The organism is Streptomyces sp. NPDC002032 (assembly GCF_042890765.1).
Taxonomy (GTDB): Bacteria; Actinomycetota; Actinomycetes; order Streptomycetales; family Streptomycetaceae; genus Streptomyces.
Map to the genome: position 1 here is coordinate 56433 of NZ_JBIASM010000021.1, position 56713 is coordinate 113145.

A 56713-nucleotide genomic window follows, 5' to 3' on the forward strand; every position below is an offset into this window, starting at 1 on the left:
CCTGACAAATGGCTGGTTGACGTGCATCAGAGGACTGGAAGAGAATTCTTATAATTCAGGCGGATTGCTCATCGCATTGTCCTGCTGACGAGGAGTCATCACCCATGCGTTTCAATCTCATCGGCCCCTTCGAAATCGTCACGGACGACGGCAGGACCTACCGGCCGGGGACCCCCAAGGTCTGCCAGACGCTGGCGCTGCTGCTCACCCGGCCGGGCGAGATCGTCACGGCCGACGCGCTCATCCAGGAGCTGTGGGGCGAGAAACCGCCGCGCAGTGCCGTCACCACGCTCCAGACGTACGTGTACCACGCACGCCGGATGTTCACGAACGAGTCGCTCGCCCCGGCCGGCCGCCGGCTGATCCTCACCAGCCCGCCCGGCTACTCCATCCAGGCCGCCGACTCGGAGATCGACATCCGGATATTCGAGTCGCTCGTCACGCGGGCGCGCCTCGAACTGAGCGAGGGCGACGCGCTCACCGCCCTGCGCACCGTGCGCGAGGCGCTCGACCTGTGGCGCGGGCCGGCGCTGTCCAACTTCCCCGCGGGCGACCTGCTCGCCGGGCACGTCGTGCACCTGGAGGAACTGCGCATCCGCGCCTTCGAGATCCGCATCGCCTGCGAGGAACAGCTCGGCTGGCACCGCGAGTCCATCCCCGAGCTGCGCAAGCTCATCAACGACTACCCGCTCAACGAGTGGTTCCACAGCCAGCTCATCGGCGCCCTCGGCGCCGCCGGCCGGCGCGCGGAAGCCCTCCAGGCCTACCAGAACGTCCGGCGGCTGCTCGCCGACGAACTGGGCCTGGAACCCTCCCTGGAGCTCAAGCAGCTCCAGGCACGGCTGCTGAGCCCCGTCCCGCAGCCCGACCGCGCCGACCGGATCGACCGCACCGACCGGATCGACCGGATCGACCGCACCGTCCGGCCCCGCGTGCCCGGCGGCCAGGAGGTCCCGGGCCGCCGGGAACAGCCCGCGGCACGCACCGCGTCCTGAGCACCGCGACGCACGGGAGTCCCGGTATGGCGTGCGGGCCGTAGCGGGACTCCCGTGCGTACGCGGTCCTCGGCCTCGGTCTCGGCCTCGGCCTCGGCCTCAGCCGTGGCCGCTGACCTCGGCGAGCGCGCGCAGGACCGCCGCCTGCCGGGCGTCGCGTTCCCGCACGTGCTCCTCGTACGTCTTCGATCCGTAGGCCTGCCCGGCCCGCTCGACGAGCCGGCCCGAGGCCCCGACGTCCAGCCAGCCGCGCGGACCGCCCTGCGCGCCGTCCAGGTGGAAGGCGAGGAAGGGGCCGACGGCGGCCCAGCGCAGCCCGAGCGAGTGCGTGACCACCCGGTCGAGCTCCTCCGCGGTGACGACTCCCTCGCGCACCAGCCGCACGGCCTCGCGCAGCAGCGCCGCCTGGAGCCGGTCCGCCGCCGACGCCGGGACGGCCGGCCCGCGCAGGACCACCGGGACCCGGCCGACCGACTCCAGGAAGAGCACGGCCTCCTCCACGGCCGCCTCCGAGGTCCGCCCGCCGGCCACGACCTCCACCAGCGGCACCACGTGCGGCGGGTTGCAGGGGTGGCCCACGACCAGCCGGCCGGAGTCGGCCATCCGGGCGCCCATGTCGTCCGGGTCCAGGGCCGAGGCGGACGACAGCAGCAGCGCCCGGGCCGGGGCGGCCCGGCCGATCCGCTCGTACAGCGCCCGCTTGAGCTCCAGGTCCTCAGGAACGGCCTCGACGACGACGTCGGCGTCCGCCACCGCCCGTTCCAGGTCCGGCTCGAAGCACAGCCGCCCGGGGAAGCCCGCCGGGTCCGCGCAGCCGTCGGGCAGGTACGGGGCCAGCAGGCGCAGGCCCTCGGCGACGACGCGCGGCGCGTCCGCGCGGCGGCTGTTGACCCGTACGGTCAGCCCGTGGCCCAGGAACAGGGCGATCCAGCCGAGTCCGATGGTGCCCGCGCCGATGACGGCGACGACGCGCTCTTCCGCCTCTTCCCGCGCTTCCCCGCTCACCCGCCCGCCCCGCTCAGGCGGCGGTCAGGCCGGCGGACGGGGACAGCAGCCGGGCCCCGTAAGGGCCCCCGGCCGCTTCGAACCGCAGCGCCGCATGGCTCGCGAGGCTGTGCACGTCGCGCCAGATCCGCTGGAGGGGGTGCCCGGCGAACTGCCCGGAGCTCCCGGTGGCGCGCAGCAGCCGCTCGACGACGTCCACCAGCCGCTCGACGGCGTACGCGCACTCGGCGGGGCTGCGGAGCAGCTCCGCCGCGCCCGCGCCGGGGGAGTCGGCGGCCCGGGCCGCCCGTTCCAGCAGCAGGCCCGCGCTGTCGGTGGCGATCACCCCGCGGGCCAGGGCGGTGCGCAGCGCGAGCTCCTCCGGCTCCGCTCCCGTACGGGAGTCCTCGGCCCACACGCGCAGCGCGGCGCGGGCCGCGCCGAGCGCGGGGGCGCCCAGGAACAGGCCGCCGAGCAGCGGCTGCGGCGCCGTGTGGCAGCGGGCGTCGGAGCCCACGGCCCGGCCCTCGGTCATGTGCCGGCGGGGGAAGCCGCGGTGGGCCGGTACGAAGACGTTGTCGGCGACCAGGGTGTGGCTGCCCGTGCCGCGCATCCCCACCGAGGTCCAGGTGTCGGCGATCGCGTAGTCGCTCCGGGGCAGCGCGAAGAACCAGGGGACCCGCCGGCCGTCCTGCGGCACCAGCGCGCACACCAGGGCCCAGTCGGAGAACCCGACGGCACTGGTGCAGTCCCACTCGCCGGACACGCGCCAGCCGCCGGAGACCGAGGTCGCGCCGCCGCGCGGCAGCAGCGCGCCGACCACGGCGGTGTCGGCGCCCCGGGCCCACAGCTCCGCCTGCCCGTCCTCGGGCAGGTAGGCGCCCATCCGGCCGCCGCCGGCGAGCACCGAGGCGCACCAGCCGGCCGAGGTACAGCCCTGCGCGAGGGCGGCGACGGCCTCCAGCAGTCCGGTGGCCGAACCGTCCCGGCCGCCCCAGCGGGCGGGGACGAAGTACCGGGCGAAGCCCGCGCCGAGGATCCCCTCGGTCACGACGGGGGACAGGGCGCGCTCGCTGTCGGCCCGTTCCGCGTACCGGACGGCCAGGGAAGCCAGCTCCTGTGCTCCCGCACGCAGATCCGTGCCTGATGTCGGGGAGCTTGGCATCGGCACCACTTTCCTCGTCCGTTCGGGGCGGCCCGCCGGGCGGGCGGCAGTGCGGCCACCCTGGACGCATTGCGTCCAGATCCGCTGGAAACGGACTCGACGTACGGTCGTCGCCGCTGCGGGGGCACGGCGCGGCCGCCGAAGGCGCCGCCCCGCACGGCGGCCGGCGGCCTCCGCCGGGACCGTGTTCCTCCAGGCAGCCTCCGGTGAGGCGCGCCGGGTTCCTCAGAGCCTGGCCGCCCATATCCGTCCCAAAGCGGTGCGAGGTTGCATGTGAAACTCAAGGGCAGGGTCGCCGTCGTCACCGGCGCCACGAGGGGCCTGGGCCTCAGGATCGCCGAGGGCTTCGTCGCCGAGGGGGCGTACGTCGTCGCCGCCGCGCGCGGCGAGGAGGGGGCGCGCGAGGCCCTGGAACCGCTCGGAGAGCGGGCCGTCTTCCACCGGGTCGACGTGCGCGACCCGGAGTCCGTGCGCATCCTGACGGACGCCGTGGCGGAGGCGTACGGCGGGATCGACATCCTGGTGGCCAACGCGGGCGTCAGCCGCTCGGGGGCCGCCGCGGGACTGGCCGGGGCGGACTGGGCGGACGTCGTCGACACCAACCTCAACGGCCTCTTCCACTGCGTCCGGGCGGCGGTTCCGCACCTGGAGCGGAGCCGGGCGGGCGGGCGGATCATCGCGATGTCCTCCGCCCTCGGCAGCCGGCCCACCCCGGGGGCCTCCTCGTACTGCGCCACCAAGGCGGCGGTGGAGATGTTCAGCAAGGTCATCGCGCTGGAGCTGGCCCCCCGGGGCATCACCGTCAACTGTCTGTCGCCCGGCTTCATCGACGAGGGCATGGGCAAGCTGCTCAAGCGCAACGAGGCGGTGTGGAGCAAGTACGCGCCGAAGATCTCGCTCGGCCGCATGGGCAGCGGGGCGGAGGTGGCCGACGCGGCGGTCTACCTCGCGGCCGACAGCGGCTCCTACGTCAACGGCCACGTACTGGAGATCAACGGAGGCCTTGGCTGGTGAGGCGCGCGGCGGCGCGCGCCCGGCGGCCTGAGGCCCGGCGCTGCGGCCCGGCGGCCTGCGGCCCGGCGCTGCGGCCCCCGCCGTTCGAGCCCGCCTCCAGCACGGTCGGAGAGGGTCGCCCCCCACGCCGCGGCAGCGGTCCGGGAGGCCGTGACCGGCGTCCGCGACCCGCCCCCATCCACCTCGGACGCGGGCCGGGCGTCCCCGCCCGCGCCCCGCCCGCCTTCCACGCCGGAGGCCGCACATGACAGCCCTGCGCGACGCCCTCGCCCACGGGGTCCCGTCCTTCTCCTTCGAGTTCTTCCCGCCCAGGACCGACGCCGGTGGCCGCGTCCTGTGGGACGCGATCCGCCGCATCGAGCCGCTGGCGCCCACCTTCGTGTCGGTCACCTACGGGGCCGGCGGCTCCTCGCGCGAGCGCACCGTGGAGGTGACCAAACGGATCGCCGCCGAGACGACGCTGCGGCCCGTCGCCCACCTCACCGCCGTCGGGCACTCGGTCGCCGAACTGCGCCGCATCATCGGCCAGTACGCGGACGTGGGCGTACGCGACGTCCTCGCGCTGCGCGGCGATCCGCCCGGCGACCCGAACGCGCCCTGGGTGCGCCACCCGCAGGGCCTGGGCCACGCGCACGAACTGGTCAGCCTGGTGCGGGACGCGGGGGCCTTCAGCGTCGGCGTCGCGGCCTTCCCCGAACGGCACCCGCGCTCCCCGGACTGGGAGAGCGAGATGCGGCACTTCGTGGCCAAGTGCCGGGCGGGCGCCGACTACGCCGTCACGCAGATGTTCTTCCACGTGGACGACTACCTGCGGCTGCGCGACCGGGTCGCCGCGGCGGGCTGCGACACCCCGGTCATCCCGGAGATCATGCCCGCCACGGACGTCCGCCAGATCAGCCGGTTCGCCGAGCTCAGCGGAGCCGCGTTCCCCGGGCACCTGGCCCGCCGCCTCGACGCCGTGCGCGACGACCCGGCGGCCGGGCACGCCATCGGCGTCGAGTACGCCACCGCCATGGCGCGGCGGCTGCTGGCCGAGGGCGCCCCGGGGCTGCACTACATCACCCTCAACCGCTCGACGGCGACCCTGGAGATCCACCGCAACGTACTGGGCTCCGGAACGCCCGCCGCAGCCGCCCGGCCCGCCGCAGCGGCCGGAGCCGCCACAGCCGCCACAGCCGCCCGGGCCGCATAGCCCCGGGCGTCAGGAACGTCCGGATCCCCCGGATCCCCCGGATCCCCCGGATCCCCCGGATCCCCCGGATCCCCCGGATCCCCCGGATCCCCCGAATCCCCGGATCCCCTGGAGACGGGGTCGAGACCGGCTCGGGACGCGGCCGGTGCCCGCGCCGGGACGGCCGGTCCGGGGCGGGGCGCGGGCCGGTCACCACCAGCCCTCCACCTGCCGTCGAGCGGCCCTGACCAGGCTCGTCCTGCGGACACGGACCAACGAGGGGCTGACCGGACCGCCGGATGCGCCGAAAGCACAGCAGAAGGACTCACCCGTGAAGGACACCCAATGAGCCGACGCGTCGTCATCACCGGAATCGGAGTCGTCGCGCCCGGGGGGGTGGGCACCAAGGAGTTCTGGTCCCTGCTCACCGCCGGACGGACCGCGACCCGGCCGATCAGCCTGTTCGACGCCTCCGCGTTCCGCTCCCGCATCGCCGCCGAGGCCGACTTCGACCCGCTCGACCACGGGTTCACCGCCGAGGAGGCCCTCCGCCTCGACCGGGCCGCCCAGTTCGCGCTCGTCAGCGCGGACGAGGCCCTGCGCGACAGCGGCCTCGCCGGCGCGGAGACGGACCCGGCGCGCACCGGTGTCACCCTCGGCAGCGCGGTGGGCTGCACCACCGGCCTGGACGTCGAGTACAACGCGGTGAGCCGGGGCGGCAGCACCTGGCAGGTCGACCACACCCTCGCCGTCCCGCACCTCTTCGACTACTTCGTGCCCAGCTCGCTCGCGGCCGAGGTCGCCTGGCGCGTGAACGCCCAGGGCCCGGTCTCCGTGGTCTCCACCGGCTGCACCTCCGGCCTCGACGCCATCGGCCACGCCGTGGAGCTGATCCGCGAAGGCAGCGCCGACGTGATGGTCACCGGCGCCACCGAGGCCCCGATCTCCCCGATCACCGTCGCCTGCTTCGACGCGATCAAGGCCACCTCCCCGCGCAACGACGACCCGGCGACCGCCTCCCGCCCCTTCGACGCCACCCGCAACGGCTTCGTCCTCGGCGAGGGTTCGGCCGTCCTGGTGCTGGAGGAGCTGGAGAGCGCCCGCAGGCGCGGCGCCCACGTCTACGCCGAGATCGCGGGCTTCGCCAGCCGCTGCAACGCCTACCACATGACCGGACTGCGCGCCGACGGCGTGGAGATGGCCGAGGCGATCACCGTCGCCCTCGACGAGGCCCGCCTCGACCCCACCGCCGTCGACTACATCAGCGCCCACGGCTCCGGCACCAAGCAGAACGACCGGCACGAGACCGCCGCCTTCAAGCGCAGCCTCGGACAGCACGCCCACGACGTCTCCGTCAGCTCCATCAAGTCCATGATCGGCCACTCCCTCGGGGCGATCGGCTCCCTGGAGATCGCCGCCAGCGCCCTGGCCATCGCGCACAACACCGTCCCCCCGACGGCCAACCTGCACACCCCCGACCCGTCCTGCGACCTGGACTACATCCCGCTCACCGCGCGCGAGCAGCGCACCGACACCGTCCTCAGCGTCGGCAGCGGATTCGGCGGTTTCCAGAGCGCCATGGTCCTGACCCGCCCGCGCCTGGGAGATGCCGCATGAGCAACGAGACCGCAGCCCGCCCCGGCGCCGGGCAGTCCGGCCCGGCCGACGCACCCGTCGTCACCGGCATCGGCGTCACCGCCCCCAACGGGCTGGGCACCGAAGCCTGGTGGGCGGCCGTGCTGCGCGGCGAGAGCGGCATCCGCCCCGTCGGCCGCTTCGACGCCGCCCAGTACCCGGCCAGGCTCTCCGGCGAGGTCCCCGGCTTCGACGCCGCCGCGCACATACCCGGGCGGCTGCTGCCGCAGACCGACCACATGACCCGGCTCGCGCTGACCGCCGCCGACGAGGCCCTCGCCGACGCCGGCGTCGACCCGGCCGAGCTGCCCGACTTCTCCGCCGGCGTCGTCACCGCCGGCTCGGCGGGCGGCTACGAGTTCGGCCAGAAGGAGCTCCAGGCCCTGTGGAGCCAGGGCGGCCAGTACGTCAGCGCGTACCAGTCCTTCGCCTGGTTCTACGCCGTCAACAGCGGCCAGATCTCCATCAAGAACGGCCTGCGCGGACCCAGCGGCGTCCTCGTCACCGAACAGGCCGGCGGCCTCGACGCGGTGGCCCAGGCCCGCCGCCAGGTCCGCAAGGGCGTCCGGCTCGTGGTCACCGGCGGCGTGGACTCCTCCATCTGCCCCTGGGGCTGGGCCGCCCACCTCGCCGGCGGCGAACTGAGCACCGCCGACGACCCCGCGCGCGCCTTCCTGCCGTTCTCCGCCGACGCCAACGGCCACGTGGTGGGGGAGGGCGGCGCGCTGCTCGTCCTGGAGGACGCCGCCGCCGCCCGCGAACGCGGCGCCGGGGTCTACGGAACCGTCGCCGGGTACGCCGCCACCTTCGACCCGCCGCCCGGCTCGGGCGGCGCGCCGAGGCTGCGCACCGCCGCCGAACTGGCCCTGCGCGACGCCGGTCTCGCCCCCGCCGACGTCGACGTGGTCTTCGCCGACGCGGCGGGCCGGCGCACCGCCGACCGCGAGGAGGCCGAGGCCATCGCCGGGCTGTTCGGCCGGTACGCGGTGCCCGTCACCGCGCCCAAGACGATGACCGGCCGGCTCGCCGCGGGCGGCGCCTCGCTCGACCTGGCCGCCGCGCTGCTCTGCCTGCGCGACCAGGTCATCCCGCCCACCGTCAACTCCGCCGCCCCGGCCGAGGACTGCCCGATCGACCTCGTGACGGACGCCCGCCGGCCCGGCCCGCTGCGTACGGCGCTGGTGCTGGCGCGCGGCCGGGGCGGTTTCAACGCGGCCGTGGTGGTCCGCGCCGCCGCCTGAGGCGGAGCCCGTCCGCCGGGCGTCCCGCCGCCGGAGTCCGCGCCGCCGGGCGTCCGCGCCGCCGCGGTGGACCGACGCGCGGGGCGCCGTACCGTACCTTTCCGAGCCAGGAGGACCGATGCCCAATCCCGACCCCGCCGAGTTCGCCCGCGTCATGGCCCAGGTCCCGGCCCCGGTCACCGTGGTGACCACGGTGGACGCGACCGGACGGCGCTGGGGCTTCACCGCCAGCTCCTTCACCTCGCTGTCCCTCGACCCGCCGCTCGTGCTGGTCTGCCCGGCGAAGACGGCCTCCTGCCACGAGGCCTTCGTCACCGGCACCCGGTTCCTGGTGAACGTGCTCGCGGCCGACCAGGCCGACATCGCGGGCCACTTCGCCCGCTCCGGAGCCGACAAGTTCGCGGGCACCCCGATGCGGCCGTGCGAGCTGGGCCTGCCCGGCCTGCCGGACGCCACCGCGCGGATCGCGTGCACCCTGTACGACGTACTGGACGGCGGCGACCACAGCATCCTGGTCGGCCGCGTCGAGGCCGTCCACGCGGGCGGCGCCGACCCGCTCGTTTACCACGACCGGCAGTTCACCCGGCCCCGGGGACTGCCGGCGCTGGCCTAAGGGATGTCCGGCGCCGCCCGGCGGCCCGGCCGCGTCAGCGCGCCAGGCGGCCCAGCCAGTCCTCCACCACGTCGGCGACCCCGGCGCTGTCCGCGCCGAGCAGCGAGAAGTGGTCCCCCGGGGCCTCGGTGACGTGGTCGGCGTACTCCCAGCCGCCCGTCCCCCCGGCCGCCGAGCGGGCCGCCCGCACCAGCAGCGTCGGCGCCGCGGCCGGTTCGGGCGTCCAGTCGGCGAACACCCGCAGGTGGCCGCCCATCGCGAGGAGCCGCCCGTCGTCGGGAACGCCGAGGGGGGCGGCCGGGTCCAGCAGCCGTTCCGTCAGCAGGGCGAGGCCGCGGCCGCCCTCGGTGCGCGCGTACGTGTCGAGCAGCACCACCGCCGCCGCCTCCCGGCCGAGTTCGGGCAGCTCGCGGGCGACGGCGTGCGCGATCCAGCCGCCGGAGGAGTGCCCCAGCAGCACCGGCGCCCGCTCCCCGCAGGCCCGGGCCACCGCCTCCGCCTGCGCCCGGACCAGCGCCTGGCGGGTGCGCGGCAGGACGGGGTCGCCCGCGAAGCCGGGGTGCGGGAGCACCGTCAGACCCCGGCGGCCCTCCAGGGCGGCGGCCAGCTCCCGGTACTCGTGGGGGCCGGAGCCCGCGCCGAGCGAGGGGAACGCGAACAGCCGCGCGCCGCCCTCCCGGTGGGGCGCGAGCTCCGCCGGGGCCGGCCAGTGCGCCACCCCGGCGCGGTGGTCGTAGTGCGGCAGCAGCTCGGCCGCCGCCATCAGCAGCGCCGCGCCCTCGGCGGTGCGCCCCTGGGCGTGGGCCCCGCGCAGCAGCCGGACGAGGGTCCCGCCCGCGCCCCGCTCCGGCGCCGGGTCGCACACCGCGGCGCCCCGCTCCCGTACGACGGCCCCACCGTGCCCGGGCGGTACGGGCGCGGGCAGCCGCGCCGCGGGCCGGGAGGCGTCGGCGTGCGCCGCCGCGCGGCCGTGCTCGGCGTCGGGGGCCTGCGGGGCGGCCCGGCGGGTCGTGGCGCCGGCCAGGGCCGGGACCGCGTACGGGCCGCCCGGGCCGCGGCCCCCGGTGCCGGCCGGCGTCCACCGGGCGGGCCCCTCCCCGGCTTCCGGCCCCCGGGCGCGCGGCGCCGCTCCGTCCGGCGCCGGGGCCGGCGCGGGGAACACGGCCCGCGCTCCGGTGCCGTCCGGCGCAGCCCCGCCGGTGCGCGGGCGCGGGCGCGGGGCGGCCGGCGGGGCGTCGTCGGCGCCCGCGACCCACAGCCGCTTGCGGCGCAGGGCGTACGCGGGGCGCTCCGTGCGGGAGGCCGCGGACTCGGTGAAGAAGGTCTGCCAGTCCACGTCGATGCCGTGCCGGTGCAGGTCGGACACCGCCCTGGTCAGGCTCGGGGCCTCGTCGTGGCCGCGGCGCAGGGTGGGCACCAGGGCCATGTCGTCGTCGCCGGTGACGCAGCCCCGGGCCAGGGCGGTCAGCAGGGCGTCGGGGCCCAGCTCCAGCACGGCGCCGACGCCGCGGCCGGCCAGCGTGCGGACGGTGTCGTGGAAGCGGACGGTCTCGCGGAGCTGGACCACCCAGTACTCGGGGCGGGCCACCTCGTCCGAGACGAGGCCCCCGGTGAGCCCGGAGACGAAGGCCGTCGCGGGCCGCCGGAACGCGAGGCCCGCCACGGTCCGCCGGAACTCCTCCAGCATCGGGTCCATGAGCGGCGAGTGGTGGGCGTGACTGACGCGCAGTGCCTTGGACTTGACGTCCTGTTCCGCGAGCCGGCCGACGACCGTCCGCACCGCCTCGCGGGCGCCGCAGACCACCACCGCCCGGGGCCCGTTGACGGCGCCGATCGCCGCGCCCGGCACCAGCAGGGGAGCCACCTCGTCCTCGCCCGCCTGGACGGACACCATGACCCCGCCCGCGGGCAGCGCCTGCGTCAGCCGGCCCCGCGCGCTCACCAGCACCGCCGCGTCGCGCAGCGACAGCACCCCGGCGACGTGCGCGGCGGCGATCTCCCCGACGGAGTGGCCGCCGACGACCGCCGGCACCACGCCCCAGGACTCCACCAGCCGGTAGAGGGCCACCTCGAAGGCGAACAGGGCGGGCTGCGCCGTCCCCGTTTGGTTCAGCAGGTCGGCGTCCTCGCCGAAGACGGCCTCCGCGACGGCCCCGTCCAGTTCCGCGCAGGCCGCGTCGAAGGCGGCGGCGAACACCGGGAAGTCCTCGTACAGCCCGCGCCCCATGCCGGGCCGCTGGCTGCCCTGGCCGGTGAACAGCACCGCCAGTTCCCGGCCCCGGGGCGAGGGGCGGGAGGCGTACGCCGGCCGCTGTAAGGGAGCCGGCGCGCCGGCCGTCCGGGCGGCGGACCGGTCGGGAAAACCACGCGTGTGCTCAGGCATCGTCCCTCTTCCACCCGCACGTATTGCACCCGCACGTAGGCCCTGTCAGCGCCACCTGGTGCCGCAGAGATGGTGCGCACCCCCGGTGGAGCCGCACTCGCGCGCGGCTGAACCGCATGCTCCGCGCGCGGTCCCTGGCCCCGGGGCGGTGCGGGATGTCACGATCGGCCGCGCGCGCGGGCACCGGGCCCGCCGACACCGGGTGAGGACAGGTTCATGGACCAGCAGAGACCGGCACCGCACACCGACGGCCCCGCCCCCGCTCCCGCCCCTGCTTCTGCCGCTTCCCGGGTGCGGGCGGCCGGATTCCTGCTCGGGCTGGCGACCGTCCTCGTCGGGCTGATGGCGGGCCTGTTCTTCGCCTTCACCGTCTCGGTGATGCCGGGCCTGGACGCCTCCGACGCCCGTACGTACGCCACCGCCATGCGGCAGTTCAACTCCGCCATCGACGGCAACGGCCTCTTCGGCACCGCCTTCGTCCTCGCGCTGCTCGCCGCCGCCGCCGCGAGCGCCGTCGAATACCGCGCCGGGCGGCGCCGGGCAGCGCTGTGGGCGGGCGCGGCGGCCGTCGCCTACCTCGTCGTCCTGGTCCTCACCTTCGCGGTGAACATCCCGCTCAACAACGAGCTCGCGGCGGCGGGCGACCCGGCGGGCGCCACCGCCGCCGACGTGCTCGACCGGTTCAGGGGCACCTGGGTGCCCGCCAACACCGCCCGTACGCTGCTGTGCACCGTCGCCCTGGCGGCCCTGGCCCGCGCCCTGCTCCTGCACGGCCGCGCCACCCCGCGCTGACCCCGCGCCGACCTCGCCCCGGCCCGGCTAGCGGGACTGCCCGTACCGGATCAGGGCCCAGGCCAGCAGGACGGTCGAGGCCGTCGTCAGCAGGGTGCGCCAGAGGTTGGCGCGCACCCACGGCCGCTCGAAGGCGCGGCGCACGGCGGCGGGGTCGGTGATCCGGTCCGCCGGGCCCGCCGCCGCCAGGGCGTTGTTGAGCGGGATGTTCACCCCGCCCGTGACGGCCATGGCGAGGACGCAGGCGACGAAGGCCCCGATCAGCGGCGGCAGCACGGAGCGGCCGTCCGGCGGGAGGTGCAGGGCCAGGGCGAGCCCGGTCAGCAGCAGCGAGCCGGCGTAGCCGGCCAGGAACCAGCCGCCCAGGATGGCGACGTTGATCCGCTGCATCACCTCCACGACCGTCCGGTCGCCCGCGCCGCGCAGGCCGGGCATGACCGCCACCGTGAATCCGTAGAACAGGCCGCTCACCAGGCCCATGGTGACCGTCGCCGCGATCAGTGACGCGAAACGTACCGTTTCCACGCAGTTGCCTCCCCCGTGCTCCGCGAACGGCCGGGCGCCGCCGGCGCGGGCCGATCCTACGTCCGGCGGTCCGCGCGTCCCGGCATGTGGGACTGCCCGGAGCCCGGCCCGGCGGCCCCAAGGGGCTTTGCCGGAGCGGGATCCGCGGGATGTACCCTCCCGCTGGGCCCGCACGCCCCCGGAACAGACGTCGGAGAGGAAACTGACCGTGACCGACCCCAAGGACAGGCTGGACGCACTGCGGGCGGACATCGAGCGCCGCAACCCCGCGCAGCCCGAGTTCCACCAGGCCGTACGGGAGGTCCTGGACACCCTGGCCCCCGTATTCGCCGCACGCCCCGAGTACGCCGAGGCCGGGCTCGTCGAGCGGCTCCTGGAGCCGGAGCGGCAGATCATCTTCCGCGTCCCGTGGACGGACGACCACGGCCGGGTGCACGTCAACCGCGGCTACCGCGTCGAGTTCAACAGCGCGCTGGGCCCGTACAAGGGGGGCCTGCGCTTCCACCCGTCGGTGGACATCGGCGTGGTGAAGTTCCTCGGCTTCGAGCAGATCTTCAAGAACGCCCTGACCGGCCTCGGCATCGGCGGCGGCAAGGGCGGCAGCGACTTCGACCCGCACGGCAGGTCCGACGCCGAGGTCATGCGCTTCTGCCAGTCGTTCATGACCGAGCTGTCCCGGCACATCGGTGAGCACACCGACGTCCCGGCCGGTGACATCGGCGTGGGCGGCCGCGAGATCGGCTACCTGTTCGGCCAGTACCGCCGGATCACCAACCGCTGGGAGGCCGGCGTCCTCACCGGCAAGGGCCAGGGCTGGGGCGGTTCCGCGATCCGCCCCGAGGCCACCGGCTACGGCGCCGTGCTGTTCGCCGCCGAGATGCTGAAGGTCCGCGGGGAGTCCCTCGACGGGCTCAGCGCCGTGGTGTCCGGCTCCGGCAACGTGGCCCTGTACACGATCGAGAAGCTCCAGCAGCTGGGCGCGAACCCGCTGACGGCCTCCGACTCCTCCGGCTACGTGGTCGACGACAAGGGCATCGACCTGGCGCTGCTGAAGCAGATCAAGGAGGTCGAGCGGGGCCGCATCAGCGAATACGCCGCCCGGCGCGGCCCGTCGGCCCGCTTCGTGCGCGGCGGCCGGGTCTGGGAGGTCCCGGCGGACGTGGCCTTCCCGTCGGCCACCCAGAACGAGCTGGGCGCCGAGGACGCGCGCGCGCTCATCGCGAGCGGGGTCAAGGCGGTCTCCGAGGGCGCGAACATGCCCACCACCCCCGAGGCGGTGCACCTCTTCCAGGCGGCGGGCGTCGCCTTCGGGCCGGGCAAGGCCGCCAACGCGGGCGGTGTCGCCGTCAGCGCGCTGGAGATGGCCCAGAACGCGGGCCGGGTGGCGTGGAGCCGCGACCGGGTGGAGGACGAACTCGCGGGCATCATGCGGTCGATCCACGCGGTCGCGCACGAGACGGCGGAGCGCTACGGCGCCCCGGGCGACTACGTCACGGGCGCCAACATCGCCGGCTTCGAGCGGGTGGCCGACGCGATGCTCGCCCAGGGCGTCATCTAGGCATCGCCCGGGCCGTCGCCGCTCAGCGGCTCAGCGGCTCAGCGGCTCAGCCGCTCTGCCGCCCCGGCGCTCCCGTCCCGCCCCAACCGGTGGGGCGGGGGCCGCGCGGGCGGGCGGAGAGCGGCGGCACGTAGCCTGGCCTCCCATCACCGACAGGGGGAGTTGCCGCGTGCTGACCGCACTTGACGGGACGTACGGCGACCGGAAGGACGCCGTCGGCGTCGCCGGCCGTACCGCCTCGTACGAGGAACTGCTGGGCGCGGCGGGGGCCGTCGCCGCCGACGTCGCGGGCGCCCCCGCCTTCGCCGTCACCGCGACCGCCTCCCTGGAGACCGTCGCCGCCGTCGTCGGCGCGCTGCTGGCCGGGGTGCCCTTCGTACCGCTGCCGCCGGACGCAGGTCCGGCCGAACGCGAGCACATCCTGAAGGACTCCGGCGCGGTCGAGTTCGAGGTCGACTTCGCCCGCCGCGCCGCCGCCCCCGCCCGGCCCGCCGACGGCCCGGCCCGCTCCCCGCAGGACCCCGCGCTGATCCTCTACACCTCCGGCACCACCGGGCCGCCCAAGGGCGTGGTGCTGGGCGCCGCCGCACTCGCCGCCGACCTCGACGCGCTCGCCGGGGCCTGGCAGTGGACCGCCGAGGACACCCTGGTGCACGGGCTCCCGCTGTTCCACGTACACGGCCTGGTGCTCGGCGTGCTCGGCGCCCTGCGCACCGGCAGCCGCCTCGTGCACACCGGCCGGCCGACCCCGGGGGCCTACGCCGCGGCGGGCGGCAGTCTGTACTTCGGGGTGCCGACCGTCTGGTCCCGCGTCGCCGCCGACCCGGAGGCGGCCGCCGCGCTGTCCGGGGCCCGGCTGCTGGTTTCCGGCAGCGCCCCGCTGCCCGCCCCCGTCTTCCGGGACCTGGAGCGCCTCACCGGCCACCGCCCCGTCGAGCGGTACGGGATGACCGAGACGCTGATCACCCTCAGCGGCCGGGCCGGCGGCGAGGTCCGCCCCGGCACCGTCGGCACCCCGCTCCCGGGCATCCGGACCCGCATCGCCGCCGAGCCGGGCGCCGAGATCGGCGAACTCCAGCTGACCGGGCCCACCCTGTTCTCCGGGTACCTGGGCCGCCCCGAGGCCACCGCGGCCGCGTACACCGAGGACGGGTGGTTCCGTACGGGTGACATCGCGGCCGTCGACGAGCGCGACGGGGTCCACCGCATCGTGGGCCGCGCCTCCATCGACATGATCAAGTCCGGCGGGTACCGGATCGGCGCGGGCGAGATCGAGAACGCCCTGCTGGACCACCCCAAGGTGAGCGAGGCGGCCGTCGTCGGCGTCCCGGACACGGACCTCGGCCAGCGGATCGTCGCCTTCGTGGTCGCCGAGGGGGTCACCGGCTCCGAGCTGACCGACTTCGTCGCCGCCCACCTGTCGGTGCACAAGCGCCCCCGCGAGGTCCGCTTCGTCGAGGCCGTGCCGCGCAACGCCATGGGCAAGCCCCAGAAGAAGCTGCTGCTCGCCGACCACTTCCGCGAGGACCGGGGATGACCACCGCCGACCGCGTCCACCAGGGCCCGGGCTCCTGGATCCGCCGCTTCCACCCCGTGGCGCACTCCGCGGCCGCGCCGGTCCTCGTCGTCCTCCCGCACGCCGGGGGCAACGCCTCCTTCTACTTCCCGCTCTCCCGGGACCTGGCCGCGCGCGCCGAGGTCCTCACCGTCCAGTACCCCGGCCGCCAGGAGCGGCTCGCGGAAACCGCCCCGGACACGGTGGCCGGGCTGGTCGACGGGGTGGAGCGGGCCCTGCTGCCGTGGCGGGACCGGCCGCTGGTCCTCTTCGGCCACAGCATGGGCGCCGTCCTCGCCTACGAACTGACCCGCCGGCTGGAGGCCCGTGGCGCGGGCCCGCGCGGCCTGGTCGTCTCCGCACGGCGCTCCCCGCTGGTGGCGCGCGCGCCGGAGACCGTCCACCTCCGGGACGACGACGCCCTGCTGGCCCACGTGGCCGCCCTGTCGGGCACGGACCCGGCGCTGCTGGCCGACCCGGAGTTCCGGGAGCTGATCCTGCCCGCGCTGCGCGCCGACTACCGGGCCATCGAGACCTACCGCCACGAGCCGGGCAGACCCCCGCTGCGCACCCCGGTCAGCGTGCTGCTCGGCGAGTCCGACCCGCGGGCGAGCGTGGCCGACGCCATGGGCTGGCGGGAGCTCACGGAAGCGGCCTTCACCTTCCGCGGCTTCCCCGGCGGCCACTTCTACCTGGCCGACCACCACGAGGCCGTGACCCGCGCCCTCACCGAAGACCTGACTGCCTTCACCTCCCCGGCCCGACCCGATGGGCCCGTACCGCCACGAGGGTGACTGAGGGCCGGTGAGGGGTCGCCCCGGAGGGGCCGGAAGTGGTCGGTGGGAGGGGGGTTGGGGGGCAACAGGGGGGTCCGGCAGGGGAATTGGTGCCAACATCGGGGGATGGATCAAACGGCTGGGGAATCCAGAACCGATCAGCGCGCCCTGGTGGCGGCCGGCGTCACCGTCGTGATGTGGGCCTCCGCCTTCGTGTCCATCCGGGCGTCCGCCGACCACTTCGGGCCCGGGGCGCTCGCGCTGGGGAGGCTGGCCACGGCCTCCGTGGCGCTGGGGACCGTCCTGCTCGTCAAGCGGGTGCCATTGCCGCCGCGGCAGGCGTGGCCCGGGATCCTGGCGTCCGGGGTGCTCTGGTTCGGGCTGTACATGGTGGCGCTGAACTGGGGCGAGCAGGGCGTCGACGCGGGGACCGCCGCCATGGTGGTCAACATCGGGCCCCTCGTGATCGCCCTGCTGAGCGGGTGGTTGCTGAAGGAGGGGTTCCCGCCGATGTTGCTGGCGGGGATGGCCGTGTCCTTCGCGGGGGCGGCCGTGGTGGGGATGTCCACCTCCAAGGGCGGCGGCTCCTCCCTCACCGGGGTGCTGCTGTGCCTGGTCGCGGCGCTCGCCTACGGGGCCGGGGTGGTCTCGCAGAAGCCCGCCCTGCGGTACGCGAACCCGCTCCAGGTGACCACGTACGGGTGCTTCGTCGGTACGGCCTGCACCCTGCCGTTCGCCGGGCAGCTGCTGCGCCAGATCCCCGAGGCCCCGCTGACCGCCACCCTCAACATGGTGTACCTGGGCCTCTTCCCGACCGCGCTGGCCTTCACCACCTGGACGTACGCCCTCTCGCGCACCACCGCCGGGAAGATGGGCGCGACGACCTACGCGGTGCCCGCCGTCGTGGTGCTCGTCGCCTGGATCGTGCTGGACGAGGTGCCCGGCTGGTGGACCCTGCTGGGCGGGGCGATCTGCCTCGCGGGCGTCGCGGTCTCCCGGCGGCGGCCCCGGCCGGCCCCCCAGGTGGCCCCGGCCGGGAAGTGAGCGGGTGCTCCCCCTCCGCCCGGAGGGGGAGCACCCGCTACAGGACGTACGTGGCCTCGTTGCGGCCCAGCAGGTAGCCGAGCTGTAATCGGTTCAGGGCGCCCAATTCCTGCTTGATGGCGGCGATATGGGCTTGCAGGGAGCGTTCGCTGATGCCGATGCGGCGGGCGATGGCCTTGTCCGAGTAGCCCTCCACCAGGAGCCGGCTGATGGACTCCCGGATCGCCGGGACGACCTCGTCGGCCGCCTTCGCCGCGTGCAGCGGGACGAAGGGAAAGGGCTTCGCCCGGTCCCAGGCCTTGTCGAAGGTGTCCCGGAGAAATCGTACGATGGTCGGTTCGGTAATGGAGATCGCCGTGGTACGGTCCTCGTTTGCCGAAATGAAGGCCACGTCGTCGACAATGATCAAACGGTCAAAGAATTCTTCAAGAGTGCGAACCTGGGCTCCGTATTCCGTAACGGCGCGGACATATTCCTTGGTCGCCTCGTCGAATCTCGTGGTGTGCTGATACAGGGTCCGCATCGCGATCCCCGCGGCGATGTGCCGCCGTACGGATTCCAGCGCGTCCTTCAGCACCGCGCTCGGCCGCGCCCCGTCGGGCTGTGCGGTGAGGATGTCCCGCCGGACCGAGCCCAGCGCCTCGTTGATCGCCGTGGAGATGCTGCCCAGGCCGTGCAGGTACCGGACGCCGGGGCCCACGACGACCTCGTCCGGACCGGCCTCGATGGCCTCCGCCGGGGTGGGCCGCTGGGCCTGCTGCGCGGCTTCCTGCGCGAGCAGGCCCAGGTGCGTTGCGAGTTCCCGCAAGAACGCCTGCGGTTCCCCCGCCGCAGCCGCGCACAGCGCTTCAGGTGCACCGCTTTGTGCGGTTTTGACGTATTTGACTACGTCCACGTGCCACCCCTGTCTGTCCGGTATGCAGCTGTTTGTAGCGGTCTAGACCCCGTGGGTTCCCGCAATGCGTAAACCGGAGCCATCGTAGGTCTACCTCGTCGTGACCCGGCAGGGGAGATTTGGTCTCACCGCAGGAACGAACACCGAGAAGGCGAACCGGAGATCACCACCGCCGGAAACCGCCTCGGTTTGGCGTTCCTGGAATGGCCGAACGCGAAACGACTTGAGGGGACTGGGAAAAATGGGGAAGAACCACATGGTGACTCGTCGGGCCGGCCGCGTTTCGGGAATCCGCGGCCGCATGGTACTCGCCTCGGCGGGCATCGCGATCGGCCTGGGGACCGCGGTCACCGGCCTCGCCGTCCAGGGGGGCTCCCCGGCCGGTTCCGTGAGCCACCTGCGCCTCGGCGACGTCGGCTGGAACAACGCGAACCCGCACGTCGTGGCGGGTGACGCAGGCGACGTCGGCTGGAACAACCCGCAGCCCGGCACCACCCCGGCCCCCACGCCCACCTCCACCAACGACGTTGGCTGGAACTGATCCTCCACCAGAGCCCCGTCCTGCACTGCTTCACCTCCCGCCACCGACCGCCCGGCAAAGGAATGGCTGATCCTCGTGGTTGCCTCCCCCTGGTTCCTGACCTCCGAGACCGCGGCCGGCCCCGACCCCGTCGCAGCGGCTCCCGACCCCGCCGCCCGCGTCTACTGCTTCCCGCACGCCGGCGGGAACCCCCGGACCTTCCTCGGCTGGCAGCCCGCCCTGGAGCGCGACGCGCGGATCCTCGCCGTCTGCCCGCCCGGCCGTGGCCACCGCTTCCGCGAACCGGCCCCCGCCTCGCTGACCGAGCTGGCCGACGGCGCCGCCACCGCCATCGGCCGGGGCGCCGCCGCGGACCGGCCCTTCCTCCTCTTCGGCCACAGCTTCGGCGCCGCCCTCGCCTTCGAGGTCGCCCGCCGGCTCGACGGCGTACGCGGCTTCGCCGGCCTCGTCGCCTCCGGCTGCTCCGCACCCTCCCTGCTGCCCACCCCGCGCGTGGTCGAGGCCGCCGCTCTGGAGGGCCGCGCCTTCGCCGAGGCCGTCCGGTTCTTCGGCGGACTGCCCCCCGAGGTGCTGGAGGACGACGCGGTGCGGGAACTCCTCCTGCCGCACCTGCTGGCGGACTTCCGGATGGTCGCCGGGTACCGCTACCGCCACGGCGCGGCCGCCCCGCTCACCGTTCCGCTCACCCTGGTCAACGGCACCGAGGACCCGCACGTCAGCCCCGCCGCGCTCGGCCCCTGGGCCGACGAGTGCGCCGCCGAGCCCGACCAGTACTGGGTGCCGGGCGGCCACTTCTACTTCGAGGAGCGGCCGCACTCCGTCACCGCCGTCCTGGGCGCCCTGGCCCGCGCGGCGACGAGCGCGGCAACGGGCCCGGCGAGCGCGGCAGCGGACCTGGCGAGCGCGGCAACGGGCCCGGCCCGCAGCGGAGATGAGTACGTTGAGCTGATCTGATCCACCGGCCGACGCACCCCTGCACCTGCGAGGAACCCATGAACAGCAGCACCGACACGGCCGCCCGGCTGCGGCGCGCCATCGCCTTCCGCGACCTGCACGAAGGCCCCCGCCCCTTCGTCGTCCCGAACCCCTGGGACGCCGGAACCGCCCGCGTCCTGGCCTCCTTCGGCTTCGCCGCCCTCGCCACCACCGGCGCCGGACTGGCCCACAGCCTCGGCCGCCCCGACGGCGCCAACCAGCTCAGCCGCGCCGAGATCCTCGCCAACGCGGCCGCCATCGTCGACGCCACCGGGCTGCCCGTCACGGCCGACCTGGAGAGCGGCTTCGGAGAGCGCCCCGAGGACGTCGCCGAGACCATCCGGCTGGCGGCCGCCGCCGGTCTGGTCGGCGGCTCCGTCGAGGACTCCACCGGCCGCGACGCGGACCCGGTGCGCCCGCTCGACGAGGCCGTGGAACGGGTCGCGGCCGCCGTGGAGGCGGCGAAGGGGCTCGACTTCCCCTTCACCGTCACCGCCCGCGCCGAGAACTTCTTCCAGGGACTGCCCGACCTCGACGACACCATCCGCCGCCTGCGGGCGTACGAAGCCGCCGGCGCCGACGTGCTCTACGCCCCGGGCCTGCCGGACGCCGACTCCATCCGCGCCGTCTGCTCCGCCGTCGGCCGCCCCGTCAACGTCCTGATGACCGGCGCCCTGAAGCTGTCCGTCGCCGACCTCGGGGACCTCGGCGTACGCCGCGTCAGCACCGGCTCGGCCCTGTCCCGGGCCGCCCTCGGCGCCCTCGTCCGGGCCGCCCGCGAGATCACGGAGTCCGGCAGCTTCGACTTCGGCCTCGACGCCCTCCCGTACGCCGACGCCAACGAGCTCCTGGCCCCCGCCGCCCCCGCCCCGTCCGCCCCGCCCGCCGACCGAGAGAGCGATCCGGCACCGTGAGCCTTCCGTACGCGTCACCCGCCGCCCCCGCGTCACCCGCGGCCACCGCCGTCCACCTGTCCGCGCCCCGCTACGTGCTGGGGGAACTCCCCGCCGACCACACCACGGTCGAAGCCCTGCCGGAGCGGGCCCGCCGGTTCGGCATGCCTGCCCGTGCCGGACTGTGGGGCTGGGGCACGGTCCACCGCACCGCCAAGTCCCTGGAGGCCCTCGCCGCCGAGACCGCCCGCGCCACCCTCGACGGCGCGGGCGCCGCCCCGGCGGACGTGGACTGCCTCATCGTGTGCTCCACCCGCTTCCCGGGCGGCCCGCGCACCCACGGCACGTTCGTGGAGAACGTGCTGGCCGCCACCGGCCTCGGCGCCGCCGCCTTCACCGGCCTCACCCTCGGCCGCTGCGCCAACCTGCTGGCCGGCATCCGCACCGGTCAGGCGTACGTCGCCGCCGGCATGCACCGCCGGGTCCTGGTCGTCACCACCGACCGGGTCACCGACGAGTCCGTCCGCATGGAGAACTTCGCCCTCTTCAGCGACGGCGCCGCCTCCTGCCTGATCAGCGCCGACCCGCTCGGCCCGGACGCCTACGAGATCGTCGCGGGCGCGACGGCGCAGGACCCGGCGGGGCTCGACTGGTCGAACGAGATCAGCTCCGACCTCGCCCGCGAGGTCAACCGGCAGATCCTGGAGGACACCGGGATGAAGATCGGCGACATCCAGGGGGTGCTGCACCCCAACCTCTACAAGCCGCTCGTCGTCCTCAAGGAGCGCCAGGCGGGCTTCACCCGCGAGCAGCTCTACCTCGACAACATCCCGCGCGTGGGCCACTGCTTCGCCGCCGACCCGCTGATCAACCTGGTCGACCGCCAGGACGCCGGCGAGCTGCGGCCCCGCGGCCACTACCTGCTCGCCTCCAGCGTCCCGGGCGTACGGATCGCCGTCCTGCTGCGCCGCCTGCCGCACCCCGCCGAAGCCGGCGCCGCCGCCGAAGGCACCGCCACCGCCGCCACCGCCACCGCCGCCACCGCCGACCGGCAGGGGGAGCGCTGACATGAGCGCCCACCTCACCCCCGGCGAGGAGACCTCCCTCGACATGGCGCGCGGGTTCTACGCCCCCGCCCACGCGCTGCCCGACCTGACCACCTCGCTGCCCTCCGGCCCCTTCGAGGCCTCCCCGGCCGGCGCCACCGAGGGTGCGCGGATCGCCGGGCTGCCCCCCGCCGGGCTGTTCCGGCGGCTGCTCGCCGACCAGGAGAGCGAGGGAGTCCTGGTCGCCGCCCGCCGGGTCCTCGCCGCCTTCCTGGCTCCCGAGTCCGAGGACCCGGACCTGCCCCGGCCCGCCGGATCGGGCGCGACCGCCCACGCCCCCGCCGAAGCCACCGCCGAGGCCGAGGCCGAGGCCGTCGCCGCCCAGGTGCTGGCCGCCCGCGCCGAACTCGCCGCCGTGCTGGCCCCGTTGCGCGACCACCCCGACCCCGAGGTGCGCACCGCCGTACTGCGCCAGCGCGCCCCCCTCGCGCTGACCGGCGGCTGCTGGCTGGACACCCTCTCCCAGGCCGCGACCCAGCCCGCCGAGATCGTGGGCCGGCTCTTCGGCCAGCACTGGCTCCTCCAGGGCGAGGGCACCGCCGAGGCCGGAATGCTCGGCCGCCGCCGCCGGGCCCTGATCGGCGCCGGGGTCTTCCTGCCCGGCGTGGAGGCCGCCGCCTTCCTCGACGAGACCGGCGCCCGGCCGCTGACCGCCCTGCACGGTGCCTTCCACCTGGCCCTGTCCCGGCTTCCGGCCTCCTTCCTCCCCGAGGTCGTCGGCGTCCACTACGCCGCCCACGCCCTCGGCCTCGACGACCTCCTGCTCGGCATCGAGCCGATGCTCGCCGAGAGCGACGTACGCCCCCTGCTCGCCGACTACCTGGCCTTCACCGCGCAGTCCCCCACCGGGGCCGAGGACCGCCGCCGCGCGCTGGCCGCCGTACGCCTCCTCGTGCGCCTGGAGCGCGAGCACACCGCCGCCCTCGCCGAGCTCGCCGGCTGGTACGACGGACTGTCGCTGGACGCCAAGGTCGCGCGGATCGTCGAGCGGCACGCCCCGCACGCCGGCCGCCAGCACCGCGCGGTGCGCCTGGGCACCCGCAAGCTCACCGACTGGCTCGACGACGAGCGGCTCGACGCGGCCGCCTTCGTACGGGAGTTCCGCACGGCCCGGCAGATCCGGCCCGCCCGCGACGGCGGCCCCTGCCGCTTCCTGAAGTCCATCAAGTTCGGCGGCCCGATGTTCGGCATCTTCGACGAGCGGGAGGCGGCCGTCCTCGCCGAGTGGGCGGCGGCCGTCGCCGCCGGCGAGCCCGCCGGCCCGGACCTGGTGCCCAGCACCGCGGGCGACGAGCCGGCCCGGGCCTGGAGCGGCCGGCTCGCCACCGTCGAGCCCGCCGGCCTGCTGGTGCGCGAGCCCGAGGGCACCCGCGACCACCGCCGCTTCTTCCACCGCCTGGTCAACTTCGAGCGCCACCCGAACGTGCTGCCGCAGGCCCGGGCCCGGGCCGAGGCCGGGCTCGCCGACGCCGAACTGCTCTTCGAGCACGGGGCCGGCGGGGTCCTGACCGACGCCAGCTGGTTCCCGTACACGCCCGAGGCGCTGATGGAGCGGGTCGAGCGGATCTACTGGGACAAGCTCGTGGACCCGTACGAGCCGCTGACCGAGATCCCCTCCCGCGACGAGGTGGTCTTCGAGCAGTCCACGTACGCGCTCGGCAGCCTCATCGACGGCACCTGGGCGCACCGGATCGGCAACCTCGGCCGCCGCGGCCGGCGCAGCGACGACCTGCTCTTCTCCATCTACGCGGACGAGATGGGCCGCGGCGACATGGACAAGAACCACATCACGATCATCCACAAGGTGCTCGCCAGCATGGACATGGACCTGCCGCACATCCGGCAGGAGGCGTTCCTGCACCAGGGCGACCTGCCGGACCACCTGTACGGCTTCTCCATCCACCAGATGTGCCTGTCGCTGTTCCCCGACAGCCTCTACAACGAGATCCTCGGCTACAACCTGGGCATCGAGATGTTCGGTCTGGGCGCGATGCGGCTGCACGAGATCCAGAAGCTGCGCCGGCACGGCCTCGACGTCTCCTACGAAGAGGCCCACCTGTCCATCGACAACTTCTCGGCCGGGCACGCCCGTCAGTCCGCCGACATCGTCGTGGCCTACCTGGACGACGTGCGGCGCGGCTCCGGCGAGGAGGCGGTGCAGCGCGAGTGGCGCCGGATCTGGCGCGGCTACGCCTCCTTCGCCCACTTCGTCGAGCACGGCCTGGTCAAGCGGGTCCGCGCCGAGGCGGCCGCCGCCCAGGCCACCGCCCAGACCGCCGCCCAAGCCACCGCTAACCCGGCCGCCCCCGCCGGCGCCACCGACGCCCCCGCCGACCTGGTCATCTGAGGAGCCGGACGATGGAACTGACGACGAGCTTCGACCCCGAGGTCATCGCCCTGCCCTTCTACGAGGACTCCCACCGCCGGCTCGCCGAGTCGGCCGGGGCCTGGTGCGACAGCAACCGGGTGCTGTGGGAGGAGATCCGCACCCTCGACCCGGACGCCGCCGGACGCCGTCTCGTGCGCGCCCTCGGCGCGGCCGGCTGGCTCGCCGAACTCGACCCGAGGGGCGCGCCGGTGGACGACTTCCGGGCCGTGTGCCTGCGCCGCGAGGCCCTCGCGTACGCCGAGGACCTGGCCGACTTCGCCTTCTCCATCCAGGCGCTGGCCGCGACCCCGCTGCTGCGCTTCGGCAGCGAGGCGCAGCGCCGCCGCTACCTGCCGGGGATGGCCGCCGGAACCCTGATCGGGGCCTTCGCGGTCTCCGAGAAGGAGGCCGGTTCGGACGTGGCCTCGGTGGGGCTGGCGGCGGTCAGGGACCCGGCGGACGGCTCGTACGTGCTCGACGGGCGCAAGGCGTGGATCGCGAACGGGACCATCGCCGACGTGTTCGTGGTGATCGCGCGCACCGGCCAGGGCCCCGGACCGCTGGGGCTGTCGGCCTTCCTGGTGCCGCGCGGGACGCCCGGGCTGCGGGTGGAGCGGGTGGACGCCATCGCCCCGCGCTCCTTCGCGCACCTGTCCTTCGAGGGCTGCCGGCTGCCCGCGGACGCGCTGCTCGGCCGGCCGGGCAAGGGGTTCGTGATCGCCGTCGACCTGCTGGAGCGGTTCCGCACGACGGTCGGCGCCGCCGCGCTCGGCTTCGCCCGGCGGGCCTTCGACACCGCGCTCGCCCACGTCCTGGGGCGGGAGGCGTACGGGGCCACGCTGTTCGACCTCCAGCTGGTCAAGGCCTCGCTGGCGGACATGGAGGTGCAGCTGAACGCGGCCGCGCTGCTGGTGGCCCGGGCCGCCTGGGAGACCGACCGGGGCAGCCGCCGTTTCGCCCGGCACTCCAACATCGCCAAGGTGCACGCCACCGAGGCCGCCCAGGGGGTGGTCGACTCCGCCGTGCAGCTGCTCGGCGCGGCGGGCATCGTGCAGGGGTCGGTCACCGAGCGGCTGTACCGGCAGATCCGCTCCCTGCGCATCTACGAGGGCACCTCGGAGGTGCTGCGGATGGCCATCGCGGGCTCCCTCGACATGCGCAGGGCGGCCCGGGTGACGGCCGCCTGACCCCCCGCCGCCCGGCCTCCCGCCGCCCGACCGCCCGACCGCCCGCCGCTCCAACCGCCCCGCCCGTAGCGCCCGTTCAGCAAGGAGTCTTCGTGAGCACCACCACCGTCACCCCCGTCGAGGCCGTCCGCCTCGCCGACCCCTATCCCTTCTACGCGCGCCTGGTGGCCGAGCGCCCCTTCGCCTTCGACGAGGCGCTCGGGGCGTGGGTGGCCGCGGACGCGGCGGCGGTGCGCGCGGTGCTCGGCAGCGCCGTGCTGCGGGTGCGGCCGGTGGCGCAGCCCGTTCCGGCGGGCATCGACGGCACGGTGGCCGGGGAGGTGTTCGGCCGGCTGGTGCGGATGACGGACGGCGCGGCGGCCGCCCGCCTGAAGGGGGTCGTCGCGGGGGCCCTGGCCCGCGCCGACACCGCTTACGCGGCCGCGCTGGCGGCCCGCTTCACCCGTGAGGCGCTCGCCGCGGGGGGTGAAGTCCCTTACGAGGAGCTGATGTTCGGGGTTCCGGCCCGGGTGGTCGCGGTGCTCTGCGGGCTGGCGGACGGGGCCGACCGCGAGGCGGCCCGGGCGATCGGCGACTTCGTCCGCTGCATCCCGGCCACCGCCACCCCGGCCGACCACGCGGCGGCCGCGGCGGCCGCCGTCCGGCTGCGGGCCCTGCTCGGCCCCGGGCTGGACGCGGCCGCGGCCGCCCCCGCCCCCGCCGGATCCACCCCCGCCGGATCCGGTCCCGCGCGGGGGCTGCTCGCCGAGCTGGTGCGGGCCGCCGACCGGGACGGCTGGGTGGAGCTCGGACCCCTGCTCGCCAACGCCATCGGTTTCCTCTCGCAGACCTACGACGCCACCGCCGGGCTCATCGGCAACACCCTGGTCGCCCTCGCCCGGGGCGCGGCCGCCCCCGACACGGGAGCGCTGGTGCGCGAGGTGGTCCGCCACGACGCCCCCGTCCAGAACACCCGCCGGTTCGCGGCCGGGACCTTCACCCACGCCGGCTCCACGGTGGAGCCCGGGCAGCAGCTGCTGGTGGTGCTCGCCGCCGCCAACCGGGACCCCGCCGTCAACCCCGACCCCCACACCCTGCTCCCCGGCCGGGTGAATCCCGTGATCTTCACCTTCGGCGCGGCGGCCCACCGCTGCCCGGGCGAGGAGCTCGCGGTGGCCCTCGCGACCGCCGTCGTCACCGAACTGCGCACGGCAGGCTTGACCACCACCGCGACCCCCGCCTATCGCCCTCTGGCGAACGCCCGGATCCCGCACCTCTAGCGCGCAGGCACCTCCAGGACGCCGCCCCCGCAACCGCGATCAGGCCGGGGGTCTCCCACCCCTATGCCTTCAGACGGGACAAACCGCACCATGTCGGACACGATTCACCTCTGGATGCGCCACGAGGCCCGCCCCACCGAGCGGCGTGCCCCCCTCACCCCCGAGGACGCCGCCCGCCTCGTCGAGGCCGGCGTCCGGATCACCGTCGAGGAGTCGGACCAGCGCGCCTTCCCCCTCGCCGAGTACGCCGCCGCGGGCTGCGCCACCGCCGCCACCGCCTCCTGGCACGAGCAGGCCCCCGACGAGGCCCACGTCCTCGGCCTCAAGGAACTCCCCTCCGGAGCGGACGCCCCCGCCCTGCGCCACCGTCACATCTACTTCGCCCACGCCTACAAGGGCCAGGCCGGCGCCGGCGAACTGCTCGCCCGCTTCACCGCGGGCGGCGGCGCCCTCCTCGACCTGGAGTACCTCACCGACGAAACGGGCCGCCGCGTCGCCGCCTTCGGCTACTGGGCCGGCTACGTCGGCGCCGCCCTCGCCGTCCTGCACCACCGCGGCGCCCTCACCACCCCGCTGCGCCCCACCGACCGCGCCCGCCTCGACGCCCTCCTCGCCTCGGGCGCCACCGTCGACGACCCCACCACCGCCCTGGTCGTCGGCGCGCTCGGGCGCAGCGGCCGCGGCGCCTGCGATGCGCTGGAGCGGGCCGGACTCGCGCCCACCCGCTGGGACCTCCCCGAGACCCGCTCCCTGGACCGGGCCGCCCTGCTCGGCCACGACCTGATGGTCAACACCGTCCTGACCACCACCCCCGTGGCGCCCTTCCTGACCAAGGCCGACCTCGACGACCCGGCCCGGCGCCTGTCCGTGCTGAGTGACGTCACCTGCGACGTCACCTCCGACTGCAACGTCCTGCCCGTCTACGACGAGACCACCACCTGGACCGAACCCGTCCGCACCCTGCGCGCCGAGGCGCCCCGCCTCGACCTCATCGCCATCGACAACCTCCCCTCCCTCCTCCCCGTCGAGGCCAGCACCGCCTTCTCCGCCGAACTCGCCCCGCACCTGGCGCGGCTGGCCGGGCGGGACGGCGTCTGGGACCGCGCCCTGACCACCTACCGGACGGCAGTCGAAGCCCAGGAGGCCCCCCTTGTCCGCTAACCCGTCCGCGCCCGGCGCGGCCCCGGCGTCCGGCACCGTCCACTGGATAGGCACCGGCCTGTCCACCGGCCGCTCCGGCCTCTCCCTCGTCTGCGAGCGCGCCCGCCGGGTGGTCCTGTGGGACCGCACCGCCGAGCGCGCCGCCGCCCGCCTGGCCGCCCACGGCCTGGCGGACCGCGCGGAAGTCCGCGCCCTCACCCCGGCCGCCCTGGCGGCCGGGGTGGGCCCCGGAGACGTCCTCGTCTCCATGCTCCCGGCCGCCGAACACGCCCCGCTGCTGCGGCTGGCGACCGAGCGGGGCGCCCACTTCGCCTGCACCAGCTACGTCTCCCCGGAACTGGCCGCCCTGGCCGCCGAGGCCGCCGCGGCGAGCCGCACCGTCGTCCTCACCGAAGCCGGACTCGACCCCGGCATCGACCACCTGATGGCCCACGACCTCGTCGCCCGGGCCCGCGAGGCCATCGGCCCGGCCCCGGCCACCGCCGCGTTCACCTCCTACTGCGGAGGGGTCCCGGCGGTCCCCAACTCCTTCCGCTACCGCTTCAGCTGGGCCCCGTACGGGGTCCTCGCGGCCCTCGGCTCCCCGGCCCGGCACATCGACGCCGGAGCCGAGCGGACCGCCGCCCGCCCCTGGGAGGCCACCCGGCCGCTGACCCTGGCGGGCGAGGAGTTCGAGGTCTACCCCAACCGCGACAGCCTCCCCTTCGTCGCCCAGTACGGCATGCCCGACCAGTGGCAGCTCGCCACCTTCGTCCGCGGCACCCTGCGCAACGCGGGCTGGCGCACCGCCTGGAAGGAGGTCTTCGACACCGTCTCCACCGGCGACCCCGAGGCCGTCCGCGCGCTGGCCGCCGCCCTCGCCGCCCGCTACCCCACCACCCCCGCCGACCGCGACCGCGTCGTGCTGTCCGTCTCCCTGGAACTGCGCACCGCCGCCGGGACCCGCTGGCGCGGCTCCCACCTGCTGGACCTCACCGGCGACGCCGACGAGTCCGCGATGGCCCGCTGCGTCAGCCTCCCCGTCGCCTACGGCGTCACCCGGATCCTGGCCGGCGCGCTGCCCGCCGGACTCAACCGGGCCGCCGAGACCCCCCGGGAAACCACCCGGTGGCTCACCTTCCTCGCCGCCCACGGCCTGGGCGGCACCCGCGAAGAAACCTCCTCCACCCCCTCAGGAGTCCCGGCATGACCGACCCGACCGCGCCCCCGGCCCGGCCCGCCGCCCCCCGCCCGCTCCCCGGGGCCTTCGTCCTCACCGGCGCCTTCCGGGTCGTCTGCCGCAACCCCCGCTACCTGGAGGAACTCGCCGCCCGCGGCCTGAAGATCCTCCTCATCACCCCCGAGAGCAACCGCGAGGCCGCCGAGACCGCCCGCAAGGACCCCGAGCACCCGGCCGCCCTGATCGACGAGATCGCCTACGTCGACGGCTCCCTCGACCTCGAAGGCTCCTTCACCCCCGGCTTCGCCGCCCGGGCCCGCGCCTGGCACGGCCGCTACGACGTGCGCGGCGCGTACGCCGTCGGCGAGACCCTCGTCGAGCAGACCGGCCTGCTCTGCGACGCGCTCGGCCTGCGCGGTCCCGGACCGCGCGCCACCCGCGTGTGCCGCAGCAAGTACCTCCAGCGCTGGTACCTCGACGCCTTCGGCCCCGCCTGCCTGGTGGTGCCGCCCGGCGGACGCGAGGACGCCGACCTGGGCGCGCTGACCTACCCGGTCGTCGCCAAACCCGCCACCCGCCACTCCAGTTCGGGCGTGGTCGCCGTCGAGGACGCCGCCGCGATGCGCGTCCTGCTGGCCGAGTACCCCGCCCACGAGACCGTACTGATCGAGGAGAAGGCCACCGGCCAGGAGTACTCGGTCGAGTCCCTCGTCCAGCACGGCGAGCCCGTCTTCACCTCCGTCACCCGCAAGGAGACCACCGAGTCCGGCGCCCGCACCTTCGTGGAGCTGGCCCACTCCGTCCCCAGCGCCCCGGGCGACGCGGACGCGGCCCTGCTCGACGCCAACCGGCGGATGCTGGACGCCCTCGGCTTCCGCGACGGCATCGCCCACGCCGAATGGCGCGTCGGCGCCGACGGCCGGCCCTGCCTGATGGAGGTCGCCGCCCGCACCCCCGGCGACGGCCTGCTCGCCCTCTACCACCTGGCCACCGGACACCCGATGGAACCCGAGATCATCAAGATCGCCCTCGGGGAGAGCGCCGCCTACCCGGCCCCGCGCCGCTTCGCCCGCCAGGTCTACCTGGACCACACCCCCGGCGTCCTCGCCGACGTCACCCTCGACTGGCCCGGCGTACGCCCGCTCTGGGTCGGCGAGGCCGGCATGTGGCCCGAGTGGCCGCCCGGACGGCCCGCGGACCCGGCCGCGCTGCGCGCGCTCCTCGTCCTCCAGGAGGCCGGGGCCCGGCTGCGCCCGCTCGCCAGCTCCGAGGACCGGGCGGTGACCTTCCTCATCGACGCCCCGACCCCCGAGGACCTCGACGAGCTGGAGCGCGCCGTGCGGGCCGCCGTCACCATCGTCACCGAGCCGGGGGAGGCCGCCGGTGAGCACTGACGTCCGCCCCGCCGAAGCCGCCCCGGAGCCCGCGGCCCCGGCCGCGCCCGCCCCCGGGGTGTGGGTGACCTTCAAGGAGGCCCCGCGCGCGGTGAAGACCGTACTGGCCGGGGTGCTCGTCAACCGGCTCAGCGGCTTCCTCCAGGTCTTCCTCGTCCTCTTCCTCACCTCCCAGGGCTACTCGAAGGGCCGCACCGTCATCGCGCTGGGCGTCTACGGGGCCGGGGCCGTCGCCGGCTCCCTGGCCGGCGGCACCCTCGCCGACCGGCTCGGCATCCGCGGCGCCACCGTCCTGTCCATGAGCAGCACCGCCGTGCTCACCGCCGCCCTCCTCTACCTGCCCGGCTTCACGCCGCTGCTCGGCGCCATCGCCCTCGTCAGCCTGGGCGCCCAGCTGTTCCGCCCCGCCTCGGCCACCCTGCTCGCCGAGCAGACCGACGGCGACCGGCAGGTCATGATCTTCGCGATGTACCGCTTCGGCCTCAACGTCGGGGCGACCGCCGCCCCGCTGCTCGGCTACGCCCTCTACCACGCCGGCGGCCAGACCTACACCCTGCTGTTCTGGGGCGAGGCCGCCCTCGCCCTGGCCTACGCGCTCGTCGCCCGGGCCACCCTGCCCGCCCGGAACCGGGCCCGTACCCCCGAGGCCGCGGACCGGGCCGCCGGCGGGGCCGCCCCCACCGGCGGCTACGGCGCGGTCCTGCGCGACCGCCGCTACCTGCTCTACCTCGTCGCGGCCTTCTTCCACTCGGCCGTCTACATGCAGTACCTGTCCACCCTCCCGCTGTCCCTGAAGGACGCCCACATCGCGCTCTTCTGGTACACCTTCGCGGTCGCGCTCAACGGCGTCATCGTCATCGCCTTCGAACTGCTGGTCACCAAGGTCTCCCAGCGCTGGCCCCTGAAGATCACCATCGGCCTGGGCTTCGCCCTCGTCGGGGCCGGAGTCGCCTGCTACGGACTGCCGATCGGGCCCGCCGCCGTGGTCATCGGCACCCTGATCTGGTCCCTGGGGGAGATCCTCGGCGGACCCGCCGTCTTCGCCTACCCGGCGGGCGCCGGACCCGAGCCGCTGCGCTCGCGCTACATCGGCAGCTTCCAGTTCGTCTTCGGCCTGGGCTCCGCCCTCGGGCCGATGGCCGGCACCTGGCTCTTCCTGCGGTTCGGCTCGCTCGTCTGGCCGCTGGTCGGTGCCTGCTCCCTGCTCGCCACCCTGTTCGCCCTGGTCGCCGTACGCACGCGTCCGGCGGCGTCCCAGGACCTGTCGTAACGATCCCCACCCCCTCCCCGCCCTTTTCCCTACCGATCGAACGAGAGGTTCCGACCATGGGGCACGAGAGCTTCCGGCCCGGCATCACCCACTTCCGCTGCCTGGGCGTCGGCGTGGGCCCGGCCAACCTGAGCCTGGCTTCCCTGCTGCACAGCAGGCCGGACGTACCCAATCTCTTCCTCGACCGCAAGGAGTCCTTCAGCTGGCACGACGGACAGCAGATCCCGGGCACCACCCTCCAGGTCTCCCAGTTCAAGGACCTCGTCAGCCTCGCCGACCCGGCCAGCCCCTTCTCGTTCCTGTCGTACCTGCACGCCAAGGGGCGGGTCTACCACTTCCTCAACGCCCAGTTCGACGACGTGCCGCGGCTGGAGTTCCGCAACTACCTGGCCTGGGCCAGCCGCCGCAACGAGAACATCGTCTTCGGCGAGGGCGTCCGGGAGGTCGGCTTCGACGACGCCCTCGGCGTGTTCACCGTGCTGACCGACCAGCGCGCCCTGACCGCCGAGAACGTCGTCGTCGGCGTCGGCAGCCGCCCCTGGGTGCCGCCGCAGGGCGAAGGGCGGCTCGGCCCCACCCAGTTCCACGTCGCCGACTACCTGAACGCCGCCCGCGACGTCGGCGGCAAGCGGGTCGTGGTCATCGGCGGCGGCCAGTCCGGCGCCGAGGCCTTCCTCGACCTGATCTCCCGGGGCGGCTGGGAACTGCCCCGCCGCGTCTCCTGGATCTCGCGCCGGCAGAACTACTTCCCGATCGACGACTCGCCGTTCACGAACGACTACTACATGCCCAGCCACGCCGACTACTTCTACGGACTGCCGCGCGAGCGCCGCCAGTCGCTGAACTCCCGCAACATCCTGACCAGCGACGGCATCTCCGAGTCCACGCTGCGCGAGATCTACCAGACCATCTACGTCCACCGGTTCGTCGAGGGCAACGAGGACCTGGTCGCCCTGCACCCGGGCCGCGAGGTCTTCGACGTCAGCGCCGGGCCCTTCGGCGGCTGGGAGGTCTGCGCCCGCCACACCGGCGAGCCGGAGTCGGTGGAGCGCTTCGAGGCCGACGTCATCGTCTGGGCCACCGGCTACCGCCCCGCCGCCATGGACTTCCTCGCGCCGCTGGCCGGCCGGCTGGAGCACGAGGGCGAGGAACTGCGCGTCGACGAGGACTACGCCGTCCGCTGGGACGGCCCCGCCGACCGGCGGATCTTCGTCCAGAACGGGGTGCGCGGGCAGCGCGGCCTCGCCGACCCCAACCTCAGCCTCAACGCCTGGCGCAGCCGGCGCATCGCCGACCGGCTGTGCGGCGTACGCGGCGACGAGCAGCTGGCCTCCTTCATCGAATGGTCCACGAAGGCACCGCAGGACGAACGGTGGACCGCCTGATGACCGCCCCCGACGTCACCGGAGTCACCGCCGCCCCCGACGTCACCGTCGCCCCCGCCACCCCCGACGTCACCGGGCCCGGCGCCTACCGCACCACCGCACCCCGCGCGGGCGGCCCCACCGGGGCGCGCTGCGACGTGGCCGTCGTCGGCGCCGGGATCCTCGGCGTCCTCATCGCCCGCGAGATCCTGGCCCGGGACCCGGCCGCCACCGTCACCGTCCTGGACCGGGACATGATCGGCTCCGGCGCCAGCCGCCGCTCCGCCGGGCTGCACTTCCCGCGCGGCGCCAACGACACCGTCCGCACCCTGGCCGCCGAGAGCGAGCGCTTCTACGCCGACCTCGCGGCGGCCCGCCCCGACCTGCCCATCCACCCGCTCGGCATGACCGTCCTGGCCCCCGAGGCCGCCGAGGAGCGGCTGCGCGAGGTCTACCTGCCCGAGGCGAAACTCCGCTGGACCGGCGAACTCCCGCCCTGCATACCGCAGTTGCCCGCCCACTTCGGGGCCTGGGAGGGGGACGGCTGCCAGTACGCGGACGTCCACGCCCTCACCCAGCTCCTCGCCGCCGAACTCCGCGGACGGGTCTCCTTCCGCGAGGGCGTCGCCGTGACGTCCGTCGCCGCCGGACCCGGCGGCGCCCGGCTGACCCTGACCGGCGGCGCCACCCTGAACGCCGGCCACGTGGTGATCGCCCCCGGGCCCTGGCTCGCCGAACCCGCCTGGCGGGAGCTGGTCGCCCCGCTCGGGGCCCGGGTCAAGAAGATCGTCGCCCTGCACGTGGACCGGGCGCCCGCCCTCGGGGACCGGGCGGTCGTCCTGCACGACGAGGACGCCTTCCTGCTGCCCCTGCACCACCGAGGGCACTGGCTGCTCAGCTACACCTGCCGCGAATGGGACGTCGACCCCGCCGCCGTCGACCCCGCGCTCACCGCCGGCCACCTGCGCGAGGCCCGGGCCCTGCTCACCCGCTACGCCCCGGACCTGGCCGCCCACTGCCGCTCCGGCCGGGTCTTCTGCGACGCGTACGGGCCGGACGGCACCCCGCTGGTCACCCCGCTGGACCCCTTCGGCCGGCTCGTGTTCGCGGGCGCGGCGAGCGGCTCCGGCTACCGGCTGGCCCCGGCGCTCGCCGCCCGCGCCGTCGGCCTGATCCCCTCCCTCCCGTCCCCGCGAAAGGCCACGACATGATCATCGCGAGTTATGACGCCGACGTCCTGGAGCAGGCGTTCGGCATCGACATGAGCGGCGTCGAGGGGCTGGGCACGGCCGCCGGCTGGGGGCGCGTCGCTCCCGGCCGCGCCACCGACGGCCACCGGCACGACGAGACCGAGCTGTTCGTCATCGTCTCCGGCCGGGGCGAGTTCGTCACCGACGGCGGCCGCCACCCGGCCGCCCCCGGCACCGTCGTCCTCTTCGAGCCCTTCGAGTCCCACGTCCTGGAGAACACCTCGGAGGACGACCTCGTCTTCTTCACCCAGTACTGGCGCGACGCCGAGCGGGCCGCGCTCTCCGCCGCCGCCCCCGTCCGCAAGGGCTTCGGCGAGCGCCCCGTCTTCGTCTTCTCCACCCCGCCCACCCCCAACGGCGACCTGCACCTGGGCCACCTGTCCGGTCCCTACCTCGGCGCCGACGCCTTCACCCGCTACCAGCGCATGACCGGCGCCGAGGCCTACCACCTCACCGGCAGCGACGACTACCAGAGCTACGTCCTGGGGGCCGCCGCCAAGGACGGCCGCACCCCCGCCGAGACCGCCGCCCACTACAGCGCCGAGATCGCCGAGACCCTGCGGCTGATGGACATACCGCTCGACCAGTACACCGTCACCGACCAGGACCCGGCCTACCGAGAGGGCTTGCGGGACTTCTTCGGGAAGGTCGTCGCCTCCGGCGAGATCGCCGTCACCGAGACCGACGCCCTCTACGACGCCACCACCGGCCACTACCTCTACGAGGCCGACGTCAAGGGCGGCTGCCCCGGCTGCGGCAGCACCACCTCCGGCAACATCTGCGAGGAGTGCGGGGAGCCCAACACCGTCGCCGACCTCACCGGCCCCCGCTCGGCCCTCTCCGACGCCCCGCCGGCCACGGCCCCGGCCGCCCGCTGGACCCTGCCCCTGCACGCCTACGCCGGCGACGTCCGCGCCCACCACCGCCTCGGCCGGGTCCCCGCCCGGCTCCGCGAACTGGCCGACCGCCTCTTCCGCCGCCCCGAGCTGTCCATCCCCCTCACCCACCCCTCCGGCTGGGGCGTCGAGCCGCGCGAGGACGGCACCGAGGGCCAGGTCATCTGGGTCTGGCCGGAGATGAGCTACGGGTTCCTGCACGGCATCCAGTCCCTCGGCGCCCGCCTCGGCAAGGCCTGGAAGGCCGCCGACCCGGCCGCCGACTGGAAGATCGTCCACTTCTTCGGATACGACAACAGCTTCTACCACGCGGTGCTCTACCCGGTCCTCTACCAGCTCGCCTTCCCCGGCTGGACCCCCGACATCGACTACCACGTCAACGAGTTCTACCTGCTGGAAGGGGAGAAGTTCTCCACCAGCCGGCGGCACGCCATCTGGGGCAAGGAGATCCTCACCCCCGACACCGTCGACGCCGTCCGCTACTTCCTGGCCGCCACCCGCCCCGAGGGGGCGCGCACCGACTTCCGGCGCGCCGCCTTCGAGGCCACCCTCACCGACACCCTCATCGGCACCTGGCAGCAGTGGCTGAACGACCTCGGCGCCCGCGTCGCCAAGTACCACGCGGGCCGGGCCCCCGACGCCGGGAACTGGACCGCCGAGCACTCCGCCTTCCTCGCCCGGCTCGGCACCCGCCTGGCCGCCGTCACCGGCGCCCTCCAGAACGACTCCTTCTCCCTGAACCAGGCCGCCGCCGAACTCGACGGCATCGTCCGCGACACCGTCCGCTTCACCCGCGCCGAAGGCCTCCTCACCGATGCCCCCGGCTGGGAGAGCGAGAACCGCACCGCCGTCGCCCTCGAACTGGCCGCCGCCCGCCTCCTCGCGCACGCCGCCGCCCCCGTCATGCCCCGTTTCGCCGCCCGGCTCGCCGCCGCCCTCGGTACCGGCGCCCCGAGCACCTGGCCCCGTCACGTCGAACTCCTCGCCCCCGGCAGCGCCGTCACCCTCGCCGACGCCGTCTTCTTCCGGCCGGCCCCGGCCGCCGCGCCCGCCGCGCCCGCGCAGCCCGCGCCGGCCGCCGAACCGGAGCTCACGCCCTGGCTCACCGGCGTCGTGCGCACCGCCCTGCGCCTCGGCGAGGACGAGCGGATCTCCCACCGCACCCTCACCCAGCTCGCGGCCGGCTCCCTCCAGGCCGTCACCGTCCAGTACCAGATCCTCGACCGCCTCGACGTCGACCTCTCCATGGACGAACTCCTGCACGGCGGCACCCTGGCGGAACTCGCCGCCGTCCTCGCCGAGCGCGCCGAGCCCACCGCCGTCGCCGCCCTGACCTCCGGAGAGGCCCGATGAACAGCCGCCGCATCCTGCGCGAGATAGCCGAGCGCGGACTGTCCGTCACCCTCACCGACGGCGACCTGCGCCTCCAGGGCAACCGCGAGCGGATGGACCCCGAGTTCATCGGCCGGCTCAAGGCCGCCAAGCCGGCCCTCGTCGCCCACCTCGCCCGCGAGGCCGAACACGGCCCCGGCTTCCCCCTCACCCCGCTCCAGCGCAGCTACTACCTCGGCCGCAGCGGCATCTTCGAGATCGGCGACGTCGCCAGCCACGTCTTCCACGAGATCGAGGGCGACTGGGACCTCGACCGGCTCCAGGCCTCCCTCGACACCGTCGTGGCCGCGCACAGCGCCCTGCGCTCCCGCTTCCTGTCCGACGAACGCCAGGCCACCGAGTACGGGGACCACGCCCCGCGCATCGGCGTCCTCGACCTGCGCGGCCACAGCCCCCGCCAGCAGGAACTGATCCGCGCCGAACTGCGCGAGATGCGCTCCCACCAGGTGCTCCCCGCCGACCAGGCGCCCCTGCTCACCGTCGACGCGACCATCCTCGGCGACGACGAGATGGTGCTGCACGTCGGCCACGACGGGCTCGTGATGGACGGGATCAGCATGTTCCTGTTCTTCCGCGCCTGGTGGCACGCCTACCAGAACCCCGCCGCCGAGGTCCACGAGGAACTCCCCTACGAGGACTACGTCGCCGCCCTGGAGAGCGCCCGCGACCGCGCCCCCGCCCGCCGCTCGCGCCAGTACTGGACCGACCGCTGCGACGACCTCGCCCCCCACCCCGACCTGCCGCTGCGCACCAGCCCCGCCGCCCTGAAGGGCACCCGCTTCACCCAGCGCCGGGTCCGCCTCGGCCGCGAGCGGTGGAGCGCCCTCAAGGAACGGGCGGCCGCGGCCGGCCTGACCCCCTCCGCGCTGCTGCTCGCCGCGTACGCGGAGACCCTGGCGACCTGGGGCGCCGGGGACCGGTTCACCCTCACCACCACCGTCGCGAACCGGCCGCCCGTGCACCCCCGCGTCTTCGAGGCCGTCGGCCAGTTCTCCGACACCCTGCTCGTCGAGGCCGCGATCGACCGCGCCCTGCCCTTCGCGGAACGCGCCAAGGCCCTCCAGACCCGCCTGCACACCGACATCGACCACCGCCACTTCTCCGGCACCGAGGTGCTGAAGGAACTGGCCCGCCGCCGCGGCGGGGTGGCCGGCGCGCGGATGCCGTTCACCTTCAACAGCGCCATCGGACACGTCAGCAGCGAGGTCGACGGCTCCGCCCTCGAACTCTTCGGCAAGGAGGTCTTCTCCGTCAGCCAGACCCCGCAGGTGTGGCTGAACGCCTTCGCGATGGAGCAGCACGGCGCCCTCGTCGTCCAGCTCGACGGCATCGACGAACTCTTCTGCGAGGGACTCCTCGACGACCTCGCGCACGGCTACGAAACCCTGCTCGCCGCGCTCGTCGACGAGGCCGCCTGGCAGCTCCACAGCTTCGACCTGCTGCCGCCCGCCCAGCGGACGCGGCGCCGCGCGGCCAACGACACCGCCGTCGCGCTGCCCGACGAGATGCTCGGCGACGCCATCGTCGCCCAGGCCGCCCGCACCCCCGCCGCGCCCGCCGTCCTGACGGGCGACCGCACCATGAGCTACGGGGAACTCCTGCACCGGGCCGCCACCGCCGCCACCTGGCTGCGCGGACACGGCGTCGGCCGCGGCGAGCTGGTCGGCCTCGTCATGCGGCGCGGCCCCGAACAGATCGTCGGCATCCTCGCCACCGTCCTCGCCGGAGCCGCGTACCTGCCCGTGGACGCCGACCTGCCCGCCGCCCGGCAGGACTACATGCTGGCCGACGGCGAGGTGCGCTGCGTCCTGACCAACACCGGCCGCACCGACACCGCCGCGATCGCCTCCTTCGACCTCACCCAGCCCTGCTCCGGCCGCGCCGAGGTCCCCGACCGGCTGCCCGGATCCCACCCGGACGACCTCGCGTACGTCCTCTACACCTCCGGCACCACCGGCGCCCCCAAGGGCGTCATGGTCACCCACCGCAACGTCGCCAACGTCGTCGCCGACTGCCGGGAACGCTTCGGGATCACCCCCGCGGACCGGTTCATGGCCATCAGCGCCTTCAACTTCGACCTCTCCGTCTGGGACGTCTTCGGCGCCCTCGCGGCCGGCGCGGCCCTCGTCATGCCCGACCGGGACAAGGCCGTCGACCCCGCGCACTGGCTCGACCTGTGCCGTCTGCACGACGTGAGCGTGTGGAACTCCGTCCCCGCCATCGTCGGCCTCCTGCACGGCCAGGCCCGCGCCGACGGCGCCCTGCCGCCCGCGCTGCGCCTCGTCATGATGAGCGGCGACCGGCTGCCGCCCGCCCTGCCCGCGCAACTGCGCGCTCTGCTGCCCGGCCTGGAGGTGGTCTCCCTCGGCGGCCCCACCGAGACCACCATCTGGAACATCCTGCACCCCGTCGCACGGGACGAGGACGGCAGCGAGTCCATCCCCTACGGCCGCCCCAACGCCAACAACCGCGCCTACGTCCTGGACCGCGACGGCCTCGACGCCCCCGACTGGGTCACCGGCGAGATCGTCGCCGCCGGCACCGGTCTGGCGCGCGGCTACTGGGGTGACCCGGAGCGCACCGCCGCCCGCTTCTACACGGACCCGGTACGCGGCGAACGCCTTTACCGCACCGGCGACCTCGGCCGGTACCTGCCCGACGGGAACATCCAGATCCTCGGCCGCAGCGACTTCCAGATCAAGATCAACGGCTACCGGATCGAGGCCGGGGAGGTCGAGACCCGCCTCGCGGCCCTCGCCGAGGTCGCCCGCGCCGTCGTCGCCGCCCAGGGCAACCGCCTCGTCGCCCACCTCGTGCCCAGCGGCACCCACCGCCCGCACCTGAACGACCTGCGCCAGGCCCTGCGCGCGGACCTGCCGGACTACATGCTCCCCGCGGCCGTCCTGTGGCACGACGAACTCCCGCTGACCCGCAACGGCAAGGTCGACCGCACGGCCCTGGCAGCGCTGTCCGCCGCGCCCGCCGGACCCGCCGGCGCGGAGGGCACGGCCACGGGCGGCAGCGCCCCCGCCACCCAGGCCGAGAAGATCCTCTGCGACATCTGGTCCACCGTCCTGCGCCGCCCCGACGTCGGCGCCCTGGACACCCTCGCCTCCCTCGGCGGCGACTCCATCGCGGCCGCCCGCATCCTCACCGCCGCACGCAAGCGCTTCGGCGTCACCCTCACCCTCGACCAGTTCTCCGAGGTGGACACCGTCCGCGCCATGGCCGCCGTGCTCATGCCGGGAGACAACCGATGACGACCGCGCAGACGACCGCCCCGACTCAGGCGACCGCCCCGGCGGAGACGACCGCCCCCGAGACCATCCGGCGCATCGTCGGCGGGCCGCCGACGGCGGGCGGGAGCATCTCCGTCGCCCGGCTCGACGGAACCCGGACCGTGACCCTGCGCGAGCTGTACGCGCGCTCCGGCCGGCTCGCCCACCACCTGCGGGACACGTACGGCATCGGACCCGGCGACCGCATCGGCATCCTCGCCGCCAACAGCCTGGAATGGGTGCTCCTCGACCTCGCCGCGCTGCGCCTGGGCGCCCAGACCGCGGGCCTGGAACCGGACAAGTTCACCCCCTCCACCGCCCTCATGGACCGCTACGGGCTGCACCTGCTCTGCACCGACCAGCCCACCGACGCCCCCGACACCCTCCCCACCGAGGCGATCTGGCAGCTGACGGAGCCCTCCGGCGCCGCCGACACCCTGCTGCCGCCCGTGCGCTGGGGCGCCCAGGACGTCACCACCATCAAGTTCACCTCCGGCAGCACCGGCGTCCCCAAGGGCCTCGGCGCCACCGCCGGCAGCATCGACAGCTCGCTCACCGCCGTCCAGGAGATCTTCCGGCACACGCCGGACGACCACCTCTTCGTCTTCCTGCCGCTCTCCCTGCTCCAGCAGCGCTACTGGGTCTACTCCGCGCTGCTGCACGGCCACGACGTCACCATCACCACCTACGAGGCCGCCTTCGCGGCCCTGCGCCGGGTCCGCCCCACCGTCGTCATGGGCGTCCCCGCCTTCTACGAGAGCGCCCGCCGCACCATCGAGGGCCGGCTGCGCCGCTCCGCCGGCCGCACCCTGCCCGATGTGGCCCGGGCCCTGTTCGGCGACCGGATCCGCTACCTGTGGACCGGCTCCGCCCCCGCCTCGCCCGCCGTCCTGCGGTTCTTCACCGAGGCCGGGCTGGCGATCTACGAGGGCTACGGGCTCAACGAGACCTGCATCGCGACCAAGAACCACCCCGGCGCCCACCGCGAGGGCAGCGTCGGCAAGGCGGTCCGCGGCAAGGAGGTGGTCATCGGCGAGGACGGCGTCATCAGCATCCGCAGCACCCACCCCGTCAACAACCACTACGAGTACGCCCGCCCCGGCGAGTCCGAGAAGGTCTTCTCGCCCGACGGCACCGTCCGCACCGGCGACCTCGGCCACCTCGACGAGGACGGCTTCCTGTTCGTCCACGGCCGCGCCGACGACGTCATCGTCCTCGACAACGGCAAGAAGGTCATCGTCCGGCCCATCGAGGAACTGATGCGCGCCGACCCGGCCATCGCCGAATGCGTCGTCTTCAGCCCCACCCAGACCGAACTCGTCGCCGTGGTCTCCCCGGCCGCCCGGCCCGCCGACGCCCGGGCCATCGCCGCCCGGCTCGCCGCCACCAACGCCGTGACCACCCCCGACGAGCGGATCAGCCGGGTCGTGGTCGCCGACCCGCCGTTCAGCATCGGCAACGGCCTGCTGACCTCCCAGTACAAGCCCAAGCGCCCCGACATCCGGGCCGCCTACCACTCCCCGCTGCACACCCAGGAGGCCGGAATCCATGCCTGACACCCCGTCCGAGATCGAAGCGGCCGCCCGCGACCAGCTCTCCCTCGTCCTGATCCCCGAGGTCGGGCCCGACGCCATCGACCCCGACGCCGACATGGTCGCCGCCTACGGCCTGACCTCCCTCAACAAGGTCCTCTTCCTCACCGAGGTCTGCGAGGAGACCGGCGTCGACCTCGCCCACTTCACCGAGCACGACCTCGCCGCCATGCGCACCCTGCGCGACGTCACCGACGCCCTCACCCGCCACCACGCCCCCACCGGAGTCTGAGCCATGAGCTGGAGCGAGCACGCCACCGCCGTCCTGGAGAACGACCGGGTCCGCCTCACCCCGATCACCGAGGCCGACCGCGAGGGCGTCCGGGCCGTCGCCATGGACCCCGACATCTGGCGCTACTTCGTCGCCGCCGTCGACACCGACGCCGACTTCGAGGCCTTCTTCGACACCAACCTCGCCGACCACGCCGCCGGCCGCCGCTTCGTCTACGTCATCACCGACAAGGACAGCGGCCGCGTCGCGGGCAGCATGAGCTTCGGCAACCTGGCCGAGGCCGACCGCCGCCTGGAGGTCGGCTGGTCCTGGCTCGGCCGCGACTTCCGGGGCCGGGGCGTCAACCACTGGGCCAAGGCGCTGCTGCTGGCCCACGCCTTCGAGGTGCTCGGCGCCGAACGCGCCGAGTTCAAGACCGACGTCCTCAACATCCAGGCCCGCCGCGGCCTCGCCAACATCGGCGCCACCGAGGAAGGCGTCCTGCGCAGCTTCAACTACATGCCGGGCGGCCGCCGCCGCGACGCCGTCTTCTACAGCGTGCTCCGCTCCGAATGGCCCGCCGTCCGGGCGCTGCTGGCGCGCGGCCCGAAGAACGCCGTACCGGCATGAGCGCCACCACCACCGACGGGATCACCTTCATACGGGCGGCGGGCACCCCGTACGAGATCGGCCGCGTCCACGGGGCGGCCCTGGCCGCCCCGCTGCGGGCCTTCCTCGACGACGGGCTCGCCCGCCTGCGCCACCTCACCGACCGGCCCCCCACCCCGTCCGGCCTGCGGGCGACGATCGCCGCCCACCGGGCGGCCGTCGAGGCGGCCCTGCCCGGCCTCGCCGAGGAGGTGGCGGGCCTCGCCGACGGGGCCCGGATCAGCGCCGAGGAGGCCTGGCTGCTCCAGATCCGCCGCGAGGTCATGGGCTACTCCGCCGTCCGCCCCGCCGGCGACTGCACCACCTACGCCCGCACCGGCCCCGGCGGGCCGCCCGTCCTCGCCCAGACCGTCGACCTCAACGGCGACCTCGACACCCACATCAGCGTCCTGGAGACCGCCCGCACCGGGACCGGCCGGCGCTCCCTCGTCCTCAGCTTCGCCGGACTCCTCGGCTACCTCGGCCTCAACAGCGACGGCCTCGCCATCGGCCTCAACCTGGTCCTCGGCGGCACCTGGCGCCCGGGCGTCCCCCCGTACCTGGCGATCCGCCACCTCCTGGACAGCGCCCGGGACACCGGCGAGGCCCTGAAGATCCTCGCCGACCTGCCCCTGACCAGCTCCCGCTCGCTCATGCTCTGCGACCGCGAGCGCGTCCTGTACGCCGAACACCTCGACGGCGCGCTGCGCGTCACCGAGGCCGCCCCCGGGGAACTCGCCCACACCAACCACTTCCTGCACCCCGACTTCGCCCCGGCCGACGAACTGAACGTCTTCGCCCGCAACTCCTCGCTGCGCCGGCTGCGCGCCGCCCGCGAGGGCCTGGCCGCCCTGCCCGCCGACGCGTCCGCCGAGGACCACTTCGCCCTGCTGTCCCGGCCCCCGGTGTGCGTCCCCGACCGGGGCGACATCCGCGCCGAACGCACCGTCGCCGCGGCCGTCATGCTCCCGGCGGCGGGCCTGCTGCACCTGCGCCCCGGCGACCCCTCGCGCTCCCGCACGCAGGTGTTCGCCCTGTAGGCCCCCGCCTGCGGGAGGGCCGTACGCAGGGCCGTACGCACCAAGGGCCCGTGTCCGAGAAAGGAGCATGATGGACGCATGGCTGGTCGATCTCGACCAGGTCGCCCCCACCGACATCAGCGCGCACTATCCCGAGGGCCTCACCGAGGAGGAACTGCGGCGCGGCGCCGAGTTCGTCCACGCGCGGGCCGCCCACCGCTTCTACCGCGCCCGGCTCACCGTGCGCCGGCTGCTCGCCGAACGCCTCGGCCTCGCCGCGCGGGACCTGCGCATCCACTACGACCCGGCCGGCAAGCCCTACCTGCCCGACCAGCCCGGCACCCACGTCAGCTGGTCGCGCTCCGACGGACTGCTGCTGCTCGGTGCCACCGAGAGCGGGCCGGTGGGGGTGGACGTGGAACTGGTCCGCCCGTCCACCACCAGCCTGGACGTGCTGGCCTTCGTCTACCCCGGGGTCCCGGACAGCGCCACCCCCGAGACCTTCTTCCACGCCTGGACCCTGCTGGAGGCCGCCGTGAAGGCCACGGGCCGGGGCCTGACCGACGGAGCCCGCGACGTCGACCTGGACTTCGGGCCCGACGGGGCCGTCACCCTGCGCGGGATCAGCGGCCACGGCGCCCTGCCCTGGCACGGCCACACCACGCTCCAGCCCACCCGGCAGGACTCCCCGTGGGCCATGACGGCCTTCGTCTCCCGGGAGCTCCCGCCGGTCACGGTCCTGCCCTGGCCGGACCGCACCCGCGACCGCGCCGGCGACCTCGTACGGGCGCCGGCGCGGGCGGCCGGGCTCAGGGCGAGCTGACCACCGGCGTCCCGTCCGGGGCGATCGCCGAGAAACCGGTGTACGGCACCAGCGCGGGCGGCACGCCCACCGAGCCGTCCGCGCGCTGGTACTGCTCCAGGACCGCCACGAGCGTGCGCCCCACGGGCAGCGCCGAACCGTTGAGGGTCGCCGCGAAGGCCTTGCGGCCGTCCCGGTCACGGACCTTGATGCCGGCCCGGCGGCCCTGGAAGTCCCCGCAGTCCGAGCAGGAGGAGATCTCCCGGTAGGTGCCCTGGCCCGGCAGCCACACCTCGATGTCGTACGTGCGCCGCGCGGCGAACCCCAGGTCCCCGGCGCGCAGTTCCACCACCCGGTGGGCCAGCCCCAGGCGCCGCAGCGCCGTCTCGGCGTGCCCGGTCAGCAGCTCCAGTTCCGCGGCGGACCGCTCGGGCCGGCAGATCCGCACCAGCTCGACCTTCTCGAACTGGTGCAGCCGCACCAGCCCCCGGGTGTCGCGCCCGTACGAGCCCGCCTCGGCCCGGTAGCAGGGCGTGCACGCGGTCAGCGCCAGCGGCAGCGCGTCCTCCGGGAGCGTCTCGCCCCGGTACAGGTTGACCAGCGGCACCTCGGCCGTCGGGATCAGCAGCAGCTCCCGGTCGGCGGCCGTCGTCAGGAACAGGTCGTCCTCGAACTTCGGCAGCTGCCCGGTACCGGTCATCGTCTCCCGGGTCACCAGGTGCGGCACCCCGTGCTCGGTGTACCCGTGCTCGGTGGTGTGCAGGTCCAGCAGGAACGCCGCCAGCGCCCGCTCCAGCCGGGCCCCCGCCCCCCGGGTCACCGCGAAGCGGGAGCCCGAGAGCCGCGCCGCCCGCACCTGGTCGAGGATCCCGAGGCCGGTGCCGATGTCCACGTGGTCGCGCGGGGTGAAGTCGAAGCCCGGCACCTCCCCCCAGACCCGGCGCACCACCGGCGGATCCTGCTCCGTCCCCTCGGGGACGTCCGGGTAGGGCAGGTTGGGCACGGACAGCAGCAGCGCGCCGAGCCCCTCCTCCGCCTCCCGCAGTTCCTGCGCCACCGACCGCAGGCGCTCCTTGGCCTCCTGCATCCGGGCCCGGGCCGCCTCGTCGGGGCGCACGCCGCTGCGCGCGGAGCGGTTCTGCTCGGCCCGCAGTTTGTCCCGCTCGGCGATCAGCCGGGCGCGCTGTTCGGTCAGGTCGCGCAGGGCGTCCCGGTCCAGCCGGTGTCCGCGACGGGCCAGGGCCTGAGCGGCCCCGTCCTGGAGCAGGGTGTGCGGGTCGTGCATGACGGGCTCCTCAGTCAGGGGAGAGGGGGGATGTCCTGCGCCGCGGTGGCGACCGCGCGGTACCGCTCGGGCGCCCGGGCCCGCAGCCAGCCGGCGTAGCCGAGCCCGCCGAGCGCGGCCGCGACCATCAGCCAGGGGATCCGGTTGACCCAGGCGGAGGTGGTGCCGGTGACCAGGGGGAAGTTGGCCAGCAGCAGGGCCAGCGCGCCCAGCAGTCCGGCCAGGGCCAGGGCGGGGGCCAGCCGGGTGCGCCACCAGTGCGCGTCCGGGTGGCGGCGGAAGAACACGAGCACCGCCACGGCCACGGCCGCCTGGAGCCCGACGATCCCGACCGTGCCCAGCGCGAGCATGGTGGTGGCCAGATTGGTGTACGGGTGCGCCCCCGCGAGCGCGAACAGGGCGCAGACCACGGCCGTGGCCACCGACAGCACCACGCTCGCCCGGTGCGGGGAGGCGTGCCGCGGATGGATCCGGGCCAGCGAGACCGGCAGCACCCGCTCGCGGCCCAGGACGAACAGGTACCGGTTCGCGGCGGTGTGCAGTCCCAGCAGCGCCCCGAACAGACTGGTGCACAGCAGGACCTGCATCACGCTCGTGGCGAAGGTGCCGAGGTACTCGTCGGACAGGTGGAAGAACAGGTCGCCCAGCTCCGTCCCGGCCCGGTCCGCGACCCGGTCCGCGCCGATCGCCCCGACCGCCGCCCAGCTGATCCCCGCGAAGAAGACGGTGATCAGCACCACCGAGGCGTAGGTGGCGACGGGCACGCTGCGCTTGGGGTCACGGCTCTCCTCGCCGTACAGCGCCGCCGCCTCGAAGCCCACGTAGGAGATCAGCGCGAACATCAGCGCCACGCCCAGGCCGGGGGAGAAGACGGTGTCGGGCCGCAGGGAGGCGACCGGGAGGGTGTCCGCGCCGTGCCGCACGCCGATGGCCAGCGCGAGCAGGCCCAGCACCGCCACCTCGGCGACCATCAGCACCGCCAGCAGCCGGGCGCTCAGGTCGATCCGCCGGTATCCCATGACGGCGGTCAGCGCGAGCGCCGCGCCCGTCCACACCGGCCACGGCACCGTCAGGTGGTGGGCGGCGCAGACCAGTTCGGCGAAGTAGCCGAAGGCCCCCGCGACGCCCGCGACGGCCGGCGGCCGGCCCAGCCCCTGCCCGATGTACGTGTAGAAGCCGCCCGCCCCGACCACATGGCGGCTCATCGCCGCGTAGCCCACGGAGAAGCACAGCAGGATCAGCCCGGCCAGGGCGAAGGTCGCGGGCACCCCCGCCCCGTTGCCGATGGCGTAGGCGAGCGGGACCGAGCCCACCACCCCGGACATCGGGGCCGCCGCGGCGACCACGAGGAACACGATCCGGGGGGTGGTCAGGGTCCGGCGCAGCGCGGGCTTCCCGGCGGCCGCGTCCGCGGCGGCGCCGGCTCTCGCGGGGATCGTGGACGTCACCGGATCACCTCGGGTGGTTGCGGATGATGTCGACGGCCTCCGGGATGCCCATGTACGGCAGCCGCACCTCGGCCATGTCGTCGGTCCACTGCTCGGCGAGGTCGTAGCGCTGCTTCGGGGTGGTCTCCAGCAGCTTGCAGCCGGGGAACACCTCGTACCCGTCCAGGAGCCGGGCGTGCGCGAACATGCCCTCCTGGAAGAGCTCCTCGCGCTCCAGCACGAACTCCTCCGACGGCAGCTCGTCCCACAGCCGGCGCCCGCGCCGGATCAGCTCGATCAGCCGCGGCCGGTACGAGGGCGTGCGCGCGAGGTGCTCGCGGACGATGGAGCTGCCGACGGTCAGGTGGCGGATCTCGTCGATGGAGGCGCCGCGCGCGATCTCGGCGGCCGCCGGGTCCAGCAGGGTCCACTTGCGTTCGCTGAGTTCGGCGGCCGGGGCCAGCACTCCCTCGATGACGATGGTGAACACGGCGACGGCGCCGATGAAGTCGCCCTCGTCGCGCACGACCGAGGTGGCGAACTCGGCGATCGGGTTCAGCACCCGCTTCGTGTAGTCGGCGCCCTGCTCCTTGATGAAGTCCAGCAGCCCGTCCTGCGGCACACCCAGGTCGGTGAGGTGCTTGCGGAAGATCATCGCGTGCCGGGCCTCGTCGACCACCTGGGTGGTGAAGAACTCCTGCTCGACGACCCCGGGCGCGCCGATCACGTAGTGCGAGAGCACCTCGACCGCGCGGGTCTCGGCCAGCGAGCGGTTGCCCAGCTCCAGCACGAGGGCCTGGCGCAGCGGCCCGTCCTCGCGCATGTACTCCGGGGTCCCGGCGTCGTGCCCGGCTTCGGCCCGCCCCCGCAGGGTGCCCTGGGCGACGGCCGACAGCCAGTACCCCAGGTCGCACTCCTCGGCGGTCAGGGTCATCTCCTGCGCCCCGTCGAGCAGGTTGGGCGCGCGGTCCCAGTCGGCCTCGACGGGGATCTGCGGGACGGTGGTCATGAGGCAACCTCACTGGGAGAGACGGAAGCGGCGGGAGTGACGGCGGCGCTGTGCATGCGGCCGGCGAAGCTGAGCATCGGGGAGTCGACGGTGTGGGTGCCGCCCGTGACCTCGGCGAGGAGCATGTCGTGGTCGCCGACCTGGTGCCAGCCGAGCACCCGGCAGGCCATGTGGGCGAGGCTGCCGCCGAGCAGCGGGGCGCCGGTGAGCGGGTCGGTGGACCAGTCGAAGCCCTCGAACTGGGCGTCGCCGAGCGGCCGGGAGGGGTTGGCGAAGCGGCGGGCCACGTCGTTCTGCGCCGAGGCGAGGACGTTCACCGAGAACTTCCCGGCCCGCCGCACCATCGAGGCGAAGGTGGAGGTGGGGCGCAGGCAGGCGCCGAGCACGAGCGGGTCCCGCGACAGGGTGACGACGGCGCTGGCCGTGGTGCCGTGCCGGACGCCGTCCCGGCTGACGGTGAGCACCGTCACGCTGGAGGCGAGCCGGCGCAGCGCCAGCCGGGCCGCCTCCGGGTCCTCGTAGCCCTCGGCGGGCGCGGCGGGGGAGCGGTCGGTGAGCCAGGCCGGGTAGCGGCTCACCGGTTCACCCCGACGGCCGGGGCGGTGGCGGTGGCGGCGACGGTCGCCCCGGTGTTTGTCGTGGCGGCCTCTTCGTAGGGGAGCGGGACCGGACCGTCGGTCGCGCCGCGGCGCTTGAGCATGGCCGTCACCTGGTCGACCAGCGGGGTGTCCACCGGCTCGAAGGGCAGCCCGAACGGCTTGAGGAAGTTGCCGAAGACGCCGCGGTCGCCGAAGACGTGGAACGGCAGGGCCAGCAGCGCCCATTCGGGACCGATCAGCCACATCCACAGCAGGCCCACGGCGGCCACGCTGAGCAGGCTGTGCATCGTGTTGTAGAGGACGTAGTAGGCCTTCGGGATCCGGCCGTCGGCGCTGCGCCGGTAGGCGATGGCGCCGGGGATGTAGCCGATGAGGTCGATGTAGAGGAACAGGCCGATCGCGGCGAACCAGTTGATGTCCAGGAAGTGCCACAGGATGAACCCGATCGTCACGGCGAAGGCGACCAGGTACTCGGCGCGGTGCAGGCTGAAGGTGACCGGTGATTCCACCGGGTTCTTGATGTCCATCAGGGGTGTCCTTCCGACGGGCGGGCTGGCGTGCGGGCCGGCGGGCCGGCGCGGGCGGGCCGGCGGCGGTGCGGCCGCCGGCGGGGTCAGGACAGCCGCAGCGGGCCGCCGGCGAAGTACTCGGCCAGCTCCGCCGCCACGCTCGCGCGCGACGGCGGGTGGAAGGCCAGGGCGCGGACCGCGGAGGCGAGGTAGGCCACGTCGCCGGAGCGGATGTAGGCCATCCCGCCGAGCATCTCCACGGCCTGGTCGACGGTCTGCGCCAGCAGGTCCTGCGTCGCGTAGCGGGCGGTGAGGACGGCGGCCACCGCCTCGTCGCCCTCGGTGCCGTCCTCCAGGGAGCGGGCCGCGCCCTCCACGAGGGAGACGGCCGCGTCCAGCCGTACGGCCAGCTGCGCGCGCTCGGAGTCGCTCCCCCGCTTCCCCTCCAGCACCCGGGCGACCAGCGCGGAGGTGGCGCCGACGTAGGAGGAGGTGGCGAGCAGCTCGAACCAGGTGAAGCCGGCGGTCTGGAGGTCGTCGAGCCGCTCGGCGTCCTCGGGGGTGCTGTGGATGACCAGGTCCTCGGGCACGACCACGTCGTTCAACCGCACCTCGTGGCTCTGCGAGGCGGCGAGCACGGGCGTCGCCCAGAACGGCCGGATCACGATGCCGGGGGAGGAGGCCGGGATCAGCATCAGGGCCAGCGCGGAGCGCCCGTCCTCGCGCGTCACCTGCACGCTGGCCGTCAGCACGTCCATCGAACCGGACAGGCTGCACGGCTTCTTGGCACCGTTGACCCGGTAGCCGCCGCCCGGGATCGCCTCGGCGACCACCGAGGGGGCCAGGATGTTCTGGTCGGTACGCCCCTCCGCCCAGCCGGAGGCCAGCAGCAGCCCGTCCGGGGCCACCGCCCCCAGCAGCTTCAGCTGGGCCGGGGTCAGCCGCCCGGCGGCCCCGGCCAGCCGGAACAGCATCGCCACCGTGAAGTGGTGCATCACGGTGGCCACCCCCAGGGAGGGGGAGACGGCGGCGATGGCCCGCTGCACCCGCACCGCCTGGAGCGGGCCGGCCGCCGCGCCGCCGTACGCCGCGGGCACCAGCAGGCCGGGGCCGCCGTGCTTGCGGTACAGCTCCAGGACCGGGCTCTCCTCGCCCTCCCGGGTGCCGAGCGGCAGGTCTTCGAGTGCGTCGAGAAGACCTGCGTGGAATTGCTCGCAGATCCCGCGCGCTGTCGTCAGGGAACGCATCGCCGTGTTCTCCTCGGGCTCTCTGGGAATTCTCTTGCGGACCGGAAGAAATTTCCTGCGAAGGAAAGCCAATAGTCGTAAAGCATCGTTTCACTGAGTGTCTGACTGAGGCCTGACACTCATCTGACCTGCACTTTCGCCTGACCTGTCCCTGACGGACGGCTGACCGTGAGGCGGGGTGGCCTTGTGGTGCGGTGCGGTGCGTGCCATAAGTGGGGGAGTGTCGTGGGGAAGTGCCGGCGGGAGAATGGATCAGAAATGACCGCAGCAATTCTGGAGACGGATGTCGCGCTCGACGCCATCCGGCGGTACGCGGACGCGGGGAATCCGAGCGCGTATTTCGCCTTCAGTGACGGGAACAGCTACTTCCGCTTGCCGGAGGTGCCCGGGGTGATCGTGTACCGGCCGGTCGGCCGCTACCTGGTCCAGTTCGGCGGCCCCTTCGCCCCCTTCGCCCCGGCCGGACCGCACGGCCCCCGGGCACGCCTGCTGGCGGGCTTCATCGCCTTCGCCGCGGAGCAGGGCCGCGAGATCGTCTCCGTACAGCTCCAGGGCGCGGACGCCGACGTCTACGTCGAGCAGGGCTTCACGGTGAACCAGATGGGCTCCTCGTACGCCGTCGACCTGGAGACCTTCACCCTGGCCGGCACCAAGTTCATGCAGCTGCGCAACAAGATCTCGCGCGCGCTGCGCAGCGGCCTGGAGATCAAGGAGGTCGAGTACGAGGACTACGCGGCCCAGATCGCCGCACTCGACACGGCCTGGCTTTCCACCAAGGGCGAGGGCGTCAAACCGCTGGAGTTCCTCGTCGGCCAGACCGGCGGCCGTTACCAGCACCTGCGCCGCCTCTTCGCCGCCGTCCGCGACGGCGAACTGATCGGCTACGTCTCCTACGCCCCGGTCTACGGACCCCAGCCCGGCTGGATGCACGACCTCAGCCGCCGGCAGCCCGACTCCCCGCCCGGGGTGATGGAAGCCCTCAACAAGGCCGCGATCGACGTCTTCACCGCCGAGGGGACCCGCTGGCTGCACTTCGGCTTCACCCCCTTCACCACGCTGACGGCCCCCCAGTTCCCGGGCCACAGCCTGGGCTTCCACTGGTTCATGGAGCACCTGTGGGAGCACGGCGCGCACATCTACCCGGCGCGCACGCAGCTGGAGTACAAGCAGAAGTGGGCACCCTCGGCCGTCCTGCCGGAGTACATAGCCTTCCAGCACCGGGCGAGCCTGCCCGCGCTGGTCCACGTCTTCCGCGCCTGCAACGCGGTCTGAGGGGAGTCACGAGATGCCGATGCCCGAGGAGATCGAAACCCAGGGCCTGCTGGTCGTCGACCGCTTCCAGTCCTGCGCCGCCGCCCCCGACGACCTGGAAGCGGCCCGCCTCTGCGACGAGGCCCTGACCCACCTGGACACCCTGCTGAGGGAGGCGGCCGAGGCCTGAGCCGCTCGCGTGGCGGGTCAGCGGGTACCGACGACGATGACGGAGAGCGCGCCGAGCAGGATCACGATGCACAGCAGCTGGCGCAGGTGTTCGGTCACCGGACCCTGCCGGGGCGTTCATCCAGGGCCGAGGCGAGGTTGCGCAGAATGCGGGCCAAGGCCCGGGCGTGGTTCCAGTTCGCGTGGTCGCCCCGCCCCATAGGCCCGGCGTCGACGAAGTACGCCCACTCGACCAGCGCCGCCCCGGCGCGCTCCGTCCGCTGATTACTGCGCATCGCGGCCACCTGGGCGTGGAGCACCTGCCCGTGGGTGATCAGGTCATCGATGAGGCGGGCCACGGCCTTGGCGTCGGGCCGCTCCGAGTAGGGCACGATCGCCCGCCCGATGAGGCCCTCGATCATCTGCGTCTCGCCGGGTTCCATGCCGGTGCTCCCTTCCGTCGTCAGCGGGTGGTGATGACGAGTGTGGGAGCACAGCAAGGCCCCGACTATCACGACATATTGATAGTCGGGGCCAAGGCTTCGCGCCGGGTTATGTGCCCAGCCAGGAGCCATACGAGAGGAAGCTGTCGGGCAGTTGGCGACGAGCCGCCTCCAGACCGGCATACGTTTCGCGGACAGTCTGGTGATAGCGGGCCTGCTGTGGAGCTGTCTTCCGCGCCTTCAACAGGTTCTGGAAGGACGAGTCCAGGTCGCCGGTCCACATCTGGGCCCGAGCGAGTTCCGCGTAGTGATGACTCTTGCGGGACTGAGGCCAGTTTGCCGGGATCGTTACCCTGCGGCCCATCTCCGAGGCCTGACCGTACTCGTCGAGCTCGGCCAGCACGGACACACGGTGGACCGCCACGTTCGTCGGGCCGAACGTCAGCCAGTGCACGGCAACCGCCTCTCCTGTTCCCGACGCGATCCGTTCTGCCTCCGCCAGGTGGCTCTCTGCGCGGCCGCCGTTCTTGGACCGGCCGGCGATGACTGCGGCACCCAGGTGGAGCTGTCCGGTGACGACATCACGCTCCCGGGAGGGATCCGCCTGTGCGAGGGTGCGAAGGCCGAGGTCCACGAGGCGTTCACCGGTGTGGTACTCGCCGTCGCGAAGGTAGGTGAGCGCGCGCATGTACCGGTACATCCCGCCGACGACGGCGTCCGATCCGCGCTCAGCGGCCCAGTCCATACGGGCAAGGGCGAGCGCGGCCAGGTCGAAATACCCGAGCTTGGAGGCGACGTCGTAGGAGGTGCGGTAGAGGCTGGCCAGTAGCAGCCACCGGTCCCGGGCTGGAGCGGTGTGAGCGGCCGTGGTGGCCTCCTGGACGAGCCCGGGTAGCTGGCTGGCGGTCTGCTTGATCCCCCCGGCGCGGACCGCGCTGTGGAGAGCCGCTGTGTCCTCGGCGAGCGACTGGTGCGCACGTGGGGTGATGGCGGGATCCGCGCCGAGGTCGTAGACGTCGAGGGCCTCACGGATCGGCCGGATCAGCACGTCCATCTGGTCCGCGCGCAGTTCGGTGGCGTACGGCTGGCCTGTGACGGTGGCGACGTCCACGCGCAGGGCCCGCGCGACGGCCGCGATCAGGTGGGGACTGGCGGGGATCACACCCTGCTCCGCCTTGGTGAGAGTGCTGTACGGGACCTGTGCCAGGTCCGACAGGCCCTGCTGGGTGAGGTGGCGTTCGAGGCGCAGGCGCTTGATACGCGTGCCGGTGTGGTCGTGCGGTAGAGAGTGCATCGTGGCTCCCGTTCAGACTCGACATCTGAACGGTACCGGCACACGACGGGCCGACCCCTCCCAGCGCAAGGGCTGGGAGAGAACGCTGTGTTGGTCATCGGGAAGCGGTGTACCCGTGGCCCGTCAGCGGAGGGACGGGCGGGTGTGGATCAGGGTGCCCGCGGGGCCCCGGACCAGCATCGGGCGGACGCGGAGGGCCGAGGCCACCGGGCCGGCCGCCGGGGCGAGGTGGGCGCTCAGGAGGTCCTGCGTCACCGGCCCTCCGGGGCCGGCCAGCAGCTCGTGGAGGTCGTCGGTGACGGTCCGCCGGTCCAGCAGCAGGCCCTGCCCGGGCCGCGGCGCCGCCTCCAGCAGCGGGGCCGAGGCGCCGCCCGGGCCGTAGAGGCGGGAGCGCAGGCTGCCGTCCCCCTCCCGGGCGACGACTGCCACCAGGGTGAACGCGCAGTCCGGCGCCGGAGGTTCGGGCAGCTCCACCCGGACCGACGTCCCCGCGGGGGCGACGGTCCGGACCCGGTGCAGGCAGATCAGCCAGTCCGCGTGGACGTCGAGCCACGGACCGCTGAGCGTGCGCCGCAGCAAGGAGCCGAACCCCGCCGCGAGGCGCCGGTCCGCGAGCTCCCGTACGGGCCCGGGGGCCCCGGGCGCCCCGGACGGCGGCACGTACTGGAAGAGCCAGTCGTCGTCCGCCGTCCAGGACATCCGCAGCCGCAGCGTGCGGTACGGGTGGTCGCGGAAGCCCGCCGTGACCGCCGCCGGGACCGGCGGCAGGCCGACCGGCGCGAAGCCGTGTTCGCGCAGTCCGTGCGCACCCGTCCGCACGGCTCAGCCCGCGGCGACGGGCGTGCGCCCGGCGCTCAGCCTGGCGAGGTCCAGGCGCTCGTCCAGGTGGCGGGCCGAGGAGTTGGCCCGCCACAGCGCACCGCGGGCGATGCCCCGGCGCATGTACGCGGTGTCGGCGCTCGGGATGACCACGTTGTGGAACCAGCCCGCGGCGTGCTGCGAGTCGATGGTGATGTGCAGCCGGTGGTAGGTGATCCCGACCTCGGGCAGGCCCAGCCGCTCCCACGCCCGCACGACGTTGCGGAACCGGTCGGGGGCCAGCCACTCGGTCATGCCGAGGAAACCGACCGCCTCCGGGTACAGGTGGCGGTAGCGGCACAGCAGCACGGCGAGGTTCCCCGAGTGCAGGTCGGTCGTGGTCATGGCCGCCTCGAGGTCCTCGGCGCGGACGTCGAAGACCTCGTAGATCTTGTTGAAGAGGTGGGTGTGCACGGCCTCGGGGTCGCCGTTGCCCATCTCGTCCCAGTAGTTCCCGGCGATCTCCATCTTGCTGGCGCCGGCCGTGCCGATCTGCATCATGGCGAGGAAGTCGTCGAAGCGGCCGTCGATCAGCGACTCCTGGATGACGTACGTGCGCAGGTCCTCGCTCCGCGCCTCGCGGTTGATGAAGTCGGTGTAGTACGGGTGCTTGAAGGCGCGGTGCCGCCGCACCAGGCCCTTGAGCCAGGACAGGAACTGCTTGGGCTCGGTGGGCGCCGACTCCAGGAGACCGGGCTCCAGGTGGGCGTCCTCGGCGGCCAGGGTGGCGTTCTCCAGCATCCGGGTGACCTCGTGCAGCAGCACGGAGCCCTCGGCCGTCGGCCGGTCCGGTATCTGCATCACCGTCTGGTAGATGCGCGACAGCAGGAGTTGCTGGTGGTAGTGGGCGTCGTCGCGGTCGGGGCCGGCGACGGCGGCGGCGTTCATCTCGGCCACCGCCTCGACGACGCGCGCGCGTTCGCCGAGGAACTTGGCGTCGATCTCGTCGGCGTCCACGGTCAGCCAGGAGGAGACCTCCTCCACGAGCGCGGCGGCGTCGGTCCTGCGGATCGTGGGCACGGTGGGGTTGTCGCTGCTGGGCAACTGCGTCTCCATGTCTCTCGGGGTCGCTCGGAAAACGACGCCTGGTCGGGTCCCGCCGGAGGTGGGAAGGAGGTGGGAAGGATGGAGGTGGGGGGAAGAGGTGCGTTCCGTCGACGGGGCCCACGGGCGGACGGGCCGGACGCGGTCGCTCCGCGGGTCCGGGGACGGGACGGGCGCTCACCGGGCCCCGGCACCGCCGTGGGCCCCTCATGCCGAAGACACGCGCACCCCTGGTACCGGATCGGGATGCGCGTGCCTGGGATGAGCACCAGCGGAGAGGGCAGGATTCGAACCTGCGTGGGCAGAGCCCGTCCGGCGAGTGAACCCCACCGGACCCCATTCGGCCGCTTTGGGAACCTCTCCTCGGCCTTTCTGTGCCATCAGCTTGGCATGCGGCGGCTGACACGGTGCTGATGGATATCTGAGAGGGAAATCGGAGAACCGGTCAGGGGCCCATCAGTGGCGACTGGGATAGTCGAAGGCGATCGAGCTTCTTCATCTGGTCCCAGGGGAGTTCCCGTGAGCGCCGAAACCGCCAAGATTGCCGTATCGCGTCTGTACGCCGATGAGAACGGCGAATCGCATTTCATCGACGAGACGCTGGAGGTGACGGCGGTGAATTTCGCGCCGCCCGCCCCTTCGCTCTTCGTTTCCGAGGGCGTGCCGGCCAAGCAGGCCGTCTACCTCTACATCCCGGCCGGCTGGTTCGGCGACTTCCACCCGGCGCCGCGCCGCCAGATCATGACCCTGGTCAGCGGCCGGATGGAGTGCGGGGTCAGCGACGGCACCTGGCGCACCTTCGTCCCCGGAAACACGCAGCTGGTCGAGGACACGCACGGCAAGGGCCACGCCACGAAGGCGCTGGAGGACTGCGTGATGATCGTCTCCCAGCTGGGCTGACGCGCCGGACGGCACACGCGCGGGAAAGCGGCGCGCGGCAGGGAAAACGAAGGGGGCACGGGCCGCTCGCGGCCCGTGCCCCCTTCGTTTTCCCCGGGGATCAGCCCTTGATGTAACCGAAGCTCTCGGCGATCAGGCCGCCTTCCAGGCGGGTCACGTTCACGCCCCGCACGAAGTCCTGCGGGCCGCCGCCCCAGCGCAGCGTCCAGCGGCACACGGCGCGCTCGCCGGCCGTCCAGACCTCCTCCACCTCGAAGGTCATCTGCTCATTGGCCGCGATGGCGGTCCAGAACTGGAGACATTCGTCGTAACCGACGTGCTTCGAACCGTCGGGAGCCGGTCCGGAGTTCTCCAGCCGGCAGTTCTCGGCGAGGAGGTCTTTCAGCAGGCTCGCGTCGTGCTGCTGGAATGCCTGGTTGAACTGGTCGATAACCTTGCGTGTCTGCTCGTCGGACATCGGGGCTCCTCATGTCTCATGGCTCGGCGCGGGCGGCCCGCCGGTCGGACCGGGCCACAGGAGAAAGTAATACAGTCCAACAGCCCCTGGAGTCCACGCACTTCGGGTAAC

The 56713-nt window shown here is 74.2% G+C and carries 50 protein-coding genes and 1 tRNA gene; 34 read left to right on the forward strand and 17 right to left on the reverse strand.

Annotated features, from left to right (window positions below; translation table 11 throughout):
- The first annotated feature begins 104 nt into the window (after positions 1-104).
- Positions 105-995, forward strand: coding sequence for an AfsR/SARP family transcriptional regulator (locus ACFYYT_RS32350; RefSeq protein WP_351822728.1), 891 nt, complete (start codon positions 105-107; stop codon positions 993-995).
- A 99-nt stretch (positions 996-1094) separates the two neighbouring features.
- Here the strand turns inward: ACFYYT_RS32350 and ACFYYT_RS32355 are convergent, their stop codons facing one another.
- Both ACFYYT_RS32355 and ACFYYT_RS32360 read right to left on the reverse strand, forming a co-directional pair.
- Positions 1095-2000, reverse strand: a complete 906-nt coding sequence (locus tag ACFYYT_RS32355) for a 3-hydroxyacyl-CoA dehydrogenase NAD-binding domain-containing protein (RefSeq protein WP_351822731.1) — start codon at positions 1998-2000, stop codon at positions 1095-1097.
- Positions 2001-2013: 13 nt separating this feature from the next.
- Complete coding sequence (locus ACFYYT_RS32360; RefSeq protein ID WP_351822734.1) at positions 2014-3144, reverse strand: hydrolase; 1131 nt, start codon at positions 3142-3144, stop codon at positions 2014-2016.
- A gap of 273 nt (positions 3145-3417) precedes the next feature.
- Here ACFYYT_RS32360 and ACFYYT_RS32365 point away from each other — a divergent pair, with 273 nt between their 5' ends.
- The 5 genes from ACFYYT_RS32365 (at position 3418) to ACFYYT_RS32385 (ending at position 8818) form a co-directional block, all read left to right on the forward strand.
- Positions 3418-4158: an SDR family NAD(P)-dependent oxidoreductase gene (locus ACFYYT_RS32365; RefSeq protein WP_351822736.1), complete on the forward strand. Its 741-nt coding sequence runs from the start codon at positions 3418-3420 to the stop codon at positions 4156-4158.
- Between the two features lie 244 nt (positions 4159-4402).
- The gene (gene metF / locus ACFYYT_RS32370; protein WP_351822739.1) at positions 4403-5350 is read left to right on the forward strand and encodes a methylenetetrahydrofolate reductase [NAD(P)H]; all 948 of its coding nucleotides are present in this window, start codon (positions 4403-4405) and stop codon (positions 5348-5350) included.
- 324 nt (positions 5351-5674) lie between these two features.
- Positions 5675-6946, forward strand: a complete 1272-nt coding sequence (locus ACFYYT_RS32375) for a beta-ketoacyl-[acyl-carrier-protein] synthase family protein (protein WP_351822742.1) — start codon at positions 5675-5677, stop codon at positions 6944-6946.
- Entirely contained in the window at positions 6943-8205 is a 1263-nt protein-coding gene (locus tag ACFYYT_RS32380) for a ketosynthase chain-length factor (RefSeq protein ID WP_351822745.1), read from the forward strand. Before ACFYYT_RS32375 ends, ACFYYT_RS32380 begins: the two co-directional genes overlap by 4 nt.
- Before the next feature lie 118 nt (positions 8206-8323).
- Complete coding sequence (locus ACFYYT_RS32385; RefSeq protein WP_351822748.1) at positions 8324-8818, forward strand: flavin reductase family protein; 495 nt, start codon at positions 8324-8326, stop codon at positions 8816-8818.
- Between the two features lie 34 nt (positions 8819-8852).
- On the opposite strand, the gene ACFYYT_RS32390 is transcribed toward ACFYYT_RS32385, so the two are convergent.
- Complete coding sequence (locus ACFYYT_RS32390) at positions 8853-11201, reverse strand: acyltransferase domain-containing protein (RefSeq protein WP_388610225.1); 2349 nt, start codon at positions 11199-11201, stop codon at positions 8853-8855.
- Between the two features lie 216 nt (positions 11202-11417).
- Here ACFYYT_RS32390 and ACFYYT_RS32395 point away from each other — a divergent pair, with 216 nt between their 5' ends.
- The gene (locus tag ACFYYT_RS32395; protein WP_351825047.1) at positions 11418-11993 is read left to right on the forward strand and encodes a DUF1772 domain-containing protein; all 576 of its coding nucleotides are present in this window, start codon (positions 11418-11420) and stop codon (positions 11991-11993) included.
- Positions 11994-12020: 27 nt separating this feature from the next.
- Here ACFYYT_RS32395 and ACFYYT_RS32400 read toward each other — a convergent pair whose 3' ends face one another.
- Entirely contained in the window at positions 12021-12518 is a 498-nt protein-coding gene (locus ACFYYT_RS32400) for a DUF1772 domain-containing protein (RefSeq protein WP_351825050.1), read from the reverse strand.
- Positions 12519-12720: 202 nt separating this feature from the next.
- Between ACFYYT_RS32400 and gdhA the strand changes: the two genes are divergently transcribed.
- The 4 genes from gdhA to ACFYYT_RS32420 all read left to right on the forward strand — a co-directional run bounded on the left by gdhA (position 12721) and on the right by ACFYYT_RS32420 (position 17451).
- The gene (gene gdhA / locus ACFYYT_RS32405; RefSeq protein ID WP_351825192.1) at positions 12721-14076 is read left to right on the forward strand and encodes an NADP-specific glutamate dehydrogenase; all 1356 of its coding nucleotides are present in this window, start codon (positions 12721-12723) and stop codon (positions 14074-14076) included.
- Between the two features lie 169 nt (positions 14077-14245).
- Positions 14246-15613: an AMP-binding protein gene (locus tag ACFYYT_RS32410; protein WP_351825053.1), complete on the forward strand. Its 1368-nt coding sequence runs from the start codon at positions 14246-14248 to the stop codon at positions 15611-15613.
- Positions 15610-16425, forward strand: coding sequence for an alpha/beta fold hydrolase (locus ACFYYT_RS32415; RefSeq protein ID WP_351825056.1), 816 nt, complete (start codon positions 15610-15612; stop codon positions 16423-16425). Before ACFYYT_RS32410 ends, ACFYYT_RS32415 begins: the two co-directional genes overlap by 4 nt.
- Before the next feature lie 108 nt (positions 16426-16533).
- A complete protein-coding gene (locus ACFYYT_RS32420; protein WP_351825059.1) occupies positions 16534-17451 on the forward strand; it encodes a DMT family transporter in 918 nt (305 codons plus the stop codon).
- A 37-nt stretch (positions 17452-17488) separates the two neighbouring features.
- Here the strand turns inward: ACFYYT_RS32420 and ACFYYT_RS32425 are convergent, their stop codons facing one another.
- A complete protein-coding gene (locus ACFYYT_RS32425) occupies positions 17489-18346 on the reverse strand; it encodes a helix-turn-helix transcriptional regulator (protein WP_351825062.1) in 858 nt (285 codons plus the stop codon).
- A 301-nt stretch (positions 18347-18647) separates the two neighbouring features.
- On the opposite strand from ACFYYT_RS32425, the gene ACFYYT_RS32430 reads away from it, so the two are divergent.
- From ACFYYT_RS32430 to ACFYYT_RS32525, 20 genes are all read left to right on the forward strand, one after another.
- A complete protein-coding gene (locus tag ACFYYT_RS32430) occupies positions 18648-18887 on the forward strand; it encodes a hypothetical protein (protein ID WP_351825065.1) in 240 nt (79 codons plus the stop codon).
- A 75-nt stretch (positions 18888-18962) separates the two neighbouring features.
- Complete coding sequence (locus ACFYYT_RS32435; protein WP_351825068.1) at positions 18963-19841, forward strand: alpha/beta fold hydrolase; 879 nt, start codon at positions 18963-18965, stop codon at positions 19839-19841.
- A gap of 38 nt (positions 19842-19879) precedes the next feature.
- Positions 19880-20776 carry an isocitrate lyase/phosphoenolpyruvate mutase family protein gene (locus ACFYYT_RS32440; protein ID WP_351825070.1) on the forward strand — a complete coding sequence of 299 codons (897 nt, stop codon included), beginning with the start codon at positions 19880-19882 and terminating at the stop codon, positions 20774-20776.
- On the forward strand, positions 20773-21822 hold the full coding sequence (locus ACFYYT_RS32445) for a 3-oxoacyl-ACP synthase (RefSeq protein ID WP_351825073.1): 1050 nt from the start codon (positions 20773-20775) through the stop codon (positions 21820-21822). The genes ACFYYT_RS32440 and ACFYYT_RS32445 overlap by 4 nt, the downstream gene beginning before the upstream one ends.
- Before the next feature lies 1 nt (position 21823).
- Complete coding sequence (locus tag ACFYYT_RS32450) at positions 21824-24208, forward strand: iron-containing redox enzyme family protein (protein ID WP_351825076.1); 2385 nt, start codon at positions 21824-21826, stop codon at positions 24206-24208.
- An 11-nt stretch (positions 24209-24219) separates the two neighbouring features.
- Positions 24220-25416: an acyl-CoA dehydrogenase family protein gene (locus ACFYYT_RS32455; protein WP_351825079.1), complete on the forward strand. Its 1197-nt coding sequence runs from the start codon at positions 24220-24222 to the stop codon at positions 25414-25416.
- Between the two features lie 92 nt (positions 25417-25508).
- Positions 25509-26675, forward strand: coding sequence for a hypothetical protein (locus ACFYYT_RS32460; protein WP_351825082.1), 1167 nt, complete (start codon positions 25509-25511; stop codon positions 26673-26675).
- Positions 26676-26765: 90 nt separating this feature from the next.
- A complete protein-coding gene (locus ACFYYT_RS32465; protein ID WP_351825085.1) occupies positions 26766-27836 on the forward strand; it encodes a saccharopine dehydrogenase in 1071 nt (356 codons plus the stop codon).
- The gene (locus ACFYYT_RS32470; protein WP_351825088.1) at positions 27826-29025 is read left to right on the forward strand and encodes a saccharopine dehydrogenase C-terminal domain-containing protein; all 1200 of its coding nucleotides are present in this window, start codon (positions 27826-27828) and stop codon (positions 29023-29025) included. The genes ACFYYT_RS32465 and ACFYYT_RS32470 overlap by 11 nt, the downstream gene beginning before the upstream one ends.
- Positions 29022-30389: an ATP-grasp domain-containing protein gene (locus ACFYYT_RS32475; protein ID WP_351825091.1), complete on the forward strand. Its 1368-nt coding sequence runs from the start codon at positions 29022-29024 to the stop codon at positions 30387-30389. The genes ACFYYT_RS32470 and ACFYYT_RS32475 overlap by 4 nt, the downstream gene beginning before the upstream one ends.
- Positions 30379-31659 (forward strand): MFS transporter, encoded by a 1281-nt coding sequence (locus ACFYYT_RS32480; protein ID WP_351825094.1) that lies wholly within the window; start codon positions 30379-30381, stop codon positions 31657-31659. The genes ACFYYT_RS32475 and ACFYYT_RS32480 overlap by 11 nt, the downstream gene beginning before the upstream one ends.
- A 56-nt stretch (positions 31660-31715) precedes the next feature.
- Entirely contained in the window at positions 31716-33044 is a 1329-nt protein-coding gene (locus tag ACFYYT_RS32485; RefSeq protein ID WP_351825097.1) for a SidA/IucD/PvdA family monooxygenase, read from the forward strand.
- Positions 33044-34234, forward strand: a complete 1191-nt coding sequence (locus ACFYYT_RS32490; protein ID WP_351825100.1) for an FAD-dependent oxidoreductase — start codon at positions 33044-33046, stop codon at positions 34232-34234. The genes ACFYYT_RS32485 and ACFYYT_RS32490 overlap by 1 nt, the downstream gene beginning before the upstream one ends.
- Positions 34231-36522 (forward strand): class I tRNA ligase family protein, encoded by a 2292-nt coding sequence (locus ACFYYT_RS32495; RefSeq protein WP_351825103.1) that lies wholly within the window; start codon positions 34231-34233, stop codon positions 36520-36522. The genes ACFYYT_RS32490 and ACFYYT_RS32495 overlap by 4 nt, the downstream gene beginning before the upstream one ends.
- Positions 36519-39821: an amino acid adenylation domain-containing protein gene (locus tag ACFYYT_RS32500; RefSeq protein ID WP_351825106.1), complete on the forward strand. Its 3303-nt coding sequence runs from the start codon at positions 36519-36521 to the stop codon at positions 39819-39821. The genes ACFYYT_RS32495 and ACFYYT_RS32500 overlap by 4 nt, the downstream gene beginning before the upstream one ends.
- Entirely contained in the window at positions 39818-41395 is a 1578-nt protein-coding gene (locus tag ACFYYT_RS32505) for an AMP-binding protein (RefSeq protein ID WP_351825109.1), read from the forward strand. The genes ACFYYT_RS32500 and ACFYYT_RS32505 overlap by 4 nt, the downstream gene beginning before the upstream one ends.
- The gene (locus ACFYYT_RS32510) at positions 41388-41663 is read left to right on the forward strand and encodes a phosphopantetheine-binding protein (protein WP_351825112.1); all 276 of its coding nucleotides are present in this window, start codon (positions 41388-41390) and stop codon (positions 41661-41663) included. The genes ACFYYT_RS32505 and ACFYYT_RS32510 overlap by 8 nt, the downstream gene beginning before the upstream one ends.
- Positions 41664-41666: 3 nt before the next feature.
- A complete protein-coding gene (locus tag ACFYYT_RS32515; RefSeq protein ID WP_351825115.1) occupies positions 41667-42272 on the forward strand; it encodes a GNAT family N-acetyltransferase in 606 nt (201 codons plus the stop codon).
- Positions 42269-43330, forward strand: coding sequence for a C45 family peptidase (locus ACFYYT_RS32520; protein WP_351825118.1), 1062 nt, complete (start codon positions 42269-42271; stop codon positions 43328-43330). The genes ACFYYT_RS32515 and ACFYYT_RS32520 overlap by 4 nt, the downstream gene beginning before the upstream one ends.
- 67 nt (positions 43331-43397) lie before the next feature.
- Entirely contained in the window at positions 43398-44132 is a 735-nt protein-coding gene (locus ACFYYT_RS32525) for a 4'-phosphopantetheinyl transferase superfamily protein (RefSeq protein WP_351825121.1), read from the forward strand.
- Here the strand turns inward: ACFYYT_RS32525 and serS are convergent.
- From serS to ACFYYT_RS32555, 6 genes are all read right to left on the reverse strand, one after another.
- On the reverse strand, positions 44119-45396 hold the full coding sequence (gene serS, locus ACFYYT_RS32530) for a serine--tRNA ligase (RefSeq protein WP_351825124.1): 1278 nt from the start codon (positions 45394-45396) through the stop codon (positions 44119-44121). The genes ACFYYT_RS32525 and serS overlap by 14 nt on opposite strands.
- A gap of 14 nt (positions 45397-45410) precedes the next feature.
- Positions 45411-46844: an APC family permease gene (locus ACFYYT_RS32535; RefSeq protein ID WP_351825127.1), complete on the reverse strand. Its 1434-nt coding sequence runs from the start codon at positions 46842-46844 to the stop codon at positions 45411-45413.
- 4 nt (positions 46845-46848) lie between these two features.
- Positions 46849-47832 (reverse strand): VlmB-like protein, encoded by a 984-nt coding sequence (locus ACFYYT_RS32540; protein WP_351825130.1) that lies wholly within the window; start codon positions 47830-47832, stop codon positions 46849-46851.
- Positions 47829-48410, reverse strand: a complete 582-nt coding sequence (locus tag ACFYYT_RS32545) for a flavin reductase family protein (protein ID WP_351825133.1) — start codon at positions 48408-48410, stop codon at positions 47829-47831. The genes ACFYYT_RS32540 and ACFYYT_RS32545 overlap by 4 nt, the downstream gene beginning before the upstream one ends.
- Positions 48407-48958, reverse strand: a complete 552-nt coding sequence (locus tag ACFYYT_RS32550; protein WP_351825136.1) for a hypothetical protein — start codon at positions 48956-48958, stop codon at positions 48407-48409. The genes ACFYYT_RS32545 and ACFYYT_RS32550 overlap by 4 nt, the downstream gene beginning before the upstream one ends.
- 86 nt (positions 48959-49044) lie before the next feature.
- Complete coding sequence (locus ACFYYT_RS32555; protein ID WP_351825139.1) at positions 49045-50187, reverse strand: acyl-CoA dehydrogenase family protein; 1143 nt, start codon at positions 50185-50187, stop codon at positions 49045-49047.
- A gap of 258 nt (positions 50188-50445) precedes the next feature.
- Between ACFYYT_RS32555 and ACFYYT_RS32560 the strand changes: the two genes are divergently transcribed.
- The gene (locus ACFYYT_RS32560; RefSeq protein ID WP_351825146.1) at positions 50446-51459 is read left to right on the forward strand and encodes a DUF2156 domain-containing protein; all 1014 of its coding nucleotides are present in this window, start codon (positions 50446-50448) and stop codon (positions 51457-51459) included.
- Positions 51460-51472: 13 nt separating this feature from the next.
- Positions 51473-51628: a hypothetical protein gene (locus tag ACFYYT_RS32565; RefSeq protein WP_351825149.1), complete on the forward strand. Its 156-nt coding sequence runs from the start codon at positions 51473-51475 to the stop codon at positions 51626-51628.
- A 94-nt stretch (positions 51629-51722) separates the two neighbouring features.
- Here the strand turns inward: ACFYYT_RS32565 and ACFYYT_RS32570 are convergent, their stop codons facing one another.
- The 5 genes from ACFYYT_RS32570 to ACFYYT_RS32590 form a co-directional block, all read right to left on the reverse strand.
- The gene (locus ACFYYT_RS32570; RefSeq protein WP_351825152.1) at positions 51723-52049 is read right to left on the reverse strand and encodes a DUF6415 family natural product biosynthesis protein; all 327 of its coding nucleotides are present in this window, start codon (positions 52047-52049) and stop codon (positions 51723-51725) included.
- Positions 52050-52158: 109 nt separating this feature from the next.
- A complete protein-coding gene (locus tag ACFYYT_RS32575; RefSeq protein WP_351825155.1) occupies positions 52159-53343 on the reverse strand; it encodes a helix-turn-helix transcriptional regulator in 1185 nt (394 codons plus the stop codon).
- A gap of 123 nt (positions 53344-53466) precedes the next feature.
- Complete coding sequence (locus tag ACFYYT_RS32580) at positions 53467-54162, reverse strand: hypothetical protein (RefSeq protein WP_351825158.1); 696 nt, start codon at positions 54160-54162, stop codon at positions 53467-53469.
- Between the two features lie 3 nt (positions 54163-54165).
- Positions 54166-55257 carry an iron-containing redox enzyme family protein gene (locus ACFYYT_RS32585; RefSeq protein ID WP_351825161.1) on the reverse strand — a complete coding sequence of 364 codons (1092 nt, stop codon included), beginning with the start codon at positions 55255-55257 and terminating at the stop codon, positions 54166-54168.
- Between the two features lie 260 nt (positions 55258-55517).
- A tRNA-OTHER gene (locus tag ACFYYT_RS32590) sits at positions 55518-55608 on the reverse strand.
- 156 nt (positions 55609-55764) lie between these two features.
- On the opposite strand from ACFYYT_RS32590, the gene ACFYYT_RS32595 reads away from it, so the two are divergent.
- Positions 55765-56145, forward strand: a complete 381-nt coding sequence (locus ACFYYT_RS32595; RefSeq protein ID WP_030237785.1) for a hypothetical protein — start codon at positions 55765-55767, stop codon at positions 56143-56145.
- 100 nt (positions 56146-56245) lie between these two features.
- Here ACFYYT_RS32595 and ACFYYT_RS32600 read toward each other — a convergent pair whose 3' ends face one another.
- Complete coding sequence (locus ACFYYT_RS32600; RefSeq protein WP_351825165.1) at positions 56246-56602, reverse strand: nuclear transport factor 2 family protein; 357 nt, start codon at positions 56600-56602, stop codon at positions 56246-56248.
- Between the last annotated feature and the right edge of the window lie 111 nt (positions 56603-56713).

Excerpts from the sequence above, each read along its gene's own strand:
- ACFYYT_RS32450 (WP_351825076.1), top strand. The coding sequence starts at position 21,824 with ATGAGCGCCCACCTCACCCCCGGCGAGGAGACCTCCCTCGACATGGCG.
- ACFYYT_RS32500 (WP_351825106.1), top strand. The coding sequence starts at position 36,519 with ATGAACAGCCGCCGCATCCTGCGCGAGATAGCCGAGCGCGGACTGTCC.
- ACFYYT_RS32560 (WP_351825146.1), top strand. The coding sequence starts at position 50,446 with ATGACCGCAGCAATTCTGGAGACGGATGTCGCGCTCGACGCCATCCGG.
- ACFYYT_RS32495 (WP_351825103.1), top strand. The coding sequence starts at position 34,231 with ATGATCATCGCGAGTTATGACGCCGACGTCCTGGAGCAGGCGTTCGGC.
- ACFYYT_RS32375 (WP_351822742.1), top strand. The coding sequence starts at position 5,675 with ATGAGCCGACGCGTCGTCATCACCGGAATCGGAGTCGTCGCGCCCGGG.
- ACFYYT_RS32360 (WP_351822734.1), bottom strand. The coding sequence starts at position 3,144 with ATGCCAAGCTCCCCGACATCAGGCACGGATCTGCGTGCGGGAGCACAG.
- ACFYYT_RS32385 (WP_351822748.1), top strand. The coding sequence starts at position 8,324 with ATGCCCAATCCCGACCCCGCCGAGTTCGCCCGCGTCATGGCCCAGGTC.
- ACFYYT_RS32440 (WP_351825070.1), top strand. The coding sequence starts at position 19,880 with ATGAACAGCAGCACCGACACGGCCGCCCGGCTGCGGCGCGCCATCGCC.
- ACFYYT_RS32585 (WP_351825161.1), bottom strand. The coding sequence starts at position 55,257 with ATGGAGACGCAGTTGCCCAGCAGCGACAACCCCACCGTGCCCACGATC.
- ACFYYT_RS32600 (WP_351825165.1), bottom strand. The coding sequence starts at position 56,602 with ATGTCCGACGAGCAGACACGCAAGGTTATCGACCAGTTCAACCAGGCA.
- ACFYYT_RS32575 (WP_351825155.1), bottom strand. The coding sequence starts at position 53,343 with ATGCACTCTCTACCGCACGACCACACCGGCACGCGTATCAAGCGCCTG.
- ACFYYT_RS32550 (WP_351825136.1), bottom strand. The coding sequence starts at position 48,958 with ATGGACATCAAGAACCCGGTGGAATCACCGGTCACCTTCAGCCTGCAC.
- ACFYYT_RS32455 (WP_351825079.1), top strand. The coding sequence starts at position 24,220 with ATGGAACTGACGACGAGCTTCGACCCCGAGGTCATCGCCCTGCCCTTC.
- ACFYYT_RS32485 (WP_351825097.1), top strand. The coding sequence starts at position 31,716 with ATGGGGCACGAGAGCTTCCGGCCCGGCATCACCCACTTCCGCTGCCTG.
- ACFYYT_RS32520 (WP_351825118.1), top strand. The coding sequence starts at position 42,269 with ATGAGCGCCACCACCACCGACGGGATCACCTTCATACGGGCGGCGGGC.
- ACFYYT_RS32570 (WP_351825152.1), bottom strand. The coding sequence starts at position 52,049 with ATGGAACCCGGCGAGACGCAGATGATCGAGGGCCTCATCGGGCGGGCG.
- ACFYYT_RS32555 (WP_351825139.1), bottom strand. The coding sequence starts at position 50,187 with ATGCGTTCCCTGACGACAGCGCGCGGGATCTGCGAGCAATTCCACGCA.
- ACFYYT_RS32415 (WP_351825056.1), top strand. The coding sequence starts at position 15,610 with ATGACCACCGCCGACCGCGTCCACCAGGGCCCGGGCTCCTGGATCCGC.
- ACFYYT_RS32510 (WP_351825112.1), top strand. The coding sequence starts at position 41,388 with ATGCCTGACACCCCGTCCGAGATCGAAGCGGCCGCCCGCGACCAGCTC.
- ACFYYT_RS32395 (WP_351825047.1), top strand. The coding sequence starts at position 11,418 with ATGGACCAGCAGAGACCGGCACCGCACACCGACGGCCCCGCCCCCGCT.
- ACFYYT_RS32430 (WP_351825065.1), top strand. The coding sequence starts at position 18,648 with ATGGTACTCGCCTCGGCGGGCATCGCGATCGGCCTGGGGACCGCGGTC.
- ACFYYT_RS32505 (WP_351825109.1), top strand. The coding sequence starts at position 39,818 with ATGACGACCGCGCAGACGACCGCCCCGACTCAGGCGACCGCCCCGGCG.
- ACFYYT_RS32475 (WP_351825091.1), top strand. The coding sequence starts at position 29,022 with ATGACCGACCCGACCGCGCCCCCGGCCCGGCCCGCCGCCCCCCGCCCG.
- ACFYYT_RS32390 (WP_388610225.1), bottom strand. The coding sequence starts at position 11,201 with ATGCCTGAGCACACGCGTGGTTTTCCCGACCGGTCCGCCGCCCGGACG.
- ACFYYT_RS32490 (WP_351825100.1), top strand. The coding sequence starts at position 33,044 with ATGACCGCCCCCGACGTCACCGGAGTCACCGCCGCCCCCGACGTCACC.
- ACFYYT_RS32540 (WP_351825130.1), bottom strand. The coding sequence starts at position 47,832 with ATGACCACCGTCCCGCAGATCCCCGTCGAGGCCGACTGGGACCGCGCG.
- ACFYYT_RS32465 (WP_351825085.1), top strand. The coding sequence starts at position 26,766 with ATGTCGGACACGATTCACCTCTGGATGCGCCACGAGGCCCGCCCCACC.
- metF (WP_351822739.1), top strand. The coding sequence starts at position 4,403 with ATGACAGCCCTGCGCGACGCCCTCGCCCACGGGGTCCCGTCCTTCTCC.
- serS (WP_351825124.1), bottom strand. The coding sequence starts at position 45,396 with ATGCACGACCCGCACACCCTGCTCCAGGACGGGGCCGCTCAGGCCCTG.
- ACFYYT_RS32420 (WP_351825059.1), top strand. The coding sequence starts at position 16,534 with ATGGATCAAACGGCTGGGGAATCCAGAACCGATCAGCGCGCCCTGGTG.
- ACFYYT_RS32350 (WP_351822728.1), top strand. The coding sequence starts at position 105 with ATGCGTTTCAATCTCATCGGCCCCTTCGAAATCGTCACGGACGACGGC.
- ACFYYT_RS32525 (WP_351825121.1), top strand. The coding sequence starts at position 43,398 with ATGATGGACGCATGGCTGGTCGATCTCGACCAGGTCGCCCCCACCGAC.
- ACFYYT_RS32565 (WP_351825149.1), top strand. The coding sequence starts at position 51,473 with ATGCCGATGCCCGAGGAGATCGAAACCCAGGGCCTGCTGGTCGTCGAC.
- ACFYYT_RS32380 (WP_351822745.1), top strand. The coding sequence starts at position 6,943 with ATGAGCAACGAGACCGCAGCCCGCCCCGGCGCCGGGCAGTCCGGCCCG.
- ACFYYT_RS32515 (WP_351825115.1), top strand. The coding sequence starts at position 41,667 with ATGAGCTGGAGCGAGCACGCCACCGCCGTCCTGGAGAACGACCGGGTC.